Source organism: Collinsella sp. LCP21S3_A9, from assembly GCF_052118785.1.
GTDB lineage: Bacteria > Actinomycetota > Coriobacteriia > Coriobacteriales > Coriobacteriaceae > Collinsella.
Window position 1 is genome coordinate 57,481 of the sequence record NZ_JBQKGN010000008.1, and the last position, 57,671, is coordinate 115,151.

Here is a 57,671-nt window from a genome sequence, read left to right on the forward strand (position 1 = left end):
TGCCTCCATTAGCAGCCCTCCTCTTGCGTGGCCATCTTGAAACCAGCCTGACGCGACGCCCTCAAAGGTCCGTCCGCGCAGCCTAGCAGCATGCCGGACAGCTCGTCGGCCAGCGACTCAACCGTATAAAGCTTGTCGCAGCGGAGCGGCACACCGGCTTGCACGAGCGACAATGCCATGCGCTGCGCAGCGGGAACGCCCAAACCGATCGATTTGAGCTCGTTCGCGTGCGCAAAAACCTGTGCGGGCGTTCCATCGGCAAACACCGCGCCCTCGTTCATCACAACGATACGGTCACAACAATTTGCCAGGTCATCCATGCTGTGCGAAACCATGACAACGGTCAGGCCCTCACGATGGAGCCGATCGATGAGCTCCAGGAAATCCCTGCGCGCAGCCGGATCGAGCCCCGCCATGGGCTCGTCGAGCACCAGGACCTCGGGCTCCATGGCGAGCACGCCGGCAAACGCCACGCGGCGCTGCTGACCGCCCGAAAGCTCAAAGGGGCTCTTGTCGCCTATCGCGGCAAGGTCGAGGCCCACGCGCGCAAGCGATGTTGTGACACGGCGAACAACCTCGTCTTGCGGCAGGCCAAGGTTGCGCGGGCCAAACGTCACGTCCTGCGCCACGGTCTCGGCAAATAGCTGGCGCTCGGGATACTGAAACACCACGCCGACCTTGGCCTTAACCGCGGCGGCGCCTTTCTTGCTTGATAGGTCGAGCCCCAGTGCGCAAACGCTCCCCTCCTGTGGACGAATCAGCCCGTTGAGATGCTGAACCAGCGTTGATTTACCCGAGCCGGTATGACCCGCCAGGCCCAGAAACTCGCCGCGACGCACCGTCAGCGAAACATCACGTAGCGCCCAGGGGCTGTTTGGATCGTTGCCCCAAAGAGCCTGTTTGCCCGATGCGCCCACAGTGGTCGAGCGCTTGCGCCATCGGCGGCGCTCGCGGGCGCTCAGCGAGTAACTATGCGAGAGGTGCGAAATCTCGATGACGGGTTCCGACGCGACCATCCCGTCGGCTGCAGAGGATGCATGGTCAAGCACACGAGAATCGGATGCGGAGGGCCGCCCAGCGACGTCCGCCCCGCTCCGCTCAGCATAAACCTGTGCAATCTCGGCGACCATATCCGCCTCACGCACCTGCGCGCAAACGGGTACGCCCTTCGCGCGGAGTGCCCTACCTAGACAGCACGACGCCGGCATATCCAGGTTGAGCTGGGCAAGTTCGTCCGCCCGCGTCAGAATCTCCTCGGGCGCACCGAGCATGGCAACGCGCCCCGCCCGAAACACCGCGACACGATCGGCCTCGGCGGCCTCTTCCATAACGTGCGTAATCATCACGATGGTCATGCCGCGATCGTGCAACGAGCGGCAAACCTTCATGAGACCCTTACGTCCACGCGGATCGAGCATCGAGGAAGCCTCGTCCAATATGAGCACGCGCGGTTCCATGGCGAGCACGCCGGCAAGCGCCACGCGCTGCTTTTGGCCGCCCGAAAGTGCATGGGTCTCGCGGCGCTCAAAGCCCACCAGGCCCACACCCTTCAGCGCCTCGCGTACGCGCTGCGCAATTTGCGCCGATGGCACGCCAAGGTTTTCGGGACCAAACGCAACGTCATCTTCGACAAGCGTTGCCACCAGCTGATCATCGGGATTCTGGAATACCATGCCCGCGGTCGAACGAATGTCGTAGACCAACTCGGGATCGGATGCATCCATGCCGTTGATACGCACCGTTCCTGCATCGGGCTGCAGCAGCGCATTCAGATGCTTGGCAAACGTCGACTTGCCCGACCCATTGCCGCCGAGGATGCAGAAAAACTCGCCATCCTCGATGTTCAGATCGATACCGTCGAGCGCCGGCGTGACACCGTCATAGCTAAAGGAAACGCCTCGACAATCAATCATGCGCGGCCTTTGACCTGGTTCTTTTTAGGCGTGATGAGGTTGGAGACCGCCTTGTACACTGCAAGCGTGAGCACCGAGTTGAGCACGGTCTTGATAAGGTTGAACGGCAGCACGGCAGGAACCATGAGCGGAGCGATCGCATCGACCGAGCCATACCAGAACCATACGCCAATGGTAAGGTTTGCGACCATAGACAGCGCCGTAGCGGCAATGACGCCGAACACCAGGCCAATCACGGCACCCTTATAGGTATGCATCTTCTGGTAGACGATAGCCGCGGGCAGAATGTAGCCCAGCGTGGCAACCAGGTTCATAAGCGCACCGACCCAGTCACCCGTGGTGAGCGCGTGAATAACGATAGCCATAGCGGCAACAGCAGTACCGGTGCCGGGACCATACGCAAAACCGCACACCATCGCCGGCACCAGCGACGGGTCGTAGGTCAAAAACGGCGCCGAAGGAAGGATGGGCAGCTGCACGTACATAAACAGGGCGCCCAAGGCGCACATCAGCGCCATGGTAACGAGCTGTTTGGTGCTCCACCTATTCGTGTTCTCAAAATGGATATGCTGCGACTGTTCAGACATAAGATCACCTGCCTCTTTCATCCGGACTCTAACCGTTGGTACTGGGATTTCACCAGTTCAGCCGACATGCGAACCAACGCACGCACGGGTCGCGGACTCATCGGCTCGGACGCAGGTACCTCGCCTGCGCCACGGCGCCCCTCTGGCACCGTCCGATTTACCGCCAGTGGGGAATTTCACCCCGCCCTGAAACAGCAATTGGAAGTGTAGCACGAGCAGGTATTCGCGCAAGTATGTCAAGGGTAATTTATGGTGGGGATCAGTTGCCGCAACAACCACGTTCCCCACCCTCCCCAAAGTAACGCGCTTTTCGCGGCAAAGCCGCGAAACAGCGTCCGGGATACGTATCCCCAACAACCACGTCCTTCTCCGCCCGCCGACTTCAAGGCCGTAAACGCAGGGGATCCGGGGGCGTGACGGGGTTTCTCTCCGGAACATTCCGCAGGACGCAAAGAGGCTCCGCAGCGCAAAGCGCGATGCGGAGCCTCTTTGCATGTCCGAGGACGTTCCGGAGAGAAACCCCGTCACGCCCCCGGGATTCCCGGTGGGAGTTCTAGACCTTGTCGGCCTTAGTACATACCGCCGCCCTGCTGACCGGCGGTAGCAGCAGCGATAGCATCCTCAAGCTGAGTGTTCTTGGGCACATCGGAAACCGTGGCCTCGGTGATGAGGATCAGGCTGGCGACAGAAGCAGCGTTCTGCAGGGTGACGCGGCTGACCTTGACGGGGTCGAGGACGCCCATCTCGATCATGTCGCCCCACTCGCCGCTGGCAGAGTTGAGACCCTGGCCAGCGGGCAGCTCGGCGACCTTGTCGACCACGACAGCGCCCTCAAAGCCAGCGTTCTTGGCAATGGTTGCGACCGGAGCGGTCAGAGCCTTCTTGACGATGTCGACGCCGATCTTCTCCTCGGGGTCGTCGATCTCGACTGCATCGAGCGCAGACACAGCGTCCATGAAGGCGACGCCGCCGCCAGCGACAATGCCCTCCTCGACAGCAGCGCGGGTTGCCTGCAGGGCGTCCTCGACGCGGTGCTTGATCTCCTTGAGCTCGGACTCGGTGGCAGCGCCGACCTTGATGACGGCAACGCCACCGGAGAGCTTGGCCAGGCGCTCCTGGAGCTTCTCGCGGTCGAAGTCAGAGGTGGTGTTCTCCATCTCGCCCTTGATCTGAGCAATACGGGCGTCGATGGCCTCCTTAGAGCCAGCGCCGCCGACGATGACGGTGTTGTCCTTGGAGATGGTGACGGACTTAGCGGTACCGAGCATATCGGCGGTGATGTCAGCGACCTTCACGCCCAGCTCGTCCAGAGCAGCCTGACCACCGGTGAGGACGGCGATGTCCTCGAGAATGCGCTTGCGGCGATCACCGTAGCCCGGAGCCTTGACGGCGCAGACGTTGAGGGCGCCGCGGATCTTGTTGAGGACGAGGGTGGGCAGAGCCTCGCCGTCGATGTCCTCAGCGATGATGAGCAGGCCACGGCCAGCGCGCTGGACAGCCTCGAGAACAGGCATGATGTCCTGGACGCTGGAGATCTTCTGGTCGGTGATGAGGATGTACGGATCCTTCATCACGGCCTCCATGCGGTCGTTGTCCGTGACGAAGTAAGCGGAGACGTAGCCCTTATCGAACTGCATGCCCTCGACGGTGTCGATGGTGATGTCGAACGTCTGGGAATCCTCGACGGTGATGACGCCGTCCTTGCCCACGACTTCCATGGCCTCGGCGATCTTCTCGCCGACCTCGGGGTCACCGGCGGAGATGGTACCGACGGAAGCAATCTGCTCCTTGGTCTCGACCGGCTTGGCCTGCTTCTTCATCTCGGCGACGGCGGCGTTGACGGCCTTGTCGATGCCGCGACGGATGGCCAGCGGGTTGGCGCCAGCGGCGACGTTGCGAAGACCGTCGTTAACGATGGCCTGAGCGAGCAGGGTTGCGGTGGTGGTGCCGTCACCCACGGTGTCGTTGGTCTTGGTGGCGACCTCCTTCACCAGCTGGGCACCCATGTTCTCAATGTTGTCCTCGAGCTCGATCTCCTTGGCGACGGAAACGCCGTCGTTGGTGATGGTCGGGGCACCGAACGTGCGCTGCAGGGCGACATAGCGACCCTTGGGGCCCATGGTGACGGTAACGGCATCGGCCAGAGTGTTGACGCCCTTGGCGAGCTTAGCGCGGGCATCGGTATTGAACGTAATGTTCTTTGCCATGGTAGGTAATCCTCCAAAAGAAATGTGACTCACGTCGCCGCTTCCGAGTCCTATGCGGCGACCGCGTTCAAAGACGAATCAGAGAGCCTGATGAGACTAGGCCTCGACGACGGCGTAGATGTCGTCGGCGCGCATCAGCAGATACTTCTCGCCGTCGACCTTGACCTCGTTGCCACCGAACTTGCCGTAGATGACAACGTCGCCTTCCTTGACGTCCATGGGGATGCGCTCACCCTTGTCGTTGACCTTGCCAGCGCCAACGGCAACGACGGTGCCGCGCTGCGGCTTCTCCTGAGCGTTGCTGGCGATATACAGACCAGAAGCGGTCTTCTGCTCGGCCTCGTCGGGCTTGACCAGAACACGATCTGCAAGCGGTTTCAAAGACGACATGCTTGTCTCCTCCTTTTTGGGCCGCGTGGTTATGCCACGCGAATTAACCCTATTTGTTTGCGTACGCGTTGAATGGTACCCACGAATGGCGGGTTATACAACACAGAGTCAAAAAATCTTATTTTTTGACACTTAGATTTTCTGAATGCCGGGGGGATAACTTGTGCGCAGCTCCCGTGTGGCGCCGGAGGGGCGGGGCATAAGGTTTCCTGCTCGGGCAGTCCTGCTCGCACGAAGGCCACATTACGTGGCCTTCGGCTCGTGCGGAACTCGCGATAAACCTTATATCCCGACCCTCCGGAGCCACACGGGAGCCAAGTTAACTAGTTCGGGCGCGGCATTCAGAAACGTCAGTGCAGCAAAATGGCGATGCGGATAGGAACATGGCCATGGCTTTCGCTGCATGCACGGGTCCCCTGGGGAGCACCGTGCATTTTTGGGAGTATTCAGCAGACCAGGATGGCTGTATACGCGCCAGACACATCTTATTGGTCCCAAGGACGCCTTCGACCGGCGATTTGGGTCGGCAGGCAGACCCCATCAGGGCATAAAGGCATGCCTCGTGCCTGCCCGGACGCCAAAATGACGTCAATCCCCATGACATTACCCGACCGCAACGGCGCCGGCAGAGCTCGCAGTGCTGAATACTCCGTTTTTTGCACGGCCCAGGCGGGGGTACATCAGGGCCAGAAAGAACATCCCAACCTTTTTATGCAATCTGTAATGGGAAGTATGCAAAACACCATGAGGCAGCATTGCAAATGTCCAATTTGAACGCGCGGGGCAGCAGAGCCTCCACCCCACGCACAAATCCGGCAGAGCAGGGACGCTCATAACGATTCCCCACCGATATGCAGACGTGGCTCGAGCGCCATCCCAAAATAAGTCGCCCGGGCCGCGTTTAACGACACGGCATGAGCATCAGCGCTCGTAGATGAGGTTACCGGCTAGGTAGGTGGCCTGAACCTTGGTGGCTTGCAGCTCTTGGGGGTCAACGGTGAGCGGGTTTTGGTCCAAGACCACCAGGTCAGCATACTTGCCGGGCTCCAAGCTGCCGAGGTTTTGCTCGTCGCCTGCTGCATAGGCGCTGCCCAAGGTGTAGTTGCGCAAAGCCGTTGCCGCGTCGATGCGCTCGCTCGGCAACCAGCCGCCCTCGGGCCAGTGGCTTTTGGGGTCCTGGCGTGTGATAGCCGTGTAGAGCACGTCCATGCTGGTAACGGGCGTGATGGGGCTGTCGGTACCGAAGGCTTGGCGAATGCCGCGCTGCTTATAGGTTGCGAACGGCCACATGATGCGGCTGCGCTCCAAGCCCAAATCGCGCTCCGGTCCACCCGGGTCGAGCGTAATGTGGCAGGGCTGGCTCGAGGCGACCACGTTGAGCTTGCGCAGGCGGTCGATGTCCTCGGGCAGGAGGTTCTCCAGGTGCTCGAGCGTGTTGTGGCCGTGCTGGGGCAGGCCGTACAGACCGGCGGCTTCCTCGAAGATATCCAGCGCGGCATGAATCGCACCGTCGCCGATAACGTGGATGCGCACGGCGCGGCCGCGCTCCGCAGCCGCCAGAACCAGCTTGCGCATGCGCTCGGCGGAAACCGTCAGACGGCCTTGGTCGCCCGGGAAGCGCGGATTGGCATAGGGCTCGGTGAGATATGCCGTATGTTCGCTCGACACACCGTCAAAGAACTGCTTAAAGCCCGGCGCCGAAAGCAGTGCGTTGTTCGCGTAACGTGCCTGCAGCTCTTCTAGACGCGACTGGTCATCCAGCAGCGTGGGGAACAGATGGGCACGAATGCCCAGCTTGCCGGCTGTCTGCAGTTTGTCGTAGACGTCGTCGCGGATAAAATCGCAGCCCGGCATGGGCATGAGCGACATGTCGCAGATCGAGGTGATGCCCTGCTCGGCCATGCGCCTCATTTGATCGGCGTAAGCGCTTGCGATGCGATCTTCGCCCAGCCACTCAAGGCAGCGCGGCAACAGCTGCATGGCAGCCGCCTCGTGAGCAATGCCCGTGAGCTCACCGTTTGCGTCCTTGTCGTAGCTGCCGCCCGCTGGCGGCTCGCTGTCGCGCGTGACGCCGAGCGCCTCGAGAGCGCGACTGTTGAGCCACAGCGTGTGGCCGTCGCCCGAGTACATAACGCAGGGACGATCGGGAAATACCGCATCGAGCGACGCCTTGGTAGGATGCTCGGGCGGGTCCCAACGGTAGTCGCGCCAGCCCTGCGTCACAACCCAAGCGTCGTCGGGCAGATCCTGGGAAAACTCGAGCGCGTGCCGCACCAGCGCCACCTCGGACGTGCCCCCATCCATGAGCATATACGGCGAGGAACCGACCGAGGTATGAAAGAAGTGCAGATGAGCGTCATGGAAACCGGGGCAGACAAACTGCTCGCCGTAGTCGATAACCGGCGTGGCGGCAGGCGCGGCGGCGATCACGTCATCGGGCTTGCCGACTGCGACGATACGGTCGCCTGCGATGGCAATCGCCAGCTCACGGGCGGTATCGATGCCATCTTGCGAGGTAAAGACGTTCTTAGAGCGGATAATCCGATCGATATGTTGCATGGGCATCCCCATCTCTGGCAGGAAATTCAACACCCCCGAGTGTACTCCACCGCCACAGTTGCAAAACGTCAAGCGGTAAACGGCACCTTTCCCAACCCCAACGGCCCCGCCTGCCCCTTGTGGACGGGGTAGAAATGGTAGATTTCAGGCTTGACAGCCGCATCCAAGGCTGCGTGCATAAGCAATTTGGACCTGTCAAGGTTACGGAGGTATCCATTTCTACCATTTCTGCCCCGTCCCCAAGTGGCAGGTGGCATACTGGAAAGAGCCTGTACGATTTTGCGATAAACCAGCAAGGAGCAAATCGACCATGACGAAGACCAAGGCACAGCAGATTATGGCAGCGACCGAGGCCCGCGCGGCTGATGACGTCACCGCAGCCATCCAAGATATCGCCGCCGAGTTTGAGCCCTACATCATCAAGCAGCGCCGGCACTTCCATAAGCACCCGGAGCTGAGCCTCGCCGAAGAGCGCACGACTTCTGACATCGCCAACCAGCTCGACGCCATGAATATCCCCTACGAGCGCCCGCTTAAGACGGGCCTGGTGGCGACCCTTCGCGGCACCGCACCCGACGCCTACCGCGAGGACGGCACGCCGCGCCGCCGCATCCTGCTGCGCGCGGATATCGACGCCCTACCCGTCACCGAGCAGACCGGCGAGGAGTTCGCCAGCGTCAACGAGGGCTGCATGCACGCCTGCGGCCACGACTGCCACATTGCCATGATGCTCGGCACGCTGCAGATCCTGCGCCATATGACCGACGACATCCACGGCGAGGTCCGCATCGTCTTCCAACCCAGTGAGGAAAACGGCCAAGGCGCCAAACTCATGATCGGCACGGGCGTGCTCGACGGCGTCGATGGCGCCTACGCCGCACACATCTGGAGTGAGGTCGACGCCGGCACCGTAAGCTGCGAGCCCGGTCCGCGCATGGCCAATACCGACTGGTTCCGCATTGATGTCCGCGGCACCTCGTGCCACGGCGCCATGCCCCAGCGCGGCCACGACGCCGTCATGGTGGCGGCCGAGATCGTCAACGCCCTGCAGACCATCGTTTCGCGCGAGATCAGCCCCTACGAGCCGGCCGTCATTACCGTCGGCGAGCTGCACGGCGGCACCGCGCGCAACGTTATCGCCGGTACCGCCTACCTCGCCGGCACGGTGCGCACCTATGGCGATTCGACGCACGAGGAAATGCCCGAGCTCATGCGCCGCATCGTAGAGCACACTGCGGCGGCCCTGGGCGCCGAGGCTGAACTTACCGACTACACCATCGCCAACTACAAGGTCGAAAACGACGTCGCCTCGAGTGAGCGTTGTCGTCAGGCCGTGGTCAAGTGTCTGGGTGCAGCCGGCGAAGGCCATTATCGCGGCACGCTTTCGGGCGAGGATTTCTCGGAGTACCTGCGCCGTGTACCGGGTGTGCTTGCCTTTGTGGGCACGCGCAACCCCAAGATTGGCGCCACGTACGCCCAGCACTCCTGCTTCTATAAGATCGACGAGAGCGTGCTCGCCAAGGGCTCCATGGTAGCCGCTCAGTATGCCATCGACTTTTTGGCCGAGCCCACGCAAGAGGAGCTCGACGGCCCCGCTATCGCCGCGGTTGCCGAGACCAATCCCGATCTGGCAGCCAAGCTACGCTCTGCCAAGGCAACGGCCGCCGAGGCCCGCGACGCCATGCACGACGCCCGCACCGCCCGCCATGCCGCCATCAAGGGCATCCACGAAGCTCGCACCGCCGCTCGTCACGAGGAGAAGCACAACGAGTAGTCGAATCGCGACCATCTCGCAGCCGTAGCCACATCGCGATGTCAAAGCGGGGGCGGACGTTTCGACACGTCCGCCCCCGCTCATTCGTCAAGCACTATTTCTACCATTTCTATCCCGTCCCCAAATGGCAGGTGACAGGGCTACTCGTCTTGCGGGTCCTCGTCGGAGCTTGGCTCGGGTTCCGTCTCGGGCGCGGGTTCCGTCTCGGGCTCGGGCTCCGTCTCGGGCTCGGACTCCGTCGTGGGCTCGGACTCCGGCGCAGATCCCAGGACAGACTCAGGCGCGACATCCGGAGCGCTGTAACCCGAAGGAGCGGACTTCTTCTCGAAGGGCAATACAAACGTCAGGACGTCATCCTTATCCTCATCGGCCCACTCGCTTGCATAGCGTGCGACCCAATAGCCAACGGCACGGTGCTTGAGCATCTTGCCAAAGACCGTTAGAAATACGGTGACGAAAGCGATCAGCACCAGGAACAGCACGAGTGAGATGCCACCGCCGGTAACAATTGCCTCAATACCCGTAGGACGATAGTAGTAGCTATACATACCGACAGAGGCAATAGCGCCAAAGACCGCCGTCAAGATCCATGTGACAACGTTGGCGACCAGGCCCGTCAAAAACTCGGGAAGGAATGAAGCGCAAAACAGCTTGGTCTTATTGTTCTTAAAGGCCGCCCAGACCTTGTCGAGCGAAAACGCGCTCTCGACGCGACCGGTCACCGCAAAGTGCATCACGGCGATATCGGCGAACATCTTAAAGAAGACTCCCAGGACCGCCGTGGCAATCATAGCCAGGACAAGCAGGCCAAGCGAGCCAAACAGCGCAGTCTCGAGCGCAGAAGAGCCGTAATACGAATACGAGCCCGCCGCGCCAATTACCACGCTCTCCACCAGCGAAAGCACTACACCAATAACGGGAATGGCAGCGATAATCTCGAGCACGACCGAAATAACGCTCGAAAAGACCCCGAGGCCAAACGATGTGGAACGCATCAACGGACGATCCATGCCGTCATCGATCTTAAGCGACAGGTCGCGACCCCACTCGATGCCAAAGCCCGAACCGCACACACTCGCCACGCAGGCGGCCAAAAAGCCGATGGCAGCTGCAATACCGCCGATAACGGGAATGAACAGCACGAGCACCGACACGACGCAGATAAGCGCCGGCAAAAAAGCAATCTGGCACACGCGCTGCAGCACGCCCGGAGTCTTGGTCATGTCTTGGAACGCCTGAGCCACACAGCCCTTTGGCGCATTCGCCACGGGCGGTTGCGGAACAAACTGCTGGGGCCGAGACTGTCCCTGGGGAGCGGGGCCGGCGGCCCTGACCTCGGTATTAGGGGCACCGCACACGCCGCAGAACTTGTCGTTATCGCCCATGGGGGCGCCACACTGCGAACAGAACATCGAAATCATCCCTTCGTATCTAGAGCGAATCACCCAGATCGCAAACGACGTCTTTGGCAACATTATCGCGCAATGTGGGGACAAATACCCCAAGATGACCGATTTGAAACGTAGGCGGCTTTATTCAATGGTTCGAAGGGTATATCCGCGCTAGTTCGTGCCGCGGAAGCCCTTGCCCACGATCTCGGAGCTGTCAACGATCGTGATAAACGCATCTGGATCGATATCGCGGGTATAGCGGCGCAGTTGCACTGCCTCGCGACGGCTCAGCACGCTCATGATCACCGTCACGCAATTGCCCGAGAAGGCACCGTAGCCGCGGCTGATCGTTGCCGTGCGGTTGAGATGCTTGACGATAAACTCCTCGACTTTGCGCGGTTCGGAGCAAATAATCGTACAGACCTTGCGCAAGTGAATGCTCTCGATGGCCTTGTCGACCACAAGCGTCTTGGCAAACAGGCCGAGCACGCAGTACAGGCCAACGCGCGGACCGTACAAAAAGGCCGCGATAGTCACGATGCCGATATCGACCAGTAGCAAGGCGCGTCCGATCTCGAGCGTCGTGCGACGCTTGAGGATCATGGCAAGGATATCGGTGCCGCCCGTCGAGGCGCCAATATCAAAGACAATGGCACTGCCGAGCGCCGGCAAAATCACGGCAAAACACAGGTCGAGCCACATATCGCCCGTCATCGAAACATCCGGCGGAATGAAGAGCTCAAACAGCGAGACGTAGGCCGAAAGCGCAAACGAGGCAAAAACGCTCCAAAGGATTGCCTTGCGCTCCAAAAAGATAAAGCCCAAGACGACGAGAACCGCATTGATGATCCACATAAAGACGCCGACGGGCAGAGTCGGGAACAGCGTGGAAAGAATGACCGACACGCCCGAGGTTCCGCCGAAGGCAAAGTGATTGGGGGTTTTAAAGGCCACGATGGCGAACGCCGTGAGGATCAGGCCCAGATTGAGCTCGGCGAAAAAGCGCGGGAAGCCCGGCTCCTGGCTGCGCTTGCGGCCGGCACGCTCGCCGCGCTCGATATCGGCGCGATCGACCACGCGCTCCATCGGCACCACGGGAGGACGATGCACCTCCTCGGCGGCACGCGATGCCGCCTCTGCCGCGGCGGCCTCAATCGCCCATGCCTTGCTTTCTGTTTCGTGCTCGTCGGCCATTACGGCAACCCCTCGTTAACAATTTGGAAACAATGCGCCCATTAGGGTAACGCGGAACGCGAAGATTGCAACCCTAAGTTAGACGAGCGGAATGACTACATCGAGGGCATATAGAAAACGGTCGACCGCACTTTTGCTTGCGCGGTCGACCGTTTAGCGTTTTCGCAGGTAAAACCTATCGAAACAAACCTGTCCCTATTTGGTAGGTTACTCGTGCTGGCTGGTGCGATGCTCGTACTCCTCGGGGGTGATGACATCCTCGATGCGCAGGTTGACGCCTGCCACCTCAAGGCCGGTCATCGCGGCCAGACGCTCGGTCACGCGCGCCTTAACGTCGTCGAAAATCGCGGGTGCGTAGGCGCCGTACTCGATAATGACGGAAATGTTGACGACCACGCGGTTGTCATCGGTGACCTCGACCGTCACGCCCTTGGTCAGGTTCTCGGCACCAAACTGCTCCTGCACAAAGTGCATAAGGTTGCCCTTCATGCCCAGGACGTGCGGCACCTCGCGGGTGGCCATGGCGACGATCTTCTCGATCACACCGTTGGAATAGGTCAGCGAATCCTCGGACTCGCCCGCTTCCTCGTCATCCTCGTCCGCATCGTCGGCGGGCTCGGCCTCGACGAGCGCCCCGTCCTCGAGCGTTACGTCCTCAGCCTCGGCGGCGACGGTCTCGTCTGCCTCGAGCTCGGTATCGGCCACATCGACCTTCGTGTTAAAAGCCATGGTTCCTCCTTATGCCCACCGCGCACGCGGCGGTCGAATACATACTAGCGGCCGCTAAACAGACGGCCGAAGAAGTTGACGATCCCGTTCTCGCCGTCACGGATCTGGCCAATCACGGCGCCGATCAGCACAAAGAATGCGATGACGAGTGTGTCCCATAGGCCGAGCGTGAGCACCAGCACGGCGAGCACAAAACCAGCGACGGCCCCGAGCGTGGTGTTGGGATGACGGACGGCATAGCTCCAGATGGCCGCCCCCGTACCCTTAATGAGACCCATGGCCTCGTCAAAGTCGTTGGCGGCGCTGTCGTGCTGCTCGCCAGCCTCGGGGGTGGTGTCGGCGGACTCGCTCGCCGGCGTAGCGTTCTGGTCGATCGTCAGGCGCGGGGTGCGGACGGTCTTGTCTTGATTGGTATCACTCACCGGAAACCTCCACGGTCTGGACGGTAGTCTTGGACGGCAAAAAACGGACGCGCGCGGTCGTGCCCGGCGTGCCGAGCATGGTGTCGCAGGCCTCCTCGATACGTTGCTGCATCGCGGTTGCAAGGGAGGCCACGTCCCGGTCATCGAGCGCGATGGCGTCGACCTTAAAACGGACGAGCGATTCGTCGGAACCCTGCACGCGCGCCTCGACATGCTCGACCATCACACGGTCGTCGCGCTCCGCCGCAGCGCGAGCGCACGAGGAAAGCGCTGCGAGGGTGACCTCGATGTTGCGCTCCCCCGCCGGATGTACGCAGGACGGCTCGCGACGCGCGAACATCAGGCGGAAAAACCCGATGAGCACGCCAAGTGCCACGATGGCGGCGCACACCGTAACGACGACGCGAGGCATGGTGTCACGCAACAGCAGCATAAAGCGATACGTATACGGTCCCCAGAACTGGCAGACAAGCGTGCCCAGCGCCACGATGGCGGCGGCAAGGTACACGGTTGCTAGGGCTCGTTTGAGTACGCGCACGCGCGCTCCCTTCAGGTTTCGGTCCACAGAATGCAAAACGATTCGCATCATTATAAAAGAGCCGGGTCCGGTGCCATACGCACGCGGATCCGGCTCATCTATTCCACGAGGCTTGTATGCTCGCTTCATTATGCCCAGATATGCACGGCTTAACCCGTGCAGGCGCTACTCCTCCTCGAGGGCAGCGATGACCTCGTCGGTCATGTCCATGGTGCTGTAAACATCCTGAACGTCGTCGAGCTCCTCGAGACGGTCGATGAGGCGCTGGACCTTCTTGGCGTCGGCACCGGAGACCTCGGTCGGGGTGGTCGGAACCATAGTGGTCTCGGAGCCCTTGACCTGGATGCCCTGTTCCTCGAGCGCCTTGGAAACAGCCATGACGTCGTTGGCGGCGGTCCAAACGATCCACTCCTCGCCGGCGTCCTCGTAGTCGTCGCCACCGGCCTCGGCGATAGCCATCATGAACTCTTCCTCGTCACCGGCAGCACCGTTGGCGATCATGGTCTCCTTCTTGGCGTTCTCGTCCAGGATCTCCTTGGCGACGACGATCTGGCCCTTGCGCTCAAACTGGAAGGCGACGGAGCCGGAGGTGCCCAGGTTGCCGCCAGCGTGGGAGAAGGCGGAACGGACATCGGCGGCGGTACGGTTGCGGTTATCGGTCAGGCAGTCGACGTAGACGGCAACGCCGGCGGGACCATAGCCTTCGTACACGATGTTCTCGTAGACGGCGGCATCGGCACCCGAACCGAAGGCCTTGTCGATAGCGGACTTGATCTTGTCCTTGGGCATGGACTGAGCCTTGGCCTTGGCAACGGCAGCGGCGAGGCTGGCGTTGTTCTCGGGCAGCGGGTCGCCGCCGAGACGGGCAGCAACGGTGATGTTGCGGCTCAGCTTGGAGAAGAGGGCGGAACGCTTGGCGTCCTGCGCGCCCTTACGATGCTTGGTTGTGGCCCACTTAGAGTGTCCGGACATACGTGTCTCCTATCGGTTTCGACCTAAAGCCCAGCGCAGATGCTCGGGCAATATAAACAAACGTCGTTATGATATACCTACTGGCCTGCGAGATAAACCCCAAAATGAAGGCGTCGTGATGATGCAGCCCCTTGGTGCAAAGTAACCTGTCCCCTTTGCACCAAGTTAGAACCAGAGGAGGTCGCTGCGGGTGATGGTGGCGCCGATGGCGAAGGGCATGCAGGCGATGACTGGATACAGGTAGCGCATGTAGGTCGAGCCGTTGCAGGGACCGATCAGGCACACGGCGAGCACACCCAGCAGCGGCACCCAAATGGCCAGCCCGCGCCACGAATGACGACGTAGCAGATAGACCACCACAGCGATCATGATCCACACATAGGTGGCCGAGCTCATGGTGAGCGAGATAAACGGGATGCGTTGTACTGCCACGCGATACAGGTTGATCAGGTGGTCGCACCAGCGCACAACCTTGCTATCGACCGGATGGAAGTCGAAGTACTTGAGGTTATCGGGCTTCGCCATGATCTCGGCACTGCGCGCCGTGCTGTAGACCCACGCATCGCGGGCACTCGGATAAAAGTAGCCGTAGTAGTTATTGATGAGCGCCGAGATATAGCACTCGGGATCCTTTTTGAACATCTGGGCCCACGCCTCAAAATAGGCCTTGATGTCCTCCTGCGAGGCGTACTCGTTAAAACAGTTTTTTACGGCATCCGACTTGTCGGGGTTGTAACGGCGGCCCAGATTCTCGTACTTGAGCACCCGATCGATCGCAGCGCGTTCCTTATCGGTCACCAGACCGTCGCAGGGAGCTTCCTCAATCGTGCCGTCGTCTTTGACCTTGGGGTTAACGCCCGAATTAAGGCCGTCGTGCTTTTGGACGAAGCGCGCCGTCTGTTGAAACGGAATCGAGAGGATCTCGCGCTTGGAGCCCGGCGTGATATCGTGCGCGGGCATAAAGACCTTGGTAAAGTACATGTTGGAGGCAAGGCAGAGCACGAGCACCGCGAGAACGCCGGCCCAGCGGAAGCGCGGCGTGGCGCATGAGGGTGCGACGCCAGACTGTTTGACCACGCGACGGGCCACATGCGCGTCCCAGGCGCAAAACGCCGCCGCAATCACGCAGGCCGCCAACGGAAAGACCAGGCCGCCATTGCGCAAAAACGTGGAACCCATGGCGCCCAGCACGAGCAACAGCCAGTCGTGGCGCGCAAAGAGCACAGGCGTGCGCTCGCCCGCGCGCTCGGCATTGACATCGCGACGGGGCAGGCCACATGCCACGAGCTTGACGGTCTGAACGAGCAGTACCAGAAACGCATCGGCAAACAGTACGTCTTTGGTCAGCAGCGCCGCGTAGTTGGAGAACATCGGCATAAACGCAAAGAACAGCAAGATGACGCCGCGGACCGGCAGGCTCACGCCCAGCTTGCGCAGCGACGATATGGAATAGGCCACGCAGGCGGCCGTGATGACAAATTGGGCGCAGGTGTAGATGGCAAGACCCGCATTGGCGCTATTGAATAGCGAAAGCCCCAGTTGCACACACGAGCCGATGATGGCCGTGTGCACCACCGGATGATGGCCGTTGAGCAGCACGTTGGGGTTAAGCAGGCGCAGGTAGTCGCTCGTGCCGTTGGGGTAGTTGAACCATTGGCGGATCTGCGCGCCCGTATCTCCCATAAAGAGGCCGGGCAGCGAGGCGATAAGCGTGGGCGCCCAGACAATCATGAGTACAAGAAACGGCCCAACAAAAGGATGGACCGAGAGCACGGCGTGGGTAACACGCCACACGCGGCCAAAATGCGCCTCCGAAAACGGAATGCGGCGAGAACTCAACCAATCCAAAAACTCAAAAGCCAGATAGAAGGACACAATCGCCAGAAGCATCCAGCCCGCGCCGCCAATCCAGGCGCAGATAACACGCGCCTTGTCGCCCAGCACAATCTCGGCCGAATCGGTGAGGTCGTAACTGCGGCCGAACACCATGCAGACGGCAAAGAACAGCGACGGCAGCACGACCGAGGGGCGCCAAGCGTCACCGCGGCCAAAGAACACATAGCGAAACGGCAGCGTGAGCAGGCAGGCCAGCGCGAGCAGCATCACAGCGTCGGTATGGCCGGCAAATGAGAGGAGTACCTCGTAGCACACGTAAAGTATGCCCGAGGCCTTTGGATCGATCGCCAGGACCGCGTTGCTCGACACCGGGGCGGGATCGATGGAAAACGCCGTGGTCGCCAGCAGGGCGAGCAAAAATGCGACGAGCGTCTGCTTGGCGGGATAGCGCTTAAACCAAACGATGCGGGCGGCGTCGCGCGCAGCCGTTGTGGAGAGATCGGAATCCTTCACAGTCCGAAAAGCCTTTCTAGAAACCTGCCAAAAAGGGACAGGTTTATTTTGGCAGGTTTTATCTGGGGAAACGTTACGGTTCTGTCATCGTTGCCTGGCAAAACCGCCACAAAGGCGCCTGTCCCCTTTGTGGTGGTATGTGGTGGTTAGGCGTCGAGATAGATGCGCTGGGGACGGTTGCGACGGAGGGCAAAAATGATGAGCGCCAGGCCCGCAATCACGAGCGGCAAACTCAGCAGCTGGCCCATGGTGATGACGCCGCCCAGCAGATAGCCCAGCTGGGCATCGGGCACGCGCACGAACTCAACGAAAAAGCGGACGATGCCGTAACCCATCACAAACACACCCATAAACGTACCCTGGGGCAGCAGCGGTTTTTTGCGGCTGAGCACCTGCAGAATGCAAAAGAGCACAATGCCCTCGAGAAATGCCTCGTAGAGCTGGGATGGATGGCGCGGCATATCGCCCGCGGTGCCGCCAAAGATCACGCCCCAGGGCAGATCGGTCGGCTTGCCCCACAGCTCGCCGTTGACAAAGTTGGCGCAGCGCCCCAGGCACAGGGCCAGCGGAGCACCGATAACGGCAAGGTCGGCGATGGTCCAGGCGTCGAGCTTGTACATGCGGCACACGAGCACGCCGCCGATGATGCCGCCCACCAGGCCGCCATGGAAACTCATGCCGCCTTCGTTGGTGGCAAAGATCTCGAGCGGATGCGCCCAGTAGTAGCCGTCACCGTAAAAGATGACGTAGAACAGACGGGCGCCAATGATGAGGCCAAAGACCACACCAACCACGACACTCATCAGGTCGTCGACCGTAATGTCAAAACCCCAACGACGCTGCGTGCGGTACATGACGACCGCCGTGAGCAGAGCTCCGACCACATAGGCCAAGCCGTACCAGTAGATGGTGATGGGCCCCGCCGAAATGGCGACAGGATCAAGCATATGGTAGAGGTCGTTGAGCATATCGGTCCCCCTGCTCCCTACATACAAATGCGGCCGCGGGCCTTTCGCTCGCAGCCGCACATTTGGGCATGACGTCTATGCGGAGCACATCGCCCGCAGCTTTCGCTTCTCAGAACGGCGCATACTCGTCGTACAGATCCTCGACCTCGCCGGAGGCATTGACCTGCTCGACACGCGTAACGCCGGGCACGTGCTCCTTGAGGATACGCTCGACGCCCATGGAAAGCGTCAGAGCGCTCATGGGGCAACCGGCGCAGGCGCCCTGAAGCTCCAGCTTGACGACGCCCTCGTCATCAACGCCCATATACTCCATGTCGCCGCCGTCGGCCTGCAGGTTGGGGCGAATCTCTTCAAGAACCTTCTTAAGCAGCTCTTCGTTAACAGCCACAGGGGCTCCTTTCTCACAATAACGCGGGCGCGCCCGCGGACAGAGCTATGTTACTACAGCCATGTACCCGCTCGCGAGCCGTCCATGCGCGCGGACACGACTTTCACGAGCAGTTAATTTGACAGTCAATTTGGAACGGGGCTTAATTAGCCGCTTTTGCCAACGCCCGGCGCTCGTACACGCTGCCGCTACTGCTGCGTTTGTTCCCCGGTACCAATGTGGACATCGACGATAACCTGGCGGAAGCTAATGCCGCAGGAGTCGAGAATGCGGCGACTGATGCGGCCGTCGTCGGTGTCGGCGTACTTATTGTCCAGATAGACAACCTCGCCCACACCTACCTGCGCCAGGATTTTGGCACAGTCGTGGCACGGGAACAGCGTGACGTAGACCGTGGAACCCTCAAGGTCCTTGAGCGAGCCGCGGTAGTTGAGCACGGCATTGGCCTCGGCATGAACTACGTAGTTATGCTTGTCCTGCAGCGGGTCATCGCTCGTGCCCCACGGGAAAAAGTCGTCGTTGAGCGCCGAGGGCGTACCGTTGTAGCCCACCGAAAGAATGCGGTGGTTGGTGCTGGCGATGCACGCGCCCACCTGCGTATTGGGATCCTTGCTGCGGCGCTGCGCGGCGATGGCCACGCTCATAAAGAACTCGTCCCAGCTAATAACGTCGCGGCGCTTGCCCGACGCGGTTTGATGAAGATCGTCCGACATGGCAGACACCTCCGAAATCGAAATAGTTTGGCCCATTGTAGCAGGTGAAAGGCGGGGCTGTTTCCTCCCGGCGCCGACGTTCTTGGCTTTATGCGCGGCGAGGCTTTTGGTTGATGCGGTACAGCTCGGCGAGACCCCGCAGCGTCAGCGCGTCGTCTACCGTCAGGCTGTGGCCGACCAACGCCGCGAGCGCCTCGGCATCGTCGCCGGTGATGACAATGGGCACGCCGCCCTCGCCTGCCGCCTTGGTCGAGCGCATCTCGGCAAGCACCATGTCGAGCATGCCGTCGATACGGGCCACCTCGCCCAAGACCACGCCCGACCGCATGGCCTCGCGCGTGTTGCGACCGATCACATGCGTGGGTGCCGAGGGCTCGACTTGCGGCAGGCGCGCCGCAGCGGCCGAGAGCGAGCGAGCGCCGAGCGCCAGCCCCGGCGCGATAACACCGCCGACAAAGGTTCCGCGTGCATCGATGACCTCGATATTGGTCGTAGTGCCCAGGTCGATCACGATGCACGGAGAGCCGTAGACGGCACGGGCCGCCACGGCGTCGGCGATGCGATCGGGACCGATCTCGGCCGGGTCGTCGTAGTGCACGGGCATGCCGGTCTTAAGTCCCGGCCCCACGGAGAGCACGCGCCCCGTGCAGGTACGGGAAAGTGCCGCCTTCCACGGGCGCTCGAGCGCCGGCACCACGCAGCTCAGCACTGCTGCCGCGGGAACGAGCACACCAGGCATGCCCGCATCGGCTGCCAGTGCGCCCATGACCCGCGCGAGCCTCATGCGCGCCTCATCGGCCGTAATGCTCGGCGGCGTCGTGATCTCGCACGTCGCAAGCGGGCATTCCTGCGCCGCGGCCGAATCCTCGGCAAACAGACCAAAGCGAATGAACGTGTTGCCCACGTCGACCGTCAATATATATGCGCACCCATTAAGCATCGTCGGCGCTCCTTTCGTCTGCCCAGCAGTATATCGCCTACCCGAACCAGCCATCCCAGGTAGTCATTTTGGGACGGGGCTATTTTAGCTACCCCAATATGTCGGTTGATATTTGCCCCAATCCCAGATAATTCGTCGACTGTCAAAGGGTAGCTAAAATAGCCCCGTCCCAAAATGACTACCTTGCCGCTATACTGATGCGCGGTCGTGCGCGAGCTCACGCGGCGGCCCTTGGTAACCCGACTTCCCGCGCCGTATCCGTAGCGGCGCTTGCGGGGGAAGCGGATATACGCAAAGGAGTTCTATATGGGCAATCCCTCGAACCGCACCTCTATGCGCGGTCAACTCACGCTGCGCGGCGTCGTCATCGGCGTCCTTGGCTGCGTGATTATCACGGCAAGCTCGGCCTACACGGCCCTCAAGATGGGCGCCCTCCCCTGGCCGATCATTTTCGCTGCCGTCATCTCGCTGTTCTTCCTTAAGCTCATGGGCAATGCCAGCCTCAACGAGGCCAACGTTACCCACACCATCATGTCCGCGGGTGCCATGGTCGCCGGCGGCCTGGCGTTTACCATCCCGGGCGCCTGGATGCTGGGCTATGCCGACCAGATCAGCTGGCTCGACATGTTTATCGTGGCGCTCGCCGGCACCATCTTGGGCCTTCTGGCAACGGCGCTCATCCACCGTCACTTTATCGTGGACGCCGCGCTGGAGTTTCCCACCGGCAACGCCGCAGCCCAGACCCTGCGTGCTACCGAGGCTGGCGGCAAGACCGGCAAGCAGCTCTTTGGCTCCATGGCCATCGCAGGCATCTATAGCGTGCTGCGCGACGCCCTGGGCGTGGTGCCCAGCATGCTGTGCACGCTCAATATCCCCGGCGTGACCTTTGCCATCTACAACTCGCCCATGTTGCTGTCCATCGGCTTTTTGGTGGGCTTTGCCCCCGTCGCCTTCTGGTTTGCCGGCGCGCTGCTGGGCAACTTTGGCATTATCGTCGGCGGCACCGCTGCCGGCCTGTTCGATATTGTGACCGCGCAGGGTATCGTCAAGTCCTTAGGCATGGGCCTTATGATGGGCTTTGGCGTCGCCGTCGTCCTTAAAGACATCCTGCCGCAGGTCGCCGGTATCGTCCGCGGTCTTGCCGCCGACAGCTCCACCGACACCGACGAGCAGTCGCTCATCTCGAGCTCGCTTAAGCTCGACGCCGGCATCATCGGCCTGGGCACCGCCGCCATCGCCGTGATCATCGCCATCGCGCTCGACCTTGGCCCCGTCCCAGCCGTCATCGTCACGCTGTTCACCTTTGTCACCACCATCATGAGTGCGCAGAGCTGCGGTCAGACGGGTATCGACCCCATGGAAATCTTTGGCCTCATCGTCATGCTCATCGTAGCGGCCTTCGCGCAGCTTGCGCAGGTCAAGCTGTTCTTTATCGCCGGCATCGTGGCCGTGGCGTGCGGCCTTGCGGGCGACGTCATGAACGACTTTAAGGCCGGCGCCGTGCTGGGCACCAACCCGCGCGCACAGTGGATCGGCCAGGCCATCGGCGGCATCGTGGGCGCACTGATCGCTGCCGCCGTCATGGTCGCGCTCGTCACCGCCTATGGTCCGGACGCCTTTGGTCCCGACAAGAGCTTTGTGGCCGCGCAGGCAAGCGTAGTCGCCACCATGGTCTCGGGCATCCCGAGCGTGCCGTGGTTCGCAGGCGGTTTTATCGCCGGCATCGTCATGTATTGGCTCGGCATTCCGGCCATGATGATCGGTCTGGGCGTGTACCTGCCGTTCTACATGTCGCTCACGGCCTTCTTGGGCTCCTGCGTCAAGCTCGCCTACGACAAGTGGGCCGCACGCCGCGATGCCGTTGCCGAGCTTTCGGACGAGGAGAAGGCTTCCAAGGATGCTGCCTTCCAGGAGCAGGGCCTGGTCGTCGCCAGCGGCCTGTTGGGAGGCGAGTCCATCGTCGGCGTTATCCTGGCGTTTGTCTCCGTCGGCCTGAGTCTGCTGGGCTAAACCCAACAACAATGTACCCGTACAGAGCGCGGGGTCGGAGACCATCCGGCCCCGCGCTCTGTATCTGTCGAAACACTCGGCCGCAACCGCATTTGACGTCCCCCTTACCTGCTCGTCTAAGTTTCACGTCAAGATGACCGCCCCGCCCGCCACGGTGTAGAGTACATGCTGCGAGCGCACCCGCGTTCCTGCGGCAATACGAGGTGGACATGGAACTCGACAAACAACAGATCAAGCGACTACGCAAACGCCATCACCGGCGCCACGGCATTCGACCTGCCCATAGTGAGGCCCTGGAGAACACCGGCCGCTTCCTAAAGCGCGCATTCAACATTCGCGAGGGTCGCGCGCCCTATCACGTGATTCGCAAGCGCTTTGTAAACGGGGCGCGGCTGACCGGCTCGCACTTATGCATCCTCATCATCGCCATGCTCATCGCGAGCATCGGCCTCGATATCGACTCGGACATTGCCATCGTGGGCGCCATGCTCATCTGCCCACTCATGGGCTCGGTCCTTGCCATGGCATATGGCATCGCCACGCTTGACCGCGAGATTGCCGTCGAGGCCGTCGCCGGCCTCGCGCTACAGATGGCCTTTTGTCTGATCACGTCCACGCTGTATTTTAAGCTCTCGCCCCTTGGCACCACCACGCCCGCCATCATCGACAACTCGACGCCCACTGTGTGGGACCTTGCCGTCGCGCTCGCGGGCGGCTTTGCGGGCGGGCTGGGCAACTCGCGTGACCAGGAACCTGCCACGCTTATCGCCGGCGTGGCCGTGGCGACCGCGCTCATGCCGCCCCTGTGCGCGGCGGGCTATGGCATCGCCATTGCAAGCGGGTCACTGTTTCTCTCGGCGCTTTATGAGTTTGGCGTCAACGTGGTCTTTATCGCACTGGCTGCCGAAGCCGTGCTGCTTCTTTTGCGCGTGCCACTCAAGCGCGACCTGAACGGCGACGGTATTGTGACTGCTGAAGAAAACGCCGAGGTCAACGAGCTATCGCGCAAGGTGCGCCGCCGCATCATCGTGGGCACGGTGATCTTTGCCATCCCCTGCATTATTATGACGGCGGGGTCTATTGGCTCGGCGCAGGCCGGCGTGCAAGACGGCTACGGCGTCACTGAAACCACGCGCGAACTTGCGGCGGTGCTGCCGGGCTTTAAGGATTACACCGTCGCCGTCGAGACCTCGGCTACCGAAGGCGACAAGGAGGGCGTTGTCGAGCGCCAGACTGTCGCTCGCGTAACGACAAGCGAGACGCTCGGGGCGCACGACCGCCGTGTTGCCCGCAAGCTCATCGACCTCAACGTACCCGAACTCGATCGCGTGGAGTTTGACGTGAAGTGATGCGGAACGTGAGGTAGGCCCGGTACGAGCGCGCGCAGCCGCGGGGCACAGGCACAGCCAAGCGCAGCGCTACAGCTCGTACTTGTACACGCGGTAGATGTACTTCTCGGCTTCCATCTCGTACGTGGCAATGGGCAGTCCATAGCGATCGTACTCGGCAAAGGTCTTGGCTATGCCCGATGCCACGAGCATGCTATTCGAATCGCCGACGCGCTGCGCACTACTTACGTAACCTGAGAACGGCACTGCGATCTGGTCCACAAGCTCGTAGGTGCGCGCGGTCTCGTCCACCGTAAAAATGCGCCCAAACGAATGCGTTCCCTTGCTGTAGTCGGTCACTACCGCAGCGCCCAGCTGGCCCCAGTCAAACTTGGGATAGCTCTCGGCAGCACCAAAGTTGTTGTCGTATAGCAGCACCTGGTAGCGACCAGTCGCGGTCGTCTCGTCGTTTGGCAGATAGGTCACACTATGCTGGCCTGCGTTGAGCGAAAAATCGCCTTGAGCCTGCAGCAACTTGTCCTCAAAGCCCGAGCCGGCCCAAAACTCTGGCGAGCCCATAAGCCAATCGACCGTAGGCGTACCGTAGATATCCGTGAGCTTGATGACCGTTGAGGTCTCGCGCGAGCTGAGCAAAACGGTGCCGCCGCCGAGCCACTGGATCGTGTTGATGTGAATCCAATCCAGGTCGCCGTCCGAGGCAACCTTGGCGCTTGCCTTGAGGTCGGGGAATATATCGCCCAGGTCCACGACGAGAGAGACGTCACCTGTTGTTATATCGACCTTAATGATGAGGTCCTCTACATTAACGCGATCGTCCTTATCTTTTTTGGCAGCCGCGCGATCGACGTCCAAATCGGCTTCGGAGCCGGCGTGACTCGCCAGCACCAGCAGGTTGCCATCGTCATCGAAAGCGTAGTCGTGGTGTAGCTCGTAGTCGCCCGTGCTCCAGACGTTTACCACCTGGCCGATGGTGCTCGATCCAGTCCACGGCAAAGTCGACAAGTTCGCGTTGGCGCATAAAGCGGATTGCCCCGTTGCCGAGCGGCGCTGCGGCGCACTGACACTGCAAATGATACGTTTCTCAATGTTGCCGAGGAATCTTTTTAGTACTTGAAGAAGCCCTCGCCCGAGCTTTCGCCCAGCTTGCCTTCGTCGAGCATCTGCTTGAGGACGGATGCCATGGCCTTAAAGTTGTAGGGCATCATCATCTTTTTGAGCAGCGGGCTCACCAAGCCCGGCACCTTCTGATACTGCATGACGATGTTATAGGCCGTCTGGATGCCCACGGTGTCGAACACGCGGAACGGGCCCTTGGGCGCGCCAGTGCCGCGCGTCCATGCAAGGTCGATGCTCTTGGGGTCGCTGACGCCCGAAACGTACAGATCAAGGCCCGAAAGCAGCCACGGCACCAGCATGGAATTGAGCAGATAGCCGTTCTTTTCCTTGTTGACGGGCAGGGCAAGCATACGGATGTCGCTGGCAAAGTCGACGAGCTCATCGAAATAGCGCTTGTCGGTCTGGTCCTGAGCCATGACCTCGGTCATGTTGTTCTTCCAGATGGAGTTGGCAAAGTGCAGCGACAGGTACTTCTCGGGGCGGCCGGTGTACTTGGCAAAGGTGCTCGGCAGCAGCGTGGAGGAGTTCGTCACGACAACGGTCTTTTGCGGGAGAACCGGGGCGAGCTTCTTGTAGAAGTCGATCTTTGCCTGGGTGTCCTCGGCCATCGACTCGATAACCAGATCGGCGTCGGCCACTGCCTTGGCAAGATCGAGCTCTAGCTTGAGTGTGGAGTAGGCACGCTCGACGGCGGCGAGCGCCGCCTCCTTGTCGAAGGGCTGGTCGCTATCGGCGATACCGGCACACCACTCGCCCGTGCCGTCCGCCATGCCCTCGATAGCCGCGATGTACTCCTCGCGCACATGATCGATCTTGGGCTGAGTGCGGCCGATGCTGCCCTCGCTGCGCAGCCAGATCGTCACATCGAAACCGCAGTAGGCAGCCTGAAAGGCAATCTGGCTTCCCAACACGCCGCCACCGGCAACACAAACGGTCTTGTAGCTCATAGGAACAGTCCTCTCTTACGTAATTCCAAGGATGTGTATTTATTCAACCGTAAGGATGACGCGCGCTGAGGGTGGGTTCCATAAACGGACGGTAATTTGCGGCGAACGGCTACATATGTTCATTATCTCAGGGTTCCAAGGGCGATTTTTGGTGCCACTGAGACGTCGCTTTCGGAAGAGATGATAGTTGGGGCGTTTACGCAGCATATGTCCAGCAAAAACGGGTGGTAGCCGATACGGCTGCCACCCGTTTGTCTCATATCTAGCACATAGCAGGCCAACTACTTCTTAATGCCGCGTCCCAGACGCTTGGCGACCGATGCAACGGCCTCCTCGCTGGCCGAGCCACAGCTCACGCAGCCATCATGGTCACGCATCTGGCCGGTGACCTCGTCCATCGCGAGCGGCGCCACCTTCTCGAGCTTAAAGCCCTTACCGGCGCGCATGTTTTCCTTGGCCACGCTGATCATGAGCTTAATGCGGTTGAGCTGGTTGACCTCGGACGCGCCGGGGTCGTAGTCCACCGCGACAATGTTGCTCTCGGGGTGCTGACGACGCAGCTCCTTGATCACGGCCTTGCCCACCACGTGGTTAGGCAGGCACGCAAAGGGCTGCGTGCAGATGATGTTGGGCGCGCCATGGTCAATCAGGTCGAGCATCTCGGCCGTGAGCAGCCAGCCTTCGCCCATGTTGTTGCAAACCGAAAGCACCGTACGGGCCTTGTCCGCCATGGTGCCGATGCGCTCGGGCGCCTCAAAGCGGCGGGACTTTTGGAGCAGCTCCTCCACCGGCGTACGCATCCAGTCCACGAGCTTGATGAGCGCCTGCATACCAGCGCGCGTGGTTGCAGAGCTTCCGAGCTCATCCTTCTGCAGCTCGGCGTTGCTCATGGAGTACAGGAAGAAGTCCAGCAGGCCCGGCACCACGGCCTCGCAGCCCTCGCGCTCGATAACGTCGACCACGTGGTTGTTGGCTGTGGGGTGGAACTTGACCAAGATCTCGCCGACCACGCCCACGCGCGGCTTGGTGCCCTCACCCACGAGCGGCATGGTGTCGAACGCGCGGATGGCCTCGCGGCACAGCTTGGTGTAGTTGTGGCGGTTGAACTTGGGCGCCAGCTTGCGGGCGCGCGCCATGTACTCCTCGTAGAGTGCGTTGGCGGCACCGGGCGTAGCCTCGTATGGACGACAGCGATAAAGCATCTGCATCATCACGTCGCCAAAGAGCACCGCGTAGACTGCCTGCTTAAGCAGCGCCGGCGTAATCTTAAAGCCGGGGTTGTCCTCACCGAGCGCCACCGCCGAAAGCGAGATCACCGGGATCTCGGGGTGGCCGCTCTCGCGCAGGGCCTTGCGGATGAGTGCGATGTAGTTGGTGGCACGGCAGCCGCCGCCGGTCTGGCTGATAACCACGGCCGTCCTGGACAGGTCGTACCGGCCGCTCTCGATGGCCTCCATAATCTGGCCGGTCACCAAAATGGACGGATAGCAAATGTCATTGTTCACATAGCGCAGGCCGGCCTCGACGGCGTCGTGATCGGTCGAGGGCAGCAGCTCCAAGTTGTAGCCGGCACCGCGGAACACCTCTTTGACTAGGTCAAAGTGGATCGGCGCCATCTGCGGGCACAGGATGGTATAGCCCTCCTCGCGCATCTGCTCGGTAAAGGGCACCTTGGGCCACGCGGTCGATGCGCTCTCGCGCTGAGCCCCGAACGTGTACTTGCGGCTCGCGAATGCGGGGGCATCCGTGGAGGGAGCCACCGGCGCGGCATCGCCCTGCTCGTAGGTCTCGCCCGCGGCCGCGGCCTCGGCCAAGCGCTCGGCCTCCTGGTCCTTAAGCGCGGCCATGAGCGAGCGGATGCGGATACGCGCGGCGCCCAGGTTGGACACCTCGTCGATCTTGAGCACGGTGTAGATCTTGCCGCTGGCCTCCAGGATCTCCTGTACCTGATCGGTGGTCAGGGCGTCCAGGCCGCAGCCGAAAGAGTTGAGCTGGATCAGGTCCAGGTCGTTGCGCATCGTCACAAAACGGGCGACGGCGTACAGGCGGCTGTGGTACATCCACTGGTCGACGACGCGGATGGGGCGCTCGGGCTTCACCAGGTGCGCAAGCGAATCCTCGGTAAAGACCGCGAAGCCAAAGCTCGAGATAAGCTCGGGCAGGGCGTGGTTGATCTCGGGGTCGTTGTGGTAGGGGCGACCGGCGAGCACGATGCCGTGACCGCCATGGTCCTCGACCCACTTAAGGGTCTCCTCGCCCATGGTCTGGATGTCCTCGTGGAAGCGTGCATCGGCCTCAAAGGCAGCGTTGACGGCGGCATCGACCTCGGAGCGCGTGATCTTGGGACCGCGCACGCGACCGCGACCGGCCTCAGCATCGGCCACGCGGTCGACGGCAAGCACCTGGTACAAGCGGCGCTTGAGCTCGGTCTTGTCGTGATAGGGCACAAACGGGTAAAGGAACTCGATGTTCTGCTCACGGATCTCGTCGATATTGAGTGCCAGCGCCGTGGGGTAGCTCATGACGATGGGGCAGTTATAGCAATTGCCAGCCGTCGGATCCTCCTTGCGCTCCCAGCGCACGCACGGCATCCAGATAAAGTCGACATCGCGGTCGATAAGGTTCATCACGTGGCCGTGGCTCATCTTGGCCGGATAGCACACGCTCTCGGACGGCATGGACTCGATGCCTGCCTGGTAGGTCTTCTTGCTCGACTGGTCGGACAGCTGCACGCTAAAGCCCAAGCGCGTAAAGAACGCATGCCAGAAGGGGTAGTTCTCGTACATGTTGAGTGCGCGCGGGATACCCACGGTGCCGCGCGGGGCCTCGTCGGGGCTCAGCACCTCGCGATTAAAGAGCAACTCGTTTTTCTTTTTGAAGAGGTTAGGGGCCTCGGTCTTTTGCTTTTTGTGGCCGGCGCCCTTCTCGCAGCGGTTGCCGGTAATGAAGCGCCTACCGCCGCCAAAGTCATTGACGGTGAGCTGGCAGTTGTTGGAGCAGCGACCGCAGCGGACGTGCTTTTGCGTCACAGTGAGGTGCGCGATGTCCTCGGCCGAAAGGATGGTCGAGGTGCCGTCGGCGCCAGCGCGATCGCGGGCGAGCAAGGCCGCACCATAGGCGCCCATGCAGCCGGCGATGTCGGGACGCACGGCGTGAACGCCGGTGAGCTGCTCAAACGCGCGCAGCGTGGCATCGGACATAAAGGTGCCGCCCTGGACGATCACCTGGCTTCCGATCTCCTTGGGATCGCGCAGCTTAATGACCTTGAACAGGGCATTCTTAATGACGGAATAGGACAGACCGGCCGCGATGTCGCCCACCGTGGCACCTTCCTTTTGCGCCTGCTTAACACGCGAATTCATAAAGACCGTGCAGCGACTGCCCAGGTCCACCGGAGCCTTGGCATGGATGGCGGCGTCGGCGAACGCGCGCACGTCCATGTTCATAGAGACGGCGAAGCTCTCGATAAAGCTACCGCAACCCGACGAGCAGGCCTCGTTGAGCATGATGTGCTCGATAACGCCGTCCTTTACGCGCAGGCACTTCATGTCCTGGCCGCCAATGTCCAGGATAAACTCGACGCCGGGCAGGAATGCCTTGGCTCCGCGCAGGTGCGCGACGGTCTCGATCTCGCCGGAATCGGCCTTGAGGGCCTCGATGAGCAGCGCCTCGCCGTAACCCGTGGTGGTCACGTGGCCGATGGTGCAGCCGGCGGGGATGTGGTTATAGAAATCGGCCATGATGACCTTGGCCGTACCCAGGATGTCACCGTTGTTGTTGCCGTACCAGGTATGCAGCAACTGGCCGTCCTCACCCACAAGCGCGGCCTTCATGGTGGTGGAACCGGCGTCGATACCGATGAACACGCGACCGGTGTAGCCTTCGAGCTTGCCCTTGGGAACGACCTCGGTGTCGTGGCGGGTCTTGAACTCGGCAAAGTCCTCGTCGGTGGCAAAGAGCGGATCCAGACGCTCGACCTCGGCGCCCTGTGTGTCACCCAGGGCATCGATGGCCTCGATGAGCTGCGGGAACGTGCTGAGCTTATTGGACTCGTGCGCCATGGCGGCACCGCTCGCCACAAACAGGTGAGCATTTTGGGGCACGATGCGGTGCTCCTCGTCCAGGTTGAGCGTGAGGTAGAAGCGATGGCGCAGCTCGGAGAGATACTGCAGCGGGCCGCCCAGGAAGGCGACGTTACCGCGGATGGGACGGCCGCACGCTAGGCCCGAGATGGTCTGGGTCACGACGGCTTGGAAGATGGAGGCGGCCACGTCCTCGGGGCGGGCGCCCTCGTTGAGCAGCGGCTGGACGTCGGTCTTGGCAAAAACGCCGCAGCGGCTGGCGATGGGATAGATGGTGGTGGCGTTGGCCGCGAGTTCGTTAAGGCCGCTGGCGTCGGTGTGCAGCAGGGTTGCCATCTGGTCGATGAACGCACCCGTACCGCCGGCACAGGTGCCGTTCATGCGCTGCTCGATGCCGTTGTCAAAGTAGATGATCTTGGCGTCCTCGCCGCCCAGCTCGATGGCGACATCGGTGGCCGGGATGAGGGTCTCGACGGCGCGCTTGCTGGCGATGACCTCTTGGACAAACTCCAGGTCGAGCCACTGGGACAGCAGCAGGCCGCCCGAGCCGGTAATGGCGCAGGTCATTTGGGCCGTCGGCAGCACAGTCGCGGCGCCCTCGAACAAGTCGCGGGCGCAAGCGCGGACGTCGGTGTGGTGGCGCTGGTACTTGGCGTAGACGAGCTGGTTGTCATCGTTGAGCACGGCGAGCTTAACGGTGGTGGAGCCCACATCGATGCCCAGGTGCAGGTTGCCGTGGGCGGCCTCGGGGTTGAAGATCGCTCCTTCGGGGGCGTGGGCGGTGGCTACGGGCTCGGCGGCGGTGGCTGGCTCGCTAGCGACGGACGTCTCCCCTACCGAGTTCTTGGCATCGGCAACTGCCTCGGCAACTTTCTCGGCAGCCGCGGTCGCGGCCTTCTGCGCGGCGTCCACCACGGTGGGCGCAGCCTCGCGTGCGGCGGCGACCATACGGTCCTTGATGCCCTCGACGAGTTTGCTCATTGTCTCTCCTCTTAGTTGTTGGACTCGACGGTTACGGCGGTGTCGGCCGCGTCCTCGAGCTGCAAGTTCAATAGCTTCATGCCGTACTCCGGCACGTTGATATCGATGGGTTGGCCATACAGGTCGCCAGGGCGCACAAAAGCGAGCACCGTCATCATGCGCGCCATGGCCTCGGGCGATTCGGTGAGCCCACGCTCAAACCAGCGCTGAATCATGCCAACCTCGGCACTCACGACGTAGGTGACGTAGTAGTCAAAGAACGTGCCCAGCGCCAGGCCCAAAATGCCCGTCTGTGCACGCGGCACCACAGCCTCACGCGCGGTGTCGATAATCCTTTTAATGAAGGCCTGGTCGCCGCCCGGACCCAGCAGCGCACCGATCAAGTCGCGGTTGGCCGCAAGATAACGCAGTAGCTCAACCGAACCGGGCGCCGGCTCGAGCTCATCGATGTTGTGATAGAGATCGGGCAGCCGAGCTGCGGTGATGAGCTCAATACGCTCACGGATCTCGGCCAGCAAGCCGTCCTCGATTTGATTGATAAAGTCGGGGATATCGCGGTAGTGCGAATAGAACGTACGGCGCGTGAGGCCAGCACGCTCGGTGAGCGAAGCGACGTTAATGCGCGAAAGGTCGCCGCTTTCGGCAAGCTCGCTGGCAAGTGCCTGGCGAAGGGCACGCTGCGAGCGAAGGGACCGGCGATCGCATTTCTCGAGCTGGGACAAGCGTCCTCCTTGTTACTCTACCTGTGCGCTATTGCACAGTGCGAGTATTATTGCACACCGTGTGTATCAACACGTAAAGGCAATATTTGGATGCGACGAAGGGGCAGTCCCTTTGTCACATTATTCGATGATGGTGCGGGAGTTTTGCTTGCGCATGGTGGCGAGCATGTGTTTGGGGACAGCGTGGACCATGCAGCTGCCGATAGTCGCGCTCGCGGCGGCCTTGGCGGCATCGCTGCCGTTTTTGGTCGCGTAGCTGTGGCGGAAGCGCTTGAGCATGGCGATGTCGTTGCCGCCGTCGCCGTAAACCGCGACCTCGTCCTCGGCAATGCCGTAGTAGCCCGCCAGCCAGGCCACGCTCTCACCCTTGTTGCACGCCACGTCCGTGATCTCAAACATCACCGGATCGAACGGCGCGTTGACCACGCGGTCCGAGCGCTCGGCCAAATATGCCTTAAGGTCGCGCTCCAGCTCGGGCGAGGTCACGCGACAATTGATCTTGCATACGTCATGACGCAGGATGTCACCGATCGACTGGTCGAAATATTGCTCCTCGTGATACCCCCCACGTGCACGCATGCCGCGCATCACGATGCGCTTGATAGGACTGTCCTTTTTAAAGCCCGCCTGGTGCATCTCGAACGATCCGCTCGAGAACATGCCATCGGGCGTGGAGCAGTCAAAACAGATGTCCGGGAACGCCTTGAGCAGCTCCTCGGTAATCTGCGGGTCGATGGTCCAGGTCTTGAGCACCTCGCCATGGCTGTTGCGCACGATGGATCCGTTGGAGCAGCAGGCGTCGAGTGCCAGACCTGTAAAGCCATGCTCGCCAATCGGCAGCGTCGAGCGCCCGGTCGCGGGAACCACATGCAGGCCAGCCTCGGTCAGCTCGCGAATGGCACGGCGGATGGTCCCGTCTGCCTCGTGCAGGGCGTTCAGCAGCGTTCCGTCTAAGTCACTCGCAAACATCTTGATCATGGGCATGCCTCTCCTTCGTCTGCACGATATTGTAGACGAGAACGGGCGCGCCCCAAGAGAAGCACACCCGTCAGGCGGTCGATTCTACACCGCGGCGGGGCCGTGTTCGCCGGTGCGGATGCGGATAACTTCCTCGACCGGCTCGACCCAGATCTTGCCGTCGCCGACGGCGCCGGTGCGGGCGGCGTTGCAGATGATGTCGACAATTCCGTCGACATGCTCATCGGCGCAGATGAGGGTGAACTGCACCTTAGGGATCGTGTTGACAAGCAACTCGTTGCCGCGCACGTATTCCTTCCAGCCATGCTGCGCACCGCAGCCCTGCACCTGGTTGATGGTCATGCCACGAACATCGGCAGCAAACAGCGCATCTTTAAGAACCTCAAGCTTCTCGGCACGAACAATCGCCGTAATTTTCTTCATAGTGAATTCCTCTCAATAAAAGAAATGAATTGCCATTCAACGACGCGGGTTTTCGAGGTGCCCGAGATTGCCCCGAAAGAGGAGCGCCGCGTACTTCGGTACGCAAGCGACGGTTTGAGGGGTAAGGTCAGGTGCCTGGGAAAGCCGTGCTGCTAATCGAGCCCAGAGAACGAAGGATAAGCGCTCTCGCCGTGCTGACTCGCATCCAGGCCCAGCGCCTCGTCCGCCTCGTCCACGCGCAGGCTACCGTGGAACAGCGCCTTGACCACCGCAGCGATCACCAAATCGAACACCAGTACAATAGCGACCGTCACCACAATACCCAAGATCTGCGAGATGAGCAGCGACACGTCGCCCGTGTAGAACAGGCCGCCCTTACCGGTCCACGAGAGCTCCGGCACGCAGAACAGGCCCGTGAGCACGCCGCCCAAGATGCCGCCGATGCCGTGGCAGCCAAACGCGTCGAGCGCATCGTCGTAGCCAATCTTGGTCTTAAGATGGCTGATAGCCAGGTAGCAGACAGGTGATACGATCAGGCCCATGACCAGCGCTGCCCACGGCTCGACAAAGCCCGCACCCGGCGTGACCACCACAAGGCCCGCAACCAGACCGGTGCTGGCACCCACCAGCGTGGGGCGACCGGTATGCACGCGCTCGACGACAAGCCACGAGACCATGCCCGCCGCGCTGGCCGTCACGGTGTTGAGGATGGCGAGCGCGGCCACAGCGTCGGCCTTAAACTCGCTGCCGCCGTTAAAGCCAAACCAGCCAAACCAAAGCAGGCCGGCGCCCAGCGCCACAAACGGCACGTTATGCGGGCGGTAGCTCACCATGCCAAAGCCGCGACGACGGCCAAGCATTAAACAGAGAATCAGGCCCGTCAGACCGGACGAGATGTGCACCACGTCGCCGCCCGCAAAGTCGAGCGCGCCGATGATGTCGCCGATAAAGGAACCCTCACCGCCCCAGACCATGTGAGCGAGCGGCGCATAGACCACGAGCAGCCAAATGCCCAGGAAGGCCGTCATGGCACCAAACTTAATGCGGCCGGCCAGGCTGCCCGTGACGATAGCAGCCGTGATCATGGCAAATGCCATTTGGAAGGCGATGTTGATGATTTGAGGGTAGACGGCACCGTCCGCAGCATTGCCCTCGGCCGCCTGCAGCACCTGGTTGAGCACCGGCAAGCACAGCAGCTGGTCAAGGCCTCCAATAAACGGGCTGGAACCATCGCCACCGTAGGCCAGCGACCAGCCGGCGACAATCCACAGCACACCAACCAGGCCAATGGCGCCAAAACACATGAGCATGGTGTTGATGACATTTTTGCGCCTGGACAGGCCGCCATAGAAAAACGCCAGACCCGGTGTCATTAAAAACACGAGCATGGTGCAGATGAGCATAAACGTTGTCGATCCCGTATCGTACATTCGCTCCCCTTTGGTCGCATGAACGTTGTCGGCGCCCATAATGCGGCCGAGGGGCAACTGGTGTAGACCAGATACGGCGTTGTTAAACGCTGCGTTGTCGAATGGAAACGGTGCCGCAATCTTGGAAACGGCGCGGCAACGGAAGCGAAACGAACGGGAAATACGCGAGCAAGGGAGCCGTGTGCGCGCCCATCCCGGCTAGCGCCGAAACAGCTCGTGGGCGCGGTCGCGGAGATTAGTTGCTCGAATGACACCCTCGTAGCGATTGATACGCAAGCGCGGGAAAGCATTGAAGAAGCGCAGGTCGCGACGGCTGAGCGACACACTCGGCACCGGACGGCTCATGCGCTTGCCGGCAAGGCGACGACTGAGCGACGGACGCGGCATGCTCGGCGCGGCATCGGCCACGCGGCGGGCGGCAAGCGCCAGGCCGCGAGCACCATCCGAGATAAACGTCGGCATCGAAGCCTTCTCACGAAGGGCATCGAGCGCCGCGTCGCCCAGCTCGGCCAGCCACGCGTTAACGGCGCGGCTACGGATATGCGTCTGCGCTACCGAGTCAATCGTCGAATCGGGAATACGTTCGAGCATGGAGTCCGAGGCATCGGCAAGCGACTCATTGATGCGGTCGGCAAGGTCGGCGCGCACACGCTCCAGCTGATCGGACAGACGCTGCCAGCTCGCCAACGAGCACACCGCATCAACCATCATCGCGACCGCGACGATAAAGGCGGACAGCCGCACAATCAGCACCGGCAGATGGCCAAGCAGCCCCAGCAATGCCGGCTCCACTAAACGACAAATGCACAACGCGCCCAGGCCAAACGCGCAGGCCCAGTACAGGCAGATACGTCCGTGCAAGTTAAACGGCAGGTGCGAGTAGTCCCAAAAGCGTGCGCCTGTTGTCTTTTCCAATAGAAGGCCCACACTGTACTCGATTACGCTGCACACAAGCGCCGCGGCGACAAATTGGCTCGAGGCATCCGGAATCCCGCGCAGCAAAAGCCAGCAGGCTATGCCGCCCACACCATAGATAGGGCAACACGGCCCCAGCAAGAATCCGCTGTTGGCAAAGCGTCCTTGGTTGAGCATGGCGCAGACTGTTGACTCCCATGCCCAACCGCAAAACCCGTAAAAGGCAAACGAGAGCACCAGTGCCGAGAGCGGACAGGCGGCAAGCGTCGCGCCGTCAAATGCCATGTCGATCGCGGTCCCCACCGTCTACCCTCTCCTCTTTTCGCTCGATTCTTCACTCACGCCATCGTCTGCCTCGTCCTTGCGCGGCAGACGGCCGGCGATCGTCTCGCGCAGAGCACACCATTTATCCGCCAGGCACACAATCCATGCCTCACGACACGTCGGCGGCACCGGCACCAGCGGAAACATATGCCGCACAATAATATTCCGCTCGCGAGACGTCAGCTCAAAATCTTCCTCCGCACGCGCCAGGGCAAAAAACGGATGCCGAAATCCGTGCAGGCGATGGCTTGGGTCGGGATCGTGCCAATCGTAGAGAAAGTAATCGTGCAGCAGGGCCCCGCGCAGCAACGAGGCGCGGTCGACCGAGATACCGACACGGCCCAAGCGCTCGGCAAAGGACAGGCTCGCCCGCGCTACCGAAGTCACATGTGCATAGACCGTCACATCGCCATGCTGGATAAACTCGCGCGTCAGGTCCAAGCGGCCCGCCTGGGCGAGCTGACGGGCGGCATAGTCGACCTCGTGCGCGATTTTCTCGGCACGAACGACATCGGACATGCTGCCTCCTTCCAGCGACACACGGCGACAAGCCACAGCCTGCACGCATTGAATAAATCATCATCGAATCTACCAGTATGGCATCGGACAAAGCGTTTTGCCCCACCAGTTGGCGAATTACCGCGCCGCCGTCACATATCAAACGCCAAAATGTGCGAGACTGTTTTGTGCAATTGTGCCGGCCGAGGGAGCGCCGGCGCTCGATTCGCATGGAGTAACCCACAACGATGCTGCTTACGCAAACGACAACGCCCGAGGACGTCAAGGCTCTCGACCGCGCCGAGCTTCCGCTGCTCTGCGGCGAGATCCGCCAGGCAATCCTCGAAAGCTCCGCCGCCGTCGGTGGGCACGTTGCCCCCAACCTGGGCGTCGTTGAGCTTACGGTTGCGCTTCATCGCGTGTTTAACTCCCCCATCGACAAGATTGTCTTTGACGTTTCGCACCAGACCTACGCCCACAAGGCGCTGACGGGGCGCGCGTACACCTATATCGATCCGGAGCGTTATGGTGAGGCTTCTGGCTTTGCCAATCCCGACGAGTCCGAGCACGACCTGTTTGCCATGGGCCATACCTCCACGTCGGTGAGCCTGGGCTGCGGCCTTGCGCACGCTCGTGACCTGGCGGGCGACACGTATAACGTCATTACCGTTATTGGCGACGGCTCGCTTTCGGGCGGCCTGGCGTTTGAGGGCTTTAACAACGCCGCCGAGCTCGACAGCAACTTGATCATCATCGTCAACGATAACGACCAGTCCATCGCCGAAAACCATGGCGGCCTGTATCGCAATCTGGCCGAACTGCGCGCCAGCAACGGCGCCTGTGAGCGCAACGTTTTCCGCGCGATGGGGCTCGACTACCGCTATCTGGACACCGGTAACGATGTGTTAGCCCTCGTCGACGCGCTGCAGGAACTGCGCAATATCGATCATCCCATCGTGCTGCACGTCTCCACCGCCAAGGGCAAGGGCTTTGAGCCAGCCCAGAGCGACCCCGAGCGCTGGCACCATGTGGGTCCGTTTGACATGGCAACCGGGCGCAAGCTCTGCCCGGGCCATCCGAGCGAGCCTGCGCCGCGCACCTATGCCGACATTACGGGTGAGGCGCTCAGCGCCGCCATCGAGCGCGATCCGCAGGTCGTGGGCATCACGGCCGCCACGCCCTACATCATGGGCTTTACACCCGAGCTTCGCGCTGCCGCCGGCAAACAGTTCGTCGATGTGGGCATTGCCGAGGAGCACGCCGTGACCTTTGCCACCGCGCTTGCGCGCTCGGGCGCCAAGCCAGTCTTTGGTGTGTACGGCACGTTTTTGCAGCGCGCCTACGACGAGCTGTGGCACGACCTGTGCCTCAACGACACCCCCGCAACTATCCTGGTGTTTGGCGCGTCGATCTTTGGCACCACTTCCGAGACGCACCTCTCGTTCTTTGATATATCCATGCTGGGCGGACTTCCCAACATGCGCTATCTGGCACCGGCCTGCATGGAGGAATACCTGTCCATGCTGAGCTGGTCGCTCGACCACCGCGAGCATCCCGTGGCGATCCGCGTTCCGGGCATTGGCCTGGTTAGCCGCCCCGATTTGGCGCCCGCCGAGGACACCGACTACAGCGCCGTTCGCTACGACGTGGTGCGTCAGGGCCGCGACGTTGCCGTGCTCGCGCTTGGCGATTTCTTTGAGCTGGGCGAGCGCGTGACAAACCGCTTGGCTGCCGAATACGGCATAGAGGCCACGCTCGTCAACCCGCGCTTTGCAACCGAGCTTGACCGCGAGTCTCTCGATGGCCTTGCCGCCGAGCATCGCGTTGTCGTCACCCTCGAGGACGGCATCTTGGACGGTGGCTGGGGCGAGCGCGTCGCGTGCTACTTGTCCTGCACGCCCGTGCGCACGCGCACCTTTGGCATCGCCAAGGGCTTTCCCGACCGCTACGATCCCAACGAGTTGCTTGCTCAGAACGGCATGACGGTTGAGAATATGGCCGCCGAAGCGGTACGCCTGCTGAACGAGTAGAAAACCTCCGCAAGGGAAGCACCCCTGCGGAGGTTTTTATTTTCCCAACTCAATTGTCTCGATCTGTAACACCTAGAGGACAAATCCTCGCCCAATTGTTACAGATCTAGACAAACCGTCTTTGCCCCTGTTGTTTATCTCAATCTGTAACAGATAGAGACCTTTTGTCCGTCCAGATGTTACAGATCGAGACACTCAAGTCCCCCTAAAGAGAAAATCTCAATCTGTAACAGTTACTCGGCAAAAATGGCTGCAGATGTTACAGATCGAGACAAAACAGCGAGGCAAGCCGCCACATCTGCAAGAATCACCACAAAGGTGCCCGTCCCCTTTGTGGTAGTTTTAAGTCATGGTCGGCGCGAAAAACGAATAGCCGTTCATACGCGATCTCCTTACTTATATATGTCGCGTTGCCGCCATTATAGCGACCGCCGCGAGCGACCATGCCGTCCGCAAAACGCTATCTCAGCTGCAATAACTGACGTTTGCCCAGATAAAACCTGCCAAAATAAACCTGTCCCTTTTTGGTAGGTAGAATTACCCATAAGGTAAGTATGTTTCTGAGTTATTTCGTGTTGACCCATTTGAGCGCGATAGGGTATAACTCTATTCAACCGCTAGGGATTTTATTGAGAAAGGTGTTCTACCATGAGCAAGAACCTCTCCCAGCAGGTCGTTTTCGACCGTCGCGGCTTCATCGCCGCCACCTTTGCAACCGTCGCCGGCCTTGGTCTTGCCGGCTGCTCCGACACCAGCGCCGAGGCCGACAAGGGTTCCGCCGCCGGCTCCTCCAAGAGCCCCGAGGACACCGAGGCTTCCACCACGCTCGATGCCAAGGCATTCGACAAGCTCGTCGACAACGGCCCCAAGGCCGATGATGACGCCATCGCCGCCAGCACCTGGGCCACGGCCGTCAAGGACGCCGGCGTCTTTAAGATCGGTGGCGTTCAGACCTCCACGCTCTTCTCCCTCCTCAACGAGAAGGACGGCAAGACCCGTGGCTTCGACGCCGGCATCGCGCAGCTCCTGTCCAACTACATTCTGGGCGAGAACAAGGTCGAGATCACCCAGGTGACCTCGGACACGCGTGAGTCCGTCCTGCAGAACGGCCAGGTCGACGCCGTCTTTGCCACCTACACTATTACCGATGAGCGCAAGAAGCTTGTCTCCTTTGCCGGCCCCTACTACTACACCCAGCAGGCCATCCTGGTGCTCGCCGACAACGACGACATCAAGAGCGTCGACGACCTGGCCGACAAGAACGTCGCCGTCCAGTCCGGCTCCAACGGCCCCGCCATCCTGGAGGAGTTCGCCCCCAAGGCCAGCCAGCAGGAGTTCAAGACCGACGAGGAGGCCCGCCAGGCACTTCAGCAGGGCCGCGTTGACGCCTACGTCATCGACAACAACATGCAGCAGAGCGCCCTGGTCCGCGAGCCCGGTAAGTACAAGATCGCCGGCAAGCCCTTCGGCAGCAAAGAGCCCTACGGCATCGGCCTGCCGCTCGATTCCGACGGCGTCGCCTTTGTCAACGACTTCCTTAAGAAGATCGAGGACGATGGCACCTGGACCGAGCTGTGGCAGATCTGCATCGGCGATCGCACGGGCGACACCAACGTTCCCGAGCTGCCCGAGATCGGCGCCTAGACAGCGAGCCCAGTAACGGCCGCTACGAAACCATACGGAAACGCACGATGCGCTTTATTGCGCTAAACTGTTTCCACACTGAGTTGTCGGGGCTTCCGTACACACGGGAGCCCCTTTCCTTATCGGCGGGAGGTCCGCATGAGTCTCTCCGAGCTCTGGTCGCTCTATGGCCAGAACTATATCGACGCGCTGCTAGCAACCTGGGGCATGACGCTTGAGTCGTTTGCCATCGCCATGGTGCTGGCCGTCGCTGTCACCGTGATGCGCGTGTCGCCGCTCAAGCCGCTGCGCATTTTTGGCGACCTGTATGTTCAGGTCTTCCGTAACATCCCCGGCATCGCGCTGCTTATCATCGTCGTCTATGCGCTGCCGCCGCTCAAGGTCGTCCTGCCCTACCGCACCTGCGTTATCGTCGCCACGGTCCTTTTGGGCTCGGCCTTTGGCTCCGAGAACTTTATGAGCGGCATCAACACCGTCGGCGTCGGCCAGGTGGAAGCCGCGCGCTCGCTCGGCATGAGCTTCAGCCGTATCCTCGCCAAGATCGTGATTCCGCAGGCGCTGCGCTCGAGCGTGCTGCCCATGACCAACCTCTTTATCGCCGTCATGCTCACCACCGCACTCGGCAGCCAGGTACCGCTTCAACCGCAGGAGCTCACCGGCGTGGTGAGCTACATCAACACGCGCTCGCTCGGCGGCGTCGCCGCGTTCTTTATCTCGGCGCTCGGCTACCTGGGCACGGCCTTTGTGGTGAGCCACATTGGCAACTACATCGATAAGAAGGTGAGGATCCTCCGATGAGCAAGCACTCCTCTTCTGCGCTCACCATGCGCGATGCGCTTTACGAGGCTCCCGGCCCCAAGATGCGCGCCAAGATTCGCATCGGCACCGCTATCTCGCTTGTTGCCGTCGCCGCGCTCGCCGTCCTCGTGTTGCAGCGCTTTTATGTGACCGGTCAGCTTTCGGTCCACTATTGGTATTTCTTTACGCACCTCACCACCTGGAAGTTCCTGCTTGCCGGCTTTGAGGGCACCGTTAAAGTCGCACTCACCGCTGGCGCCATCGCGCTGGTGTTGGGCCTAGCCCTTATGCTCGGCCGCACCAGCGACATTAAGCCGCTGCAGCTGGTCTGCCGCGTGCTCACCGATTTCTTCCGCGGCGTACCGAGCCTGCTGTTCATCTACTTCTTCTTTTTGGTGCTGCCTCAGTACAAAATTGCGCTGCCGTCGTTTTGGATGCTCACGCTCCCCGTCGCGCTCGCTGCAGCCGGCGTGCTGGCCGAGATCTTTCGCGCGGGCGTCAACGCCGTGCCGCGCGGGCAGGTCGAGGCAGCCCAAGCGCTCGGTCTCTCCAAAGCTAAAATCACCTTTAAAATCGTGCTGCCGCAGGCGATTCGGTTTATCATTCCGTCGTTGATTTCGCAGCTTGTGGTCGTAGTCAAAGACACCACCGTCGCCTACGTGGTGAGCTACCCCGACCTCATGCAAAATGCCCGCGTGCTCATTACCAACTACGACGCCCTCGTGTCGGTCTACCTGGTAATCGCGGTCATCTACATCCTCATCAACGTCGCGATCAACAAGGCCGCTGTCTACGTTTCGCACAAGACCGGCGCGACCATCATCCGCTAACGCTTTACCATTTCCAGTCATAAGGAGCCGAGCACCATGGCACAGAGCACCTCTTCCACCGGCAATCAGCCGCTGATCGAGCTCAAGCACGTCGATAAGCACTATGGCGATCTGCACGTCCTCAACGACATCAATCTCTCGGTCGACCGCGGCGAGGTCGTCGTCGTGATCGGCCCCTCGGGCTCGGGCAAGTCGACCATGTGCCGAACCATCAACCGCTTGGAAACCATCGACTCGGGCGAGATCCTCATCGAGGGCGAGCCTCTGCCGCAGGAAGGCAAGGACCTTGCCCGTATGCGTGCCGAGCTGGGCATGGTGTTTCAGCAGTTCAACCTGTTCGCACATATGACCGTGCTGCAGAACGTCATGCTGGGACCGGTCGACGTGCTGGGCGTCTCCAAGGACGAGGCTCGCGAGCGCGCCATGGACCTGCTGGGCCGCGTGGGCGTTGCCGAACAGGCCGATAAGGTGCCCGCACAGCTCTCGGGCGGCCAGCAGCAGCGCGTAGCCATCGCCCGCTCGCTTGCCATGCAACCCAAGGCCATGCTTTTTGATGAGCCCACGAGCGCCCTTGACCCCGAGATGATCAACGAGGTGCTCGAGGTCATGGTCCGTCTGGCCCAGCAGGGCATGACGATGATCGTCATTACGCACGAGATGAACTTTGCCCGCCGCGTGGCCGACCGCGTCGTGTTTATGGCCGACGGCCAAATCGTGGAAACCGGCACGCCCGACGAGTTCTTCGACCACCCCCAGACCAAGCGCGCCCAGGACTTCCTCAACTCCATCAAGGGCCACTAACCAGCAACCCCGTGGGACAAATCCATTGAAAGTGTTGTCCCACGTCTCTCATGCGCCCTGTCACCTTCAGATTCGAAAGCAGCATCCATGATCGGAACACGTACTTCCTCGTCCTATACCCCGCACGTCGACGTTGCCCCCTCCGACCGTCCGCTCATCCTGGTGGCGCCGCGTTGGGAAGAGGCAAAGCCGTTTTTGAGCGAGACGCTCTCCCCCAACGAGGAAATCGCCAGTGTTTTTGTCGATGCCATCCTTGCCGCCGGCGGCCTGCCGCTGCAGATGTCCATCACCGAGGACATTGAGGTCATCCGTCATTACGTCGATATCGCCGACGGCATCGCTATTCCCGGCGGCCCCGATGTCAATCCCAAACGTTGGGGCGATGATCGACCCTACGACCCCACCCTCTGCTGCGAGATCCGCGATAGCTTTGAGTTTAAGCTGGTCGACGAGGTGCTCCGCGCCAAAAAGCCGCTCTTTACCACCTGCCGCGGCACGCAGCTGCTCAACGTCGCCACTGGCGGCACCCTGTGCATGGACGTACCGAGCCTGGGCGCGCGCGAGGGCCGCACGCAGTGGCGCCATACCCACGTGCTCAACGACCCCGTGCATCCCGTCGAGGTCGTGCCGGGCTCGCTTCTGGAGCGCGCGGTTGGCGGGCACAGGCTGATCCAGACCAACTCCGCACACCACTGCTGCGTCGAGCGTCTGGGTAAGAGCACGCGCTTGGTCGCCAAGGCAACCGACGGCGTTCCCGAGTGCATCGAGGTCGAAGGCCAGCCTTTCTGCCTGGGTGTGCAATGGCATCCCGAGTACACCTGGCAGACGCTCGAGACCGACTTTAACCTGTGGAAGTCGTTTGTCGAGGCGGCGGCCAAGGTAAAGCAGGCCCGCTAGTTCGCGAACCGCACAACAGATAAGGACGCCCCGCCGGCCACATGGTCCGACGGGGCGCCCCTTTGCCTAGCTTAAACCGAAGGGAACGCGACAACGTCCGCAGGGCGCTCCAGCGTCTCGGCAATGCGATCGCGCACTTCGAGCAGACACTCGATAAGCAGCGGATTGAAAGCGCCGCACTCACCGTCCAGAATCATCCGAATCGCCTCTTCTTGCGAAATGGCGTCCTTGTACACACGCACGCTCGTCAACGCATCGTACACATCGGCCACCGAGACCACCTGAGCGGCAATGGGGATATCGTCGCCCTTAAGACCGTCAGGATAGCCCGTACCATCCCAACGTTCATGATGCCAGCGGGCGATTTGGTACGCATAGTCCAAAAGGGCACTTCCTTCATGGTTTCTGCCCAGATTGCGCAGCATGTCGGCGCCAATGGTAGTATGCGTCTTCATTATTTCAAACTCTTCGGGCGTCAGACGTCCGGGCTTGTTGAGAATCGCATCGTCGATCGACATCTTGCCGATATCGTGCAGCACCGACGCCAACGCAATCGAAGAACGCTCCTCGTTGCCAAGAGAGTACTTGTCGCTCCGTCGCGCCAAGTCGCCAAGCAGCAGCTCAGTCAACTTCTCGATATGCGTGACATGCCTGCCGCTTTCGCCATTACGGACTTCCATGACGCTCGCCATGATGTCGACGAGTATACGGCTGTTATTGACGCGCGCATTGTACTGCTGCGACAGCAGACTCATCAGACGACGCTGTTTGGCATACAGTCGAATAATATTGTTGACGCGACGACGCACAATGCGGTCATCGAACGGGCGACTGATATAGTCCGAGGCGCCCAAATCGTAAGCACGTAACACCACGTCGTCGGTGTCTTCGCTCGAGATCACAATAACAGGTAGGCTATCGAGGGCTGCCTGACGCGAAAGCTCGGCCAGCACCTCACAGCCGCTCATGTCCGACATGACAATATCGAGCAGCACGAGGGACAGGTCGCCACCATAACGGTCAACCGCATCGAGCGTGGCGCGACCGCTATCGGCTTCTAGAATGCGATAGTCGTCCTTGAGCATCTCACCGAGGATGGACCGGCTCACTTTGGAATCGTCGGCAATCAGCACCAGGGGCTTTTGGCTTTGGAAGGCCTCGATGGAATCGGCATCGGTCACGACCGTACCGGCTTTTGTCTTAGCGTGGCTCAGTAACTGGACAGCGCGGCCAACGCCCTCATCGACCGTCTCGCCATGAATGCGAACGCCACCAACACATGCCGTCAAGCTCACGTACTCATGGCCCGGAATAATCGTGGCATGAACGGCATCGGATACCTGATGCAGGCGACGGGTGAAGTCATCGGAGGGAATATTGGGCATGACGACCACAAACTTGTCGCAGCCATAGCGCACAAGCTCGTCAGTCGAACGAATTCCGCTGCGTATGGCTGTCGCCACAGCACCGAGCGCAAGGTCGCCGGCATGACGGCCACACGTATCATTGACGACCCTAAAATCATCAAGGTCGATCACCGCAACGCCGGCATTCATGCGGGCGTTGCGGAGCTTTTCCTCGTAATATCGGCGATTGCGCACACTCGTCAGCACGTCGGTGTAGGCAAGGTCCTCTTCTGTGGCCTCTTGCTCATCAATCGGACGCACCATCAGCAGGACGCGAGGCTCGCCCTCGACCTTTAGAGGGCGCAGACGGGCGCGGTACTCAACACCATCGTTGAGCAGTTGCTCCGATACCTCATCGGAGTCTTCCAAGGCCTCAAGACTCGACTGACGCAGACAAGGGCAGCGGTCGCCGGCGAGTAGGCAGTTAGGCTCGCTCTTAATCTGTTCGGCAGAAAGCAGGCGCACCACGGGGTAGGTCTTCGCGACGCGGGCGACCTCAGCGGCAGCCTCCTCGTCGGTTAGATTGGCCTCGTGACTATTGAGCATATGGGGCCCTTTCGATAGTTTCGCATGGTAGCGATGGGTTCCAATTGTTACAAGGGTAACACCTTGCCGATGCAGGTAAGCACGTGAATGCTGTTACATTTTTATGAGTTGGCAGGCGACGCGATTGAAGCCGCAGACGTGAGGTTTTGAGCACATTTGTTAACACGGCCGAAACGTTTGCGGGTGAAGGCTGTTTCGGCTATTGCAAGCGCTAGAGCCCCAGGATGCCACGAACAGTCTGGGCAGCCGCTGCCGGGCGATCGCGCAGGCCGTTGTGCGCGCCGGGAACCATTACGAGTGGACAGTCCAAAAGCTCAGCCGCCATCCTCGTGCCCGCCTCGCGGGGCGTGCCAATCGAGAGTTCACCCAAGAGCACGGCGGCCACCGTTTTCGACGCGCGAACGCTATCCCAATCGGGAACGCAGGTCATAGTAATCCCGTATTCGTTTGCCATGAAACTGCGGCCGTTGCGCAGGGCATGCTTGGCTTCTGCCTCGGTTAACTTGGGGGCCTCAGGGTCCGAATCGCCGATGGCGCCAAGGAAGGCCCGTAACGCCCTGGAGACCTTTCCCGCAGCGATCATCTCGAGCAAAACCGGGGCCGCGCCCAGGCCGGCGCCCTCATCCGTCACGGCAGGTTCATGCAGAATCGCACGCGAGATTATGGCGGGGTTTGCACGGAGAAGCTCCAGGGCCACCAGCGTACCGGCACTGTGCGCGAGGACATTTGCCGGGGCGCCGGCATGTTGGATAACAGCTCGCAGGTCGGCAGCCTGAACTGCCAGATCGTAGCGTCCGTCTGCCGCATCGTCGCTCTCGCCGCAACCACGACGGTCATAGGCAATGAGGCGATAGTCACGGGTGAGCTCGTGGGCGATGCCGTCAAAAAATGTGCCGTCGACGCACGCACCGTGCACGCACACCAAGGCGGGCGCATCGGACGATACATCCGGGCCGGCATACTCGCGGCAGGCAATCGTGGTGCCCGCATTTTCGACCGTAAAATCCATGTTGTGATCCTATCGTCAACGCCATCAGGCCGCACCGAGGTGCGACTTGGATAGTCTGGCGCCATGTTGCGCATACTTAAGTGCGTTTACTGTACCCGACTCGCACCCTTTCATGATAGGGTTCCGAAAACTCACCAGACTGCACAGTTTCGGCTTAGACAACAGTGTCCAGACCCGCGATTGGCACGGGGGCCAATGCTATGCTTAAGTGCAACTGTCCCGAGGAGCATATGCCTATGTCTACGTTTTTGAATGCCAGCCCCATCTTTGGGCCCGTCCGCAGCCGACGCCTTGGACTCTCGCTCGGCGTCAACATGATGCCTGCCAGCGGCAAGATTTGCACCTTTGACTGCATTTACTGCGAAAACGGACTCAACGCCGAACGCCCCTGCCACGAGCCACACAACACGGCTGCCGTGGTGCTCGACGCACTCGAAGCCAAACTACGCGAGATGACGGTCGAGGGTGAGCTGCCCGATGTAATCACGTTTGCCGGCAACGGCGAGCCCACCGCCGCACCGGAGTTCCCGCAGGCTATTGCCGGCGCTGTCGCGCTTCGCGACCAGTTGGCCCCGAACACCAAGATTGCCGTGCTTTCCAACGGCACGCGCGCCGACCGTCCCCAGGTGCATGATGCGCTCATGATGGTCGACGACAACATCCTCAAGCTCGATACGGTCGATCCGGCATTTATCCAGCTGCTCGACCAGCCCGTTGGTCCCTACGACGTCGAGCACCAGATCGAGACGTTCGCGAGCTTTGACGGTCACGTTATCATTCAGACGATCTTTTTGACCGGTGAGTATCAGGGCAAGCCCATCGACAACACCGGCGAGGAGTACGTTGCCCCCTGGCTCGCGGCGCTTGAGCGCATTCGTCCGCAGGAGGCGACCATCTACACGGTGGCGCGCGAGACACCAGTCGCCGGCCTTGCTAAAGCGGCTCCCGAGGCGCTCGACGCGATTGCCACACGCGTGCGCGCCCTCGGCATCCCCTGCCAGGTGAGTTACTAGCACCCGTCTGCCCAAGAGCAGCTAATTTGGGACGGGGCTTTTTTGACTGCTTTTGGGAGCGATATGGGCGGCGCAAGGCCGCGCGGACAAAAGCAGTCAAAAAAGCCCCGTCCCAAATTAGCTGCTCTGCGGGTGGGCTATACTAGCTGCGAATGAAAGGAAGTTAGCCATGTTTGACAATGGACCCGTGCCTGGCCGCAACGACGCTTGCTGGTGCGGCAGCGGCAAAAAATACAAGAAATGTCACAGCTCCTTTGATGAGCGCCTCGAGCGCCTGTGGGAAGAGGGCTGGAACGTCCTGCCCCGCACGCTCTATAAGACGCCTGCCGATATCGAGGGCATCAAGCGCTCGGCCGCCATCAACGTGGGCGTGCTCGATTATGTGGGTGAGCATATCGCCGCGGGCATGACCACCAACCAGATCGACCAGATGATCTACGACTACACCGTCGAGCATAGTGGAACGCCGGCCGACCTCAACTACGAGGGCTACCCCAAGAGCGTGTGTACCTCGATCAATGACGTAGTCTGCCACGGCATTCCCTGCGATACGGACGTACTGCACGAGGGCGACATCATCAACGTGGACTGCTCAACGATCTTAGACGGCTATTTTAGCGACTCGAGCCGCATGTTCTGCATCGGCAAGGTCTCGGCCGAGCGCCAGCGCTTGGTCGACGTCACCCGCGCCAGCGTGGAGGCGGGTCTGGCAGCCGTCAAGCCATGGCTGCCGCTCTCCGTGATGGCCGAGGCCGTACAAAAGACGGTCGAGGACGCCGGCTTTAGCGTGGTGCGCGAGTACGGTGGCCACGGCATTGGCAAGGAGTTCCACGAGGACCCGTTTGTGGGCTTTACCACCGAGGCGCCCGACGTGGACACTATCATGGTTCCGGGCATGGTCTTTACTATCGAGCCCATGGTCAACGCCGGAGCACCCGACATTAAGATTAGCAAGGGCGATGGGTGGTGCGTGCGCACCAAGGACGGCAGCGACTCGGCCCAGTGCGAGGTACAGCTCGTGGTGACCGAGGACGGCTACGAGCTGCTGAGCTGGTAGCCGTAGATGCGCCGGATGCTGACGGGCACGCTCGTCTTACATCCGGCGTTTTATTTGAACGTTTTGCCTGATAAAACCTGCCAAAATAAACCTGTCCCTTTTTGGCAGGTTGAGCGGAGAGGAATGCTTGTGAACATCCTGGTTTTGCTGCCCGTCAACGACCGCCATCGTGCAATTCTTGAGTCGAGCGCTCCGGGCGAGGATTTTATCTACACGAGCGCCGGCGATATCACGCGCGAACAGGTCGCCGATGCCGACGTGATCCTGGGCAACATCGACCCTGACATGCTCACGGCATGCGACCATCTCCAGCTGTTGCAATTGCAGACCGCCGGCTATGACGACTACCTTGCCGCCGGCACCGTGCCGGCTGAAGCCAAGCTGTCTTGCTCGATCGGCGCCTACGGTCAGGCCGTGAGCGAGCACATGTTTGCCATGGTCCTTTCCATGATGAAGCGCCTGCCCGGCTATCACGACTTGCAGCGCGAGCATCGCTGGGAGGATTTGGGGCCGGTCACCTCGCTCAAAAACGCCAACGTGCTGGTGCTGGGCGCAGGCGATATCGGCGGCCACTTTGCCACGCTCTGCCGCAGCATGGGTGCGCATGTCCGCGGCATCAAGCGCCATCCGCTCGTCTACCCCATTGTGTTTGAGGACATGGACGGCATGGATGCCCTGTCTGAGCGCCTGGCAGAGGCCGACATCGTCGCATCCTTTATGCCCAGCACGCCCGAGACCCGCGGTCTGGCGAACGCCGAGTTCTTCGCCGCGATGAAACCGGGCGCGTTCTTTGCCAACGGCGGCCGCGGCGATCTTGTGGTCGCCGACGACCTGGTTGCCGCTCTGGAATCGGGACATCTCGCCGGCGCCGCGGTCGACGTCACCGATCCCGAGCCGCTGCCCGCCACAAGCCCGCTGTGGGATGCACCCAACATGCTCATCACGCCGCACGTCTCGGGTTGGTTCCACCTGGCCGCCACGCTCAATAACGTGGTCGACATCGCCGCGGAGAATCTGCGTCACCTGCTGGCCGGCGAAACTTTACGTTGTTGGATTGAGCATTAGATTGTTCCGGCGTTTTACCAAACGCCGGAACCCCTCGACGCTGCGAGCCCGCCGTTTGGCCAATCTGCCGTTCAATTTCAAAGGCGCGACCAGAAGGTCAGCGCCTCTTCATTTCACGGCACCTTGGCTCAAACGGCGGGCTCTCGCTGACTTTTGCTCTACCTGCGGCGGTTCCGCTGGCGTCGGCTTCATCTGCAAGCCTTAGCAGCTCCGTCTTACCGTTGACATTGCGGCATTTGCCCAGATAAAACCTGCCAAAATAAACCCGTCCTTTTTTGGCAGGTTTTAAAGCTCCACACTTTCGGCACCGTTGATGTTTAGGTCGCGCTCGTAGAAAGCCGTGAGGGCACGGATCGCGTACATCACGTCGCGCACGCCACCGGTCTCGTAGCTCGAGTGCATGGCCAGCTGCGGCAGGCCCACGTCCACGGCGTGCATGCTCGCCTGCATATTGGACAGATTGCCGAGCGTGGAGCCACCCGCCATATCGCTCTTGTTGGCAAAGGCTTGCGTGGGCACGTCTGCGTCATCGCAGATGGCCTGGAACACTGCGCGGCTAAAGGCATCGGTGCAGTAGTGCTGGTTGGCGGCTTCCTTGATGACGATACCGCCGTTGAGCACGACCTGGTTGTGGGCATCGCACTTTTCGGCGTGGTTGGGATGCACGGCGTGCGCGTTGTCGCAGCTCACGAGCATCGAGGCGGCAAGCGCACGGTGGTACGACTCGTCATCAAAGCCCAGCGACCCGTTAATGCGACGCAACGCATCGGCCAAGAACGTCGACATGGCGCCCTGCTTGGTCTCGGAGCCAACTTCCTCGTTGTCGAAGCAGCAAAAGACCGAGATGTCATGCGCATTCTCGGCGCCCAAAAATGCCTGCAGCGAGGTGTAGGCGCAGGCTAGGTCGTCGAGCTTGGGCGTCGAGATAAACTCGTCGGCCCAGCCCCAAATGCGCGCGTCCTGACGATTGACCAGAAACAGATCGCGGCCCAGAATCTGCTCGGGCTCGACGTCCAGTTCGTCGGCGATCAGAGCATCAAAGTCGCCCTGCTTAAGCTCGCCGGCGCTGATGAGCGGGCACAAGTCGACGGCGCGGTTGGGTGCAAAGCCCTCATTGACGCCACGGTTCATATGGATAGCAAGGCTCGGAATGATAGCGACCTCGCGCTCGGTGGCAAGCAGGCGGCTCTCAATACGGCCGCCCTCGCGCACCAGCACGCGTCCAGCCAGCGCCAACGGGCGATCGAACCAGGTGTAGTCGATCATGCCGCCGTAGGCCTCGGTGTTCAGGCGCAGCGTCTCGCCCGCGCCGTCAAGCTCGGGCACGGCCTTGACCTTAAACGTCGGAGAATCGCTGTGCGACGCCGTGAGCTGAAAATGATAGTCGCCGGCAACGCCGTCCTCGCCCCACGTCGCGGCCAGGTCCTCGCCCACCTTAAAGGCGATAACGCTCGAGGTGTTGCGCTGCGTGTAATAACGCCCGCCCGGCTCGATGTCCCATGCCGCGTTCTCGGGCAGGTAGGTAAAGCCCGCCTCGTCGAGCTCGGCCATAATGGTCGCTGCCGTATGGAACATGCTGGGGCACGCCTCGATAAAGTCGATAAGGTCGTTGGCGGCCTCGATATCGTCGGCCGTCACATGCGCGCGCTCGGGCGTTTCCTGATCCGTCATGCTCTCCCCTTTCGCTGGGTTGATGGTCCCCTCCAGCATACCCCGCCACGCCAGCGCCGCACTCTTCATTCCATGTTTAATCCCGTGCCACTCACCAGGTTGAGCCATCATGCCCGCGCTCCTTTTGCGATAATTACGCTAACAGGACGAGAGGAGCCGTCATGAAGCCACGTAACATTGCCATCGCCTGCGGTGTCGCGGGAGTCGCCGTCGGCCTTGCCGCTGCCACCGGTATCCTTTACCGCAAGCAAATCAAGTCCGCCGCGTCGCTCAAACGCTTGACCGGCTACGCGGATGGCTATGACCTGTACGCAATCGACATCGCCTACGACTACGATCTTGATCGCATCATCGCCGCTGGCGTGCGCGACGACCAGGCCTACATCGATGCCGTGGTGGCGCAGGTGCTGCCCGGTGTGCCGGCACATGTCCAGGCTCCCCAGTTTGCCTGCAGCGCTTTTGTCGCCGTAGATGCCGAAGGCCGCGTGCGCACCGGTCGCAATTACGACTTTAAGGACGACACCTCGGCGCTGCTGGTGCGCAATCACCCACGCGGCGGCTATACCTCCATCGGGTTTGCCGCCCTTAACAACCTGGGCGATAACACTCCGCTTGACTCCGTCGCCGGACGCGCCGCCGCACTCATGGGTCCGTTTGCCCAGCTCGACGGTGTTAACGAATGCGGCGTGTCCGTTGCCGTACTCACCCTGGATTCCAAGCCCTGTGACCAGGACACGCAACGCCCTGTCATCAATACCTCGCTCGCCATCCGTCTGGTGCTCGACCGTGCCGCCACCACGCAAGAAGCTGTCGACCTGCTTTCCGCCTACGACATGCACGCCATGGCAGGACGCGATTATCACTTCTTTATCAACGACGCCACCGGTGACGCGCGCGTAGCAGAGTGGGATCCGCACGATCCGGACCGCGCTTTCAAATCGACTCCTGTACGCCAGGTTACGAACTTCTACCCCTGCTATGGCGACGAAGTGCTGCCCAACCAAAAGAACGGCGAGCTGGGCCATGGTAAAGAGCGCGCCGTCGCAATTGCCGATGTCCTTGACGCCCATGTCGGTGCCCAGGACGAAACGATTGCCTGGGAAGCCCTGCGCGCCGCAGCGCAAGAGCCCAATCCGGAAGACATCACCAGCAATACGCAATGGTCGGTCGTCTTTGACAATACCGAACCCGCCGCCGCTATTACGCTGCGCCGCCACTGGGGCGACGTCGACGCCTTCGCACTGTAAGGAGCCAGGCCCGTCGACCTTACGCTCGCCTGACGTTGTTTACATTTCTATACGCTTGAGCTAACACGTTTTACCCCCGTATCAACAGTGTGCGGGGGTAAACTTATGCGCATGTTATAACTTGCCCGGAAGGATTCATCATGCTTAGGATCGGTCTTCTTACCAGCGGCGGCGACTGTCAGGCGCTCAACGCCACCATGCGCGGCATCGTCAAAACGCTTATGACCAATAGCGAAGAACCTATCGAGATCTATGGTTTTGAGGACGGCTACCAGGGCCTTATCTACAGCAGGTTCCGCGTCATGACGCCCGCCGATTTCAGCGGCATCCTCACCCGCGGCGGCACCATTTTGGGCACGAGCCGCACGCCGTTCAAGCGCCTGGACATTCCCGAGGCCGACGGTGTCGAGAAGGTGCCCGCGATGGTCCACACCTATCACAAGCTGCAACTCGACTGCCTGTTTATGCTGGGCGGCAACGGCTCCACCAAGACCGCCAACCGCCTGCGCGAAGAGGGCCTCAACGTTATCGCTCTGCCCAAGACCATCGATAACGACACCTGGGGCACCGAAATGACGTTTGGCTTTACGAGCGCCATCGACGTCGCCACCAAGTGCATCGACGACATCCACACCACCGCCTCGAGTCACGGCCGCGTGTTCGTTATCGAGATCATGGGCCACAAGGTTGGCTGGATCCCGCTGTACGCCGGCGTCGCGGGCGGCGCGGACGTCATCCTGATTCCCGAGATTCCCTACGACATGGGTAACGTCATCAAGACCATCGAGCATCGCATGGAGACCGGCAGCCGCTTTACGATCGTGGCCGTCGCCGAGGGCGCTATCTCCAAGGAGGACGCGGCGCTGCCCAAGAAGGAGTACAAGAAGAAGCTCGCCGAGCGCACGAGTCCGTCGATTGTCTACGACATTGCCAAGGAAATCGAGGCCAAGACCGGTCGCGAGACCCGCGTCGCCATCCCCGGCCACACGCAGCGCGGCGGTCAGCCCGACGCCCAGGACCGCATCTTTGCGACCCAGTGCGGCGTTGAGGCGGCACTGGGCTGCCTACGCGGCGAGTTTGGCTACATGATTGCCCTGCGTGACGGCAAGATGTGCCACATGCCGCTCGAGGAGGTCGCCGGCAAGCTCAAGTTTGTCGATCCCCAGAGCGACCTGGTACGCGAGGCCAAGGCGCTGGGCATCAGCTTCGGCGACGAATAGCCTCGGCCGAAATCCATCCCATCGGGCCCTCCGACCCCGCCCGACGTATTTCGATTTGGCTCCTCCCTTGACTCCGTCAAAGGTCGCCAATCGAAATCGTCGGTCGGGGTCGGAGGGCCCTGCGTTTACATGCTCGCCGAGGCTATTCGTCTTCTTGCTGCGGGTGCCTAGGGCAGGAGGCGCCGTGCATTTTTGGGAGTTTTCAGCAGCCGAGGGTGCCAGCATACTGAATTTTGGGCGAAAGGCAGGCGCCATGGGCCGCATCTTGTAAAAACGAGCGGCTCTTGAGGCGTTGGGAGCTCAGAATCAGGGCTTTCAGCGCAGTTTTGTGCGCCCGCTCCCATACTCGTGGACTCCGGAATGCTGAATTCTCCGGAATTTGCACGCCGCCTCTGGGGGTACCTGCGGGCAAAAAGCAACCGCCCCGCCAAAATATGCATTCTGCGGGGCGGTTTATGCAATAAAGCGACTGCGGCACGTCACAGCTCGCTACAACTTGAATCCAAGAACAGGTTACTCGGCGCTCTTGAGGGCACCGACCATGTCAATCTTGTTGAGGGTACGGTTGGTGGCGAGGTTGACGATAAACGTAAAGCCAAACGAAAGCACCACAGCGAGCACGAAACTCAGCGGCTCGACCTCAACATCAAAGTACAGCGACGGCATCTGAAGAACGTACGTAAAGCTCTCGGCAAGCAGGCCACCCAGCGGCACGCCCAGTGCGGTGCCAATCGCCGTAAGGATCAACGTCTCCTTATTGACGTAGTGGTGCACCTCGCCACGGCGGAAGCCCAGCACCTTGATGGTCGCCAGCTCGCGTTCGCGCTCCGAAATATTCGTATTAGACAGCGTAAACACCACCACAAACGACAGGCACGCCGCCATAAAGGTCACAAGCACTACGACCGAATTGATAATCGTAAAGTTCGACTCATAGTTCTCCCAATGCTCGGCCGTACTCGAAATCGTAAGCCAACCGTCACTCTTAAGCTTCTTGCTAAACGCAATCTGGTCGGCCGACGAGCCCTTAAGCAGCACAAAGATGCCGTTAAGACGCGCGCTTCGGCCGAACGCGCGCTCATAGGTGCCCTGCGTCATATAAAGTGTGTTGCCCAAATAATTAAGCGAGATATCGCTAACCTTGACCTTGGTAACATTGAGCGACGAATCCTGGACCTGCGCCGTATCGCCCGGCTGAATCCCCAGCACCAGCTGTGAACTCTTGCTTAAATACACGTCCCCGTCACGCAGGGCGAGCGGTTCTTTGGACTCATCCTCCAGGCGCACGTAATCGCCCAAGTCACCCGTGCGGTCGTCGGGCACCACGATGAGCTGTACGGTCTCGCTCCTACCGCCAAACGTAAAGGTGACGTTGTCGGTCATAATCGGCAGGGTCGAGGTCACGCGTACGCCGGAGTCGCTGGCCGCGCTACGCTCTTCCAGCGCCGCACACGTCTGAGCATAGTCATCGGGATTGGCGACCGCCAGCAAGTCATAGCGCGTGATATGCCCATACTGTTTGGGCGAAAGCGCCACCGACGTATCGCGGATGCCCATACCGCAGATCACGAGCGCCGTGCAGCCGGCGATACCGAAGATGGTCATAAAGGCACGTTTTTTGTAGCGGAACAGGTTACGCGCTGCCACCTTGTTCAAAAAGCCCATGCGGCGCCAAATAAAGCCGATGCGCTCAAGCAAGATGCGCGAGCCGGCTCGCGGGGCCTTGGGACGCATAAGCGAGGCTGGGGTCTCGGCCATCTCGTGGCGGCAGGCGATAATCGTGGCACCCACCACGCCCACGGTAAACAGCGCCACCGAGACGATCGAGGACACGATGTCGTACGAAAGCAGCATCTGGGGCAGTGAGTACATGTCGTCGAACACCGTAAACAGGAACAGCGGCAACCCCACAAATCCGATGATGTTGCCGAGTACGCCGCCGAACAGACATGCCCACAGCGAGTAGTCCACGTATTTGGACAGGATTCGCCCGCGTGAATAGCCGAGCGCCTTGTACAGGCCAATGAGCGTGCGCTCCTCCTCGACCATACGAGTGGCGGTGGTAAGGCTGATGAGTACGGCTACGACAAAGAAAATAAATGGGAAAACCGTGGCGATGGCCTCAATCGAAGAGCTGTCGCTCTCGACGCTTGAGTAGCTTGCGATGTTACCGCGATCCTGGATGTACCAAGTGCATTCGCCCAGATCGGAAAGCTCGGCGCGTGCATCGGCAAACTGCTGGTCGGTGGCGGCGCGGCGCTGGTCCAAATCGGCCTGAGCCCGAGCGCGCTCCTCACTGCCCTGGGGCATGCGGTTGATGTTGTCCTGCTCAATCCCAAAGAGCATATTCGCCTGGCGCTCGGAGGCATCCAAGCTTGCCGGCGCGTCGACCGTCAGCTCTTGGGCGCGCACCTTCTCACGCTCGTCGCGAATCTTCTCGATATTACCCTTGACCTCGTTGATCTTTGTCGTGTAGGCATCTGAATAGGAGTTGAGGCTCTTGGCTCCCTCGACGATCACGTGGACCGCGGAGTAGGAAGAAGATGTCGCGGCATCCTCGCTCACATAGAACTTATAGTCCGCAGCCGAAGCAGCGCGAAAGGCGTTGACTGTCGAGTCGGAGCTCACATCAGTAGGATCGAGGACCTCGGCCGTAATGGTGTAATCACCCGCGGCAAACTGGTCCTTGGCGCTTTGGTTCGACGAGCTCGCGTCATTGGCGGCAAAACTCACCGTGTCGCCGAGCTTTTTGCCCGAAGCCTTCAGGAACTTCGAAGTCACCGCGACCTCGCCGGCGCTCTCGGGCAAATCGCCGCTCACCAGCACCGGTTGATCGATATTCTTCCTGGAAAGGCTCTGCACGACTACACGCTCGCGCGTGGTACCCACGGCGGTGTAGGCGGTCTCGGTGTAGATGCCCTCGGCCGTCTCGACGCCGTCGACCTCTTGAATGGCCGCAAGATCGTCGCGCGTAAGGCCATAGGTCGACTGCACGTTAATGTCATAGACATTCTGCTGGTCAAAATAGACGTCGACCGAATCGCGAAGATCCTCGCAGCCCGCCTTAAGACCGCACATCACGCTCACGCCGAGCGCGGTAATGACCACGATAGATAGGAAGCGCTTAAGACTGCCTCGGATTGTGCGGGAGATGCCACGGCGAAAAACCGTCGGCGCCATATCATTTGAGCTTTGAGCGGTACGGTAGGTCGCGAACTCCCGATCGTGACCCACGTGCTCCGTATCGTGGTTTTGGCTGTTTTGGCGATCTTGGTCCATGGGCGCTACCACTCGATCGTCTCGATAGGCACGGGATTTTGCTGGACCGTCTCGCTCTCCACACGACCGCTCTTAAAGCAGATCAGGCGATCGGCCATGGGCGCGAGCGCGGAGTTGTGCGTGATGATGATGACCGTAATGCCCTGCTTGCGGCAGGTATCCTGCAGCAGCTGCAAAATCTGCTTGCCGGTTTTGTAGTCGAGGGCACCCGTGGGCTCATCGCACAGGAGCAGCTTGGGGTTCTTGGCCAGTGCGCGGGCGATGGACACGCGCTGCTGCTCGCCGCCCGAAAGCTGCGCGGGGAAGTTGGCGAGGCGCTCGCCCAGGCCAACCTGGCGAAGCGTTTGCTCGGCATCGAACGAATCGGGGCAGATTTGCGCCGCAAGCTCGACGTTTTCGAGCGCCGTCAGGTTGGGAACCAGGTTATAGAACTGGAAGACAAAGCCGACGTCGGCGCGGCGGTATTCCACGAGCTGCGCCTCATTGGCGGAACTCACGTCGCGCCCATCCACCGTTACGGTGCCGGAAGTCGCCGTATCCATGCCGCCCAGAATGTTGAGCGCCGTGGTCTTGCCGGCACCCGAAGCACCCAAAATGATGGCGAGCTCGCCACGCTCGACCGTAAAGCTCGCGCCGTCCAGCGCGTGAATGCGGGCATCACCCTCGCCGTATGCTTTGACGACGTCTTTGAATTCGATATAAGCCATCGATTAATTCCCATCTGGTCGGATAACTCTTTAGTATTACCCATTTCGCACCGACCAAAAAGGGACAGGTTTATTTTGGCAGGTTTTATATGGGGAAACGAGGGTGCGGGCAGGCACCAGGACTGTCCACGGCAACCATTTGACCCAAACCGTATCCACCGCTATGATGCCACTGCGGAATGAATGTCTCCGTTGGGTGCGCCAGCCAAGCTGCCGCGTTACCCTAAACCGCCTTGTTGCTGATGACTTCTGCTGTTACGTGATGCCCCTAGGCATCACGCTGCGGCAGGAGTCTTTTTTGTTTTGGAGGAGAAGTGTCGGAAAGCAGCGCATCGAGCAGAATCAAACGTCTGCTCAACACCTATAGCGGTCTTGTGCTTATGGGTGCCGTCGGAATCCCCGTCGGTATCATCGTTGGCGCCATCTGCGCGCTCTTTGGACGCGTGCTTTTGGCGATCGGCGCCTTCCGCGACGAGCACATCACCCTGCTCCTCCCCTTCCTCGCCCTTATGGGCCTTGCCATCGTGTTTGCCTACCGCGCTTGGGGCAAGGGCACCGACCGCGGCATGAGCCTGGTATTCGACGTAGGCCACGGGCGTGAGGACGCCATCTCGCCGCGCTTGGTGCCGCTCATTATGCTGA

The 57,671-nt window shown here is 60.9% G+C and carries 46 protein-coding genes and 1 riboswitch (2 of these 47 only partly in view); of the genes, 15 read left to right on the forward strand and 31 right to left on the reverse strand.

What is annotated here, in order from left to right; genetic code table 11:
* The 6 genes from ACTQ05_RS05030 to ACTQ05_RS05055 form a co-directional block, all read right to left on the reverse strand.
* A protein-coding gene (locus tag ACTQ05_RS05030) for an energy-coupling factor transporter transmembrane component T family protein (RefSeq protein WP_441535954.1) crosses the window boundary here: on the reverse strand, positions 1–9 show its start. Its footprint begins 792 nt before the window's first position; 9 of the gene's 801 nt are visible here — the first part of the coding sequence; it begins with the start codon at positions 7–9; its stop codon lies beyond the left edge, outside the window.
* Complete coding sequence (locus ACTQ05_RS05035; RefSeq protein WP_441538171.1) at positions 9–1,913, reverse strand: energy-coupling factor transporter ATPase; 1,905 nt, start codon at positions 1,911–1,913, stop codon at positions 9–11. The genes ACTQ05_RS05030 and ACTQ05_RS05035 overlap by 1 nt, the downstream gene beginning before the upstream one ends.
* Complete coding sequence (locus ACTQ05_RS05040) at positions 1,910–2,500, reverse strand: ECF transporter S component (RefSeq protein WP_441042574.1); 591 nt, start codon at positions 2,498–2,500, stop codon at positions 1,910–1,912. The genes ACTQ05_RS05035 and ACTQ05_RS05040 overlap by 4 nt, the downstream gene beginning before the upstream one ends.
* 5 nt (positions 2,501–2,505) lie before the next feature.
* Positions 2,506–2,698, reverse strand: a riboswitch (FMN riboswitch).
* A gap of 371 nt (positions 2,699–3,069) precedes the next feature.
* The gene (groL, locus tag ACTQ05_RS05045; RefSeq protein ID WP_441538174.1) at positions 3,070–4,707 is read right to left on the reverse strand and encodes a chaperonin GroEL; all 1,638 of its coding nucleotides are present in this window, start codon (positions 4,705–4,707) and stop codon (positions 3,070–3,072) included.
* Positions 4,708–4,803: 96 nt separating this feature from the next.
* A complete protein-coding gene (groES, locus tag ACTQ05_RS05050; protein WP_427718293.1) occupies positions 4,804–5,097 on the reverse strand; it encodes a co-chaperone GroES in 294 nt (97 codons plus the stop codon).
* A 921-nt stretch (positions 5,098–6,018) separates the two neighbouring features.
* Positions 6,019–7,662, reverse strand: a complete 1,644-nt coding sequence (locus tag ACTQ05_RS05055) for an amidohydrolase (protein WP_441538176.1) — start codon at positions 7,660–7,662, stop codon at positions 6,019–6,021.
* 304 nt (positions 7,663–7,966) lie between these two features.
* On the opposite strand from ACTQ05_RS05055, the gene ACTQ05_RS05060 reads away from it, so the two are divergent.
* A complete protein-coding gene (locus tag ACTQ05_RS05060) occupies positions 7,967–9,430 on the forward strand; it encodes a M20 family metallopeptidase (RefSeq protein WP_441067625.1) in 1,464 nt (487 codons plus the stop codon).
* A 140-nt stretch (positions 9,431–9,570) separates the two neighbouring features.
* Here ACTQ05_RS05060 and ACTQ05_RS05065 read toward each other — a convergent pair whose 3' ends face one another.
* The 11 genes from ACTQ05_RS05065 to ACTQ05_RS05115 form a co-directional block, all read right to left on the reverse strand.
* Positions 9,571–10,842 (reverse strand): zinc-ribbon domain-containing protein, encoded by a 1,272-nt coding sequence (locus ACTQ05_RS05065; protein ID WP_441538178.1) that lies wholly within the window; start codon positions 10,840–10,842, stop codon positions 9,571–9,573.
* A 150-nt stretch (positions 10,843–10,992) separates the two neighbouring features.
* Positions 10,993–12,015 carry a YitT family protein gene (locus tag ACTQ05_RS05070; RefSeq protein WP_441538180.1) on the reverse strand — a complete coding sequence of 341 codons (1,023 nt, stop codon included), beginning with the start codon at positions 12,013–12,015 and terminating at the stop codon, positions 10,993–10,995.
* 207 nt (positions 12,016–12,222) lie between these two features.
* Positions 12,223–12,744 carry an Asp23/Gls24 family envelope stress response protein gene (locus tag ACTQ05_RS05075; RefSeq protein ID WP_441538182.1) on the reverse strand — a complete coding sequence of 174 codons (522 nt, stop codon included), beginning with the start codon at positions 12,742–12,744 and terminating at the stop codon, positions 12,223–12,225.
* Between the two features lie 44 nt (positions 12,745–12,788).
* Positions 12,789–13,166: a DUF2273 domain-containing protein gene (locus tag ACTQ05_RS05080; protein WP_427795557.1), complete on the reverse strand. Its 378-nt coding sequence runs from the start codon at positions 13,164–13,166 to the stop codon at positions 12,789–12,791.
* Positions 13,159–13,704: a hypothetical protein gene (locus ACTQ05_RS05085; RefSeq protein WP_441015154.1), complete on the reverse strand. Its 546-nt coding sequence runs from the start codon at positions 13,702–13,704 to the stop codon at positions 13,159–13,161. The genes ACTQ05_RS05080 and ACTQ05_RS05085 overlap by 8 nt, the downstream gene beginning before the upstream one ends.
* A gap of 165 nt (positions 13,705–13,869) precedes the next feature.
* Positions 13,870–14,676: a YebC/PmpR family DNA-binding transcriptional regulator gene (locus ACTQ05_RS05090; RefSeq protein ID WP_154514825.1), complete on the reverse strand. Its 807-nt coding sequence runs from the start codon at positions 14,674–14,676 to the stop codon at positions 13,870–13,872.
* A 165-nt stretch (positions 14,677–14,841) separates the two neighbouring features.
* Positions 14,842–17,025, reverse strand: a complete 2,184-nt coding sequence (locus tag ACTQ05_RS05095) for a DUF6020 family protein (protein ID WP_441538184.1) — start codon at positions 17,023–17,025, stop codon at positions 14,842–14,844.
* 146 nt (positions 17,026–17,171) lie between these two features.
* Positions 17,172–17,993, reverse strand: coding sequence for a prolipoprotein diacylglyceryl transferase (gene lgt, locus ACTQ05_RS05100; protein ID WP_427747670.1), 822 nt, complete (start codon positions 17,991–17,993; stop codon positions 17,172–17,174).
* Between the two features lie 109 nt (positions 17,994–18,102).
* Entirely contained in the window at positions 18,103–18,381 is a 279-nt protein-coding gene (locus tag ACTQ05_RS05105) for a NifU family protein (protein ID WP_427718265.1), read from the reverse strand.
* A 188-nt stretch (positions 18,382–18,569) separates the two neighbouring features.
* Positions 18,570–19,094 carry a deoxycytidylate deaminase gene (locus ACTQ05_RS05110; RefSeq protein WP_154514829.1) on the reverse strand — a complete coding sequence of 175 codons (525 nt, stop codon included), beginning with the start codon at positions 19,092–19,094 and terminating at the stop codon, positions 18,570–18,572.
* Positions 19,095–19,182: 88 nt separating this feature from the next.
* Complete coding sequence (locus tag ACTQ05_RS05115) at positions 19,183–20,034, reverse strand: type III pantothenate kinase (protein ID WP_441538186.1); 852 nt, start codon at positions 20,032–20,034, stop codon at positions 19,183–19,185.
* Positions 20,035–20,340: 306 nt separating this feature from the next.
* On the opposite strand from ACTQ05_RS05115, the gene ACTQ05_RS05120 reads away from it, so the two are divergent.
* Positions 20,341–22,044: an OPT/YSL family transporter gene (locus ACTQ05_RS05120; protein ID WP_441538188.1), complete on the forward strand. Its 1,704-nt coding sequence runs from the start codon at positions 20,341–20,343 to the stop codon at positions 22,042–22,044.
* 209 nt (positions 22,045–22,253) lie between these two features.
* Positions 22,254–23,393, forward strand: coding sequence for a DUF389 domain-containing protein (locus ACTQ05_RS05125; RefSeq protein ID WP_441538190.1), 1,140 nt, complete (start codon positions 22,254–22,256; stop codon positions 23,391–23,393).
* A gap of 69 nt (positions 23,394–23,462) precedes the next feature.
* On the opposite strand, the gene ACTQ05_RS05130 is transcribed toward ACTQ05_RS05125, so the two are convergent.
* From ACTQ05_RS05130 to ACTQ05_RS05170, 9 genes are all read right to left on the reverse strand, one after another.
* Positions 23,463–24,386, reverse strand: coding sequence for an aryl-sulfate sulfotransferase (locus ACTQ05_RS05130; protein WP_441538191.1), 924 nt, complete (start codon positions 24,384–24,386; stop codon positions 23,463–23,465).
* Positions 24,387–24,496: 110 nt separating this feature from the next.
* Positions 24,497–25,456, reverse strand: a complete 960-nt coding sequence (locus ACTQ05_RS05135) for a 3-hydroxyacyl-CoA dehydrogenase (RefSeq protein ID WP_154514839.1) — start codon at positions 25,454–25,456, stop codon at positions 24,497–24,499.
* A 281-nt stretch (positions 25,457–25,737) separates the two neighbouring features.
* A complete protein-coding gene (locus ACTQ05_RS05140; RefSeq protein ID WP_441538193.1) occupies positions 25,738–30,519 on the reverse strand; it encodes an acyl-CoA dehydratase activase-related protein in 4,782 nt (1,593 codons plus the stop codon).
* Between the two features lie 11 nt (positions 30,520–30,530).
* Complete coding sequence (locus tag ACTQ05_RS05145; protein WP_154514843.1) at positions 30,531–31,241, reverse strand: TetR/AcrR family transcriptional regulator; 711 nt, start codon at positions 31,239–31,241, stop codon at positions 30,531–30,533.
* Between the two features lie 120 nt (positions 31,242–31,361).
* A complete protein-coding gene (locus ACTQ05_RS05150) occupies positions 31,362–32,219 on the reverse strand; it encodes an HAD-IIB family hydrolase (protein ID WP_441049064.1) in 858 nt (285 codons plus the stop codon).
* Positions 32,220–32,303: 84 nt separating this feature from the next.
* Positions 32,304–32,642 carry a P-II family nitrogen regulator gene (locus ACTQ05_RS05155; RefSeq protein WP_117629936.1) on the reverse strand — a complete coding sequence of 113 codons (339 nt, stop codon included), beginning with the start codon at positions 32,640–32,642 and terminating at the stop codon, positions 32,304–32,306.
* Positions 32,643–32,794: 152 nt separating this feature from the next.
* Positions 32,795–34,072, reverse strand: a complete 1,278-nt coding sequence (locus ACTQ05_RS05160) for an ammonium transporter (RefSeq protein ID WP_441063671.1) — start codon at positions 34,070–34,072, stop codon at positions 32,795–32,797.
* A 198-nt stretch (positions 34,073–34,270) separates the two neighbouring features.
* Entirely contained in the window at positions 34,271–35,290 is a 1,020-nt protein-coding gene (locus ACTQ05_RS05165) for a putative ABC transporter permease (protein ID WP_441063672.1), read from the reverse strand.
* 3 nt (positions 35,291–35,293) lie between these two features.
* Entirely contained in the window at positions 35,294–35,830 is a 537-nt protein-coding gene (locus ACTQ05_RS05170; RefSeq protein WP_441538196.1) for an HD domain-containing protein, read from the reverse strand.
* Positions 35,831–36,057: 227 nt separating this feature from the next.
* Here ACTQ05_RS05170 and ACTQ05_RS05175 point away from each other — a divergent pair, with 227 nt between their 5' ends.
* The 6 genes from ACTQ05_RS05175 to ACTQ05_RS05200 all read left to right on the forward strand — a co-directional run bounded on the left by ACTQ05_RS05175 (position 36,058) and on the right by ACTQ05_RS05200 (position 42,809).
* On the forward strand, positions 36,058–37,839 hold the full coding sequence (locus tag ACTQ05_RS05175; protein WP_441538198.1) for a 1-deoxy-D-xylulose-5-phosphate synthase: 1,782 nt from the start codon (positions 36,058–36,060) through the stop codon (positions 37,837–37,839).
* 648 nt (positions 37,840–38,487) lie between these two features.
* Positions 38,488–39,483 (forward strand): glutamate ABC transporter substrate-binding protein, encoded by a 996-nt coding sequence (locus ACTQ05_RS05180; RefSeq protein WP_154514875.1) that lies wholly within the window; start codon positions 38,488–38,490, stop codon positions 39,481–39,483.
* A gap of 138 nt (positions 39,484–39,621) precedes the next feature.
* Positions 39,622–40,281: an amino acid ABC transporter permease gene (locus tag ACTQ05_RS05185; RefSeq protein ID WP_154514877.1), complete on the forward strand. Its 660-nt coding sequence runs from the start codon at positions 39,622–39,624 to the stop codon at positions 40,279–40,281.
* On the forward strand, positions 40,278–41,111 hold the full coding sequence (locus ACTQ05_RS05190; RefSeq protein ID WP_427747661.1) for an amino acid ABC transporter permease: 834 nt from the start codon (positions 40,278–40,280) through the stop codon (positions 41,109–41,111). Before ACTQ05_RS05185 ends, ACTQ05_RS05190 begins: the two co-directional genes overlap by 4 nt.
* Positions 41,112–41,147: 36 nt before the next feature.
* A complete protein-coding gene (locus tag ACTQ05_RS05195) occupies positions 41,148–41,912 on the forward strand; it encodes an amino acid ABC transporter ATP-binding protein (protein ID WP_117840240.1) in 765 nt (254 codons plus the stop codon).
* An 87-nt stretch (positions 41,913–41,999) separates the two neighbouring features.
* Positions 42,000–42,809, forward strand: a complete 810-nt coding sequence (locus ACTQ05_RS05200; protein ID WP_427793644.1) for a gamma-glutamyl-gamma-aminobutyrate hydrolase family protein — start codon at positions 42,000–42,002, stop codon at positions 42,807–42,809.
* 71 nt (positions 42,810–42,880) lie between these two features.
* Here ACTQ05_RS05200 and ACTQ05_RS05205 read toward each other — a convergent pair whose 3' ends face one another.
* Positions 42,881–44,761: a diguanylate cyclase gene (locus ACTQ05_RS05205; protein WP_441538200.1), complete on the reverse strand. Its 1,881-nt coding sequence runs from the start codon at positions 44,759–44,761 to the stop codon at positions 42,881–42,883.
* Between the two features lie 211 nt (positions 44,762–44,972).
* Positions 44,973–45,770 carry an alpha/beta fold hydrolase gene (locus ACTQ05_RS05210; RefSeq protein ID WP_441063677.1) on the reverse strand — a complete coding sequence of 266 codons (798 nt, stop codon included), beginning with the start codon at positions 45,768–45,770 and terminating at the stop codon, positions 44,973–44,975.
* A gap of 236 nt (positions 45,771–46,006) precedes the next feature.
* Between ACTQ05_RS05210 and ACTQ05_RS05215 the strand changes: the two genes are divergently transcribed.
* The 3 genes from ACTQ05_RS05215 (at position 46,007) to ACTQ05_RS05225 (ending at position 48,905) form a co-directional block, all read left to right on the forward strand.
* On the forward strand, positions 46,007–46,783 hold the full coding sequence (locus ACTQ05_RS05215; protein ID WP_441063678.1) for a radical SAM protein: 777 nt from the start codon (positions 46,007–46,009) through the stop codon (positions 46,781–46,783).
* A 169-nt stretch (positions 46,784–46,952) separates the two neighbouring features.
* Entirely contained in the window at positions 46,953–47,840 is an 888-nt protein-coding gene (gene map, locus ACTQ05_RS05220) for a type I methionyl aminopeptidase (RefSeq protein WP_441063021.1), read from the forward strand.
* Positions 47,841–47,963: 123 nt separating this feature from the next.
* The gene (locus ACTQ05_RS05225) at positions 47,964–48,905 is read left to right on the forward strand and encodes a D-2-hydroxyacid dehydrogenase (protein ID WP_441056356.1); all 942 of its coding nucleotides are present in this window, start codon (positions 47,964–47,966) and stop codon (positions 48,903–48,905) included.
* A gap of 285 nt (positions 48,906–49,190) precedes the next feature.
* On the opposite strand, the gene ACTQ05_RS05230 is transcribed toward ACTQ05_RS05225, so the two are convergent.
* Positions 49,191–50,576: a M18 family aminopeptidase gene (locus ACTQ05_RS05230; RefSeq protein WP_441063020.1), complete on the reverse strand. Its 1,386-nt coding sequence runs from the start codon at positions 50,574–50,576 to the stop codon at positions 49,191–49,193.
* 161 nt (positions 50,577–50,737) lie between these two features.
* Between ACTQ05_RS05230 and ACTQ05_RS05235 the strand changes: the two genes are divergently transcribed.
* The gene (locus tag ACTQ05_RS05235; protein WP_441063019.1) at positions 50,738–51,823 is read left to right on the forward strand and encodes a carcinine hydrolase/isopenicillin-N N-acyltransferase family protein; all 1,086 of its coding nucleotides are present in this window, start codon (positions 50,738–50,740) and stop codon (positions 51,821–51,823) included.
* A 140-nt stretch (positions 51,824–51,963) separates the two neighbouring features.
* The gene (locus tag ACTQ05_RS05240; RefSeq protein WP_154514896.1) at positions 51,964–53,043 is read left to right on the forward strand and encodes a 6-phosphofructokinase; all 1,080 of its coding nucleotides are present in this window, start codon (positions 51,964–51,966) and stop codon (positions 53,041–53,043) included.
* 513 nt (positions 53,044–53,556) lie between these two features.
* Here the strand turns inward: ACTQ05_RS05240 and ACTQ05_RS05245 are convergent.
* The gene (locus ACTQ05_RS05245; protein ID WP_441538203.1) at positions 53,557–56,322 is read right to left on the reverse strand and encodes an FtsX-like permease family protein; all 2,766 of its coding nucleotides are present in this window, start codon (positions 56,320–56,322) and stop codon (positions 53,557–53,559) included.
* Positions 56,323–56,327: 5 nt separating this feature from the next.
* Complete coding sequence (locus ACTQ05_RS05250) at positions 56,328–57,029, reverse strand: ABC transporter ATP-binding protein (RefSeq protein ID WP_427718202.1); 702 nt, start codon at positions 57,027–57,029, stop codon at positions 56,328–56,330.
* Between the two features lie 314 nt (positions 57,030–57,343).
* On the opposite strand from ACTQ05_RS05250, the gene ACTQ05_RS05255 reads away from it, so the two are divergent.
* Positions 57,344–57,671 carry the 5' end (the start) of a chloride channel protein gene (locus tag ACTQ05_RS05255; protein ID WP_441063017.1) on the forward strand. It continues 908 nt past the right edge of the window, so the window shows 328 of its 1,236 coding nt (coding positions 1–328); the start codon lies at positions 57,344–57,346; its stop codon lies beyond the right edge, outside the window.

Excerpts from the sequence above, each read along its gene's own strand:
- ACTQ05_RS05225 (WP_441056356.1), top strand. The coding sequence starts at position 47,964 with ATGCTTGTGAACATCCTGGTTTTGCTGCCCGTCAACGACCGCCATCGT.
- ACTQ05_RS05040 (WP_441042574.1), bottom strand. The coding sequence starts at position 2,500 with ATGTCTGAACAGTCGCAGCATATCCATTTTGAGAACACGAATAGGTGG.
- groES (WP_427718293.1), bottom strand. The coding sequence starts at position 5,097 with ATGTCGTCTTTGAAACCGCTTGCAGATCGTGTTCTGGTCAAGCCCGAC.
- ACTQ05_RS05150 (WP_441049064.1), bottom strand. The coding sequence starts at position 32,219 with ATGATCAAGATGTTTGCGAGTGACTTAGACGGAACGCTGCTGAACGCC.
- ACTQ05_RS05120 (WP_441538188.1), top strand. The coding sequence starts at position 20,341 with ATGGGCAATCCCTCGAACCGCACCTCTATGCGCGGTCAACTCACGCTG.
- ACTQ05_RS05060 (WP_441067625.1), top strand. The coding sequence starts at position 7,967 with ATGACGAAGACCAAGGCACAGCAGATTATGGCAGCGACCGAGGCCCGC.
- ACTQ05_RS05200 (WP_427793644.1), top strand. The coding sequence starts at position 42,000 with ATGATCGGAACACGTACTTCCTCGTCCTATACCCCGCACGTCGACGTT.
- ACTQ05_RS05125 (WP_441538190.1), top strand. The coding sequence starts at position 22,254 with ATGGAACTCGACAAACAACAGATCAAGCGACTACGCAAACGCCATCAC.
- ACTQ05_RS05210 (WP_441063677.1), bottom strand. The coding sequence starts at position 45,770 with ATGGATTTTACGGTCGAAAATGCGGGCACCACGATTGCCTGCCGCGAG.
- ACTQ05_RS05110 (WP_154514829.1), bottom strand. The coding sequence starts at position 19,094 with ATGTCGGACGATCTTCATCAAACCGCGTCGGGCAAGCGCCGCGACGTT.
- ACTQ05_RS05075 (WP_441538182.1), bottom strand. The coding sequence starts at position 12,744 with ATGGCTTTTAACACGAAGGTCGATGTGGCCGATACCGAGCTCGAGGCA.
- ACTQ05_RS05230 (WP_441063020.1), bottom strand. The coding sequence starts at position 50,576 with ATGACGGATCAGGAAACGCCCGAGCGCGCGCATGTGACGGCCGACGAT.
- ACTQ05_RS05070 (WP_441538180.1), bottom strand. The coding sequence starts at position 12,015 with ATGGCCGACGAGCACGAAACAGAAAGCAAGGCATGGGCGATTGAGGCC.
- lgt (WP_427747670.1), bottom strand. The coding sequence starts at position 17,993 with ATGCTCAACGACCTCTACCATATGCTTGATCCTGTCGCCATTTCGGCG.
- ACTQ05_RS05155 (WP_117629936.1), bottom strand. The coding sequence starts at position 32,642 with ATGAAGAAAATTACGGCGATTGTTCGTGCCGAGAAGCTTGAGGTTCTT.
- ACTQ05_RS05090 (WP_154514825.1), bottom strand. The coding sequence starts at position 14,676 with ATGTCCGGACACTCTAAGTGGGCCACAACCAAGCATCGTAAGGGCGCG.
- ACTQ05_RS05240 (WP_154514896.1), top strand. The coding sequence starts at position 51,964 with ATGCTTAGGATCGGTCTTCTTACCAGCGGCGGCGACTGTCAGGCGCTC.
- ACTQ05_RS05180 (WP_154514875.1), top strand. The coding sequence starts at position 38,488 with ATGAGCAAGAACCTCTCCCAGCAGGTCGTTTTCGACCGTCGCGGCTTC.
- ACTQ05_RS05245 (WP_441538203.1), bottom strand. The coding sequence starts at position 56,322 with ATGGACCAAGATCGCCAAAACAGCCAAAACCACGATACGGAGCACGTG.
- ACTQ05_RS05195 (WP_117840240.1), top strand. The coding sequence starts at position 41,148 with ATGGCACAGAGCACCTCTTCCACCGGCAATCAGCCGCTGATCGAGCTC.
- ACTQ05_RS05250 (WP_427718202.1), bottom strand. The coding sequence starts at position 57,029 with ATGGCTTATATCGAATTCAAAGACGTCGTCAAAGCATACGGCGAGGGT.
- ACTQ05_RS05055 (WP_441538176.1), bottom strand. The coding sequence starts at position 7,662 with ATGCCCATGCAACATATCGATCGGATTATCCGCTCTAAGAACGTCTTT.
- ACTQ05_RS05190 (WP_427747661.1), top strand. The coding sequence starts at position 40,278 with ATGAGCAAGCACTCCTCTTCTGCGCTCACCATGCGCGATGCGCTTTAC.
- map (WP_441063021.1), top strand. The coding sequence starts at position 46,953 with ATGTTTGACAATGGACCCGTGCCTGGCCGCAACGACGCTTGCTGGTGC.
- ACTQ05_RS05170 (WP_441538196.1), bottom strand. The coding sequence starts at position 35,830 with ATGTCCGATGTCGTTCGTGCCGAGAAAATCGCGCACGAGGTCGACTAT.
- ACTQ05_RS05135 (WP_154514839.1), bottom strand. The coding sequence starts at position 25,456 with ATGAGCTACAAGACCGTTTGTGTTGCCGGTGGCGGCGTGTTGGGAAGC.
- ACTQ05_RS05175 (WP_441538198.1), top strand. The coding sequence starts at position 36,058 with ATGCTGCTTACGCAAACGACAACGCCCGAGGACGTCAAGGCTCTCGAC.
- groL (WP_441538174.1), bottom strand. The coding sequence starts at position 4,707 with ATGGCAAAGAACATTACGTTCAATACCGATGCCCGCGCTAAGCTCGCC.
- ACTQ05_RS05235 (WP_441063019.1), top strand. The coding sequence starts at position 50,738 with ATGAAGCCACGTAACATTGCCATCGCCTGCGGTGTCGCGGGAGTCGCC.
- ACTQ05_RS05065 (WP_441538178.1), bottom strand. The coding sequence starts at position 10,842 with ATGTTCTGTTCGCAGTGTGGCGCCCCCATGGGCGATAACGACAAGTTC.
- ACTQ05_RS05035 (WP_441538171.1), bottom strand. The coding sequence starts at position 1,913 with ATGATTGATTGTCGAGGCGTTTCCTTTAGCTATGACGGTGTCACGCCG.
- ACTQ05_RS05115 (WP_441538186.1), bottom strand. The coding sequence starts at position 20,034 with ATGCTTAATGGGTGCGCATATATATTGACGGTCGACGTGGGCAACACG.
- ACTQ05_RS05160 (WP_441063671.1), bottom strand. The coding sequence starts at position 34,072 with ATGTACGATACGGGATCGACAACGTTTATGCTCATCTGCACCATGCTC.
- ACTQ05_RS05215 (WP_441063678.1), top strand. The coding sequence starts at position 46,007 with ATGTCTACGTTTTTGAATGCCAGCCCCATCTTTGGGCCCGTCCGCAGC.
- ACTQ05_RS05205 (WP_441538200.1), bottom strand. The coding sequence starts at position 44,761 with ATGCTCAATAGTCACGAGGCCAATCTAACCGACGAGGAGGCTGCCGCT.
- ACTQ05_RS05140 (WP_441538193.1), bottom strand. The coding sequence starts at position 30,519 with ATGAGCAAACTCGTCGAGGGCATCAAGGACCGTATGGTCGCCGCCGCA.
- ACTQ05_RS05185 (WP_154514877.1), top strand. The coding sequence starts at position 39,622 with ATGAGTCTCTCCGAGCTCTGGTCGCTCTATGGCCAGAACTATATCGAC.